Raw genomic sequence first — 50,534 nt, 5'->3', positions numbered from 1 at the left:
TTTTCTCTGCGCCCGCCTCTGGACGCTGTATCTCAATTGAGAACACCCCCTAAAGGGCATAGCTTTAACTAGCGTACTTAAAAAATAAACCTTATCAGGCCTTATCTGCTGAGCCAGGCAGCGCTTGGAAAACGGCGGTTTTCCTGACGAGCGTCTAACGCAATCGGGCGCGCGTAGTAGCCTGAGCGGCTGGCCATTGCCTTTAGAGACCCCGAATTTGATGCGCGGACGCTTGTGCCGCTCATCGACGAGCTGCTGCGCCAGCAGCGCACGGCGCCAGGCCCTGTCTTCTCAAAGCCCTGCCGTTTGCCGCCCGGAACCGAGCCCTCGCTTACTTTTAGGGCCGGGCGTCCCGCCAACGTGAAGCGCTCAGCGTCGGCGACCCCTGCTTGTTTGGCAACCCTTATCCGTATGCATCCGCTTATCAAGGTCTTTTTCGCCACCAACTGCCTCGTCAGCGGCGCCCACTCAGTCCCCGCCCAGTCCCCGCCAGCCGCCGGAACCATTCGGCTCAACCAGGTCGGCTTTTACCCAACCGCCCCCAAAGTGGCAGTTGTCGTTGGGGCCAGCGCTGGCCCGTTTTACCTGACCGCGCCCGGACAGGCGACGCCCACTTTCACTGGCGAACTCGGCGTGGGCCGCTACGATAGCCTGGCCCAGCAACTCCTGCGGCCAGCCGACTTTTCGGCCTGCCACACGGCCGGCACCTTTATCTTATCGGTGCCGGGCGTGGGCGTCTCGGCCCCGTTTCGGATTGCGCCAAGGGTGCACGAGGCTCTGGCGCAGGCCGCCCTGAAAGGCTTCTACTACCAGCGCGCGGCCACGCCGCTGCCGCCGGCCTATGCCGGCCCGTGGAGCCGGCCGCTGGGCCACCCCGACCGCGACGTGCTGGTACACCCGTCCGCCGCCAGCGCCCGGCGGCCGGCCGGCACCCGGCTGGCGAGCCCGCGGGGGTGGTACGATGCCGGCGACTACAACAAGTACGTGGTCAACTCGGGCATTACGCTCGGCACGCTGCTCTCGCTCTACGAGGATTTCCCGGCCTACTGCGCGCAGTTCAACGCGGGCATCCCCGAAAGCCGCAATGCCGTGCCCGACGTGCTCGACGAGGCGCTCTGGAACCTGCGCTGGCTGCTGACCATGCAGGACCCCGAAGACGGCGGGGTCTACCACAAGCTCACCAATGCCGACTTTGACGGCATGGTGATGCCCGCGGCCTGCGCTACCCCGCGCTACGTGGTGCAGAAGAGCACGGCCGCCACGTTGGATTTTGCGGCCGTGATGGCGCAGGCCAGCCGCGTGTTGCGCCGCTTCGACCGGCCCTTGCCCGGCCTGGCCGACTCGTGCCGGCGCGCCGCCACCACGGCCTGGCGCTGGGCCCGGCAGAACCCGGCCCGCTACTACCGGCAAGACGCCCTGAACCAGCAGTTTCAGCCCCCTATCAAGACCGGCGCCTACGGCGACGAGGACCTGCGCGATGAGGTGGCCTGGGCCGCAACCGAACTCTACATCACTACGAAAGAGGACCAGTACTACCAGGCCAGCCAGCTGCTGGCCACTGCGCCGGCCCTGCCCGCCTGGGACCAGGTGCGCGGCCTGGGCTACTACACCCTCGCCCGCTTCCGCCAGCAGCTCACCCCGGCCGCCCGGCCCGCGCTGCCGCTGCTACGGCAGCGCCTGCTGGGGCTGGCCGACCGCCTGGTCGCGGCCAGCGCCGCCCACGCCTACGGTACGGCGATGGGCGCGGCGCGCGACTACAACTGGGGCAGCAACGCCAACGCTGCCAACCAGGGCATTGCCCTGGTGCAGGCCTACCGCCTCACCAACGACGCCAAGTACCTGCGCGCGGCCCTGACCAACCTCGACTACCTGCTGGGCCGCAATGCCACGGGCTACTGCTTCGTGACGGGCAGCGGGACGCGCGCGCCCCAGCACCCGCATCACCGCCTCTCGGAGGCCGACGGAGTAGCCGCCCCCGTACCCGGCCTGCTGGTGGGCGGCCCCAACCCCGGCCGGCAGGACGGCTGCCTCTACCCCTCGGCGCTGGCCCCACTAGCGTATACCGACACGGTGTGCTCCTACGCGTCCAACGAGGTGGCCATTAACTGGAACGCGCCCTTGGTCTACCTGGCCGCGGCCCTCGAAGCCCTGCAAACGCAAGCCGGCTTCAGCGCGGCGGCCAAGTGAGGCTTGGCCACCAGTCGGCAGGCCGCGCCAGATGTCACCGCGTAATTGGCACCAGGCCCCAGCGCACGAGCTGAATCTGGCCGGGGGCGGCGTTGGTGATGATGGGCAGGGCCTGCGCGGGCGCCGCGTTGTAGGTGGTTGGGACGGGGGCGTCGTCCTTGGGCCGGGCCCCGAAGTGCTGCTCGGCGGAGGGGGTAGGGGTGAGGAAGGTGTAGCGGCCGCACATGAGAGAAGCAATAGGGGGTAGGGAATCAGGTACTGTCATGCTGAGCTTGCGAAGGACCTTATCACGTCAGGATGACTCGTTTATACGACAATCGTTCTAACGTGATAAAGTCCTTCGCAAGCTCAGCATGACAGTACCTGATTCCCTACCCCCTTACTTCACCGCATACAGCTGCTCGTAGTATTCGCGCGCCATGCGCCCGCTCTCGAAGGCGGGCTCCACGTCCTTCAGGGCCGTTTTGGCTACTCTCAGAAAGTCCTGGGGCCGGTTGTAGTACAGGGGAAGAATCGTGTTTTCGAGCACGTCGAGCAGGGCCGTGGCTTCGGCATCGTCCCTCACGTGCTCCGGCAGCTCGACGGGTGAGTGGGGGATGAGGAAACCGTTTTCGCCCGGGCGGGTGAACTCGGGAATCCAGCCGTCGGCGATGCTCAGGTTGACGCAGGCGTTCATGGCCGCGGTCATGCCGCTGGTGCCGGAGGCCTCGCGCGGGAAGCGCGGCGTGTTGAGCCAGAGGTCGGAGCCCTTCTTCAGGGCCGCCGACAAGCCCAGCTCGTAGCCGGTCAGCACCGCGCAGTTTTTCAAGCCGCGAGTCTTGTTAATCAGACTATTGAACAGGTTAATAGCACCGTAATCGAGGGGGTAGGGCTTGCCGGCCCAGATGATTTGCACCGGCCGGTCGGCGTGGCTGAGCAGCGCCCGGAACCGGTCGAAGTGGCGCAAAATCAGGTCGGCGCGCTTGTAGCCGGCAAAGCGCCGGGCCCAGACGATAGTCAGCACGTCGGGGTCGAAGAGGTTGCCGGTCTGGTCGGCTACAATCTTGAACAGCTCCTTTTTCAGCGCCCGCTTGCGGGCCAGCAGGGCGTTGTCGTCCTTGGCTTTGAGGGCGCGGGCCAGCTCCGGGTCGCGCCAGTAGGTACCATTCTGGGAGTTGGTGATGGGAATGATGGGGCAGATGCCGGCGTTGCCGCCCCACATCTCGTTGCTCACCAGCCCGTGCACCTTGCTCACGGCGTTGGCGCGGCGCGCGAACCGCAGGGCCGTGAGCGTGTAGTTGAGCGAGCTGCCGTCGTAAATCTGCGCCACCTGCCGAATTTCGTCGGTTGGCACGTCGCCGAAGAAGGTCATGTCTTCGAGCAGCCGCATGGGGCGCTCCTCGTTGCCGGCCAGCTCGGGCGTGTGGGTCGTGAAAACCAGGCGCTTCTGCACTTCGGCCAGGCTGCGGCCGTGCTTGGCATAGAGGTAAAAGGCCAGCGGCAGGCCGTGGCCCTCATTCAAATGGTACACGTCGGTTTTGCGGCCCAGCAAGTCCAGCAGCTTGCCGCCGCCCACACCCAGCACAATGCTCTGCGCCACGCGGGCGGCATCGTTGGGGTCGTAGAGGTGGTGGGTGATGGTGCGCGAAACGTAGTCGTTCTGCGGAATGTCGGTGGTCAGGAAAAACATCGGCGCCGTGCCGAAGGTCTCCGGGTTCAGATACAGCGCCTTGACGTACACCTCGGCGCCGTGAATAATGACGGGGAAAACCAGGCCGGTGTCTTGCAGAAACGAGTATTCCTTGCGGGTGTAGTTCACGCGCAGCGTCTGGTCCTCGTTGCGGCCCTGGTCGTAGTAGCCGAAGCTCCAGAGCATCCCGATGCCAATCAGGTTTTGCTTCAGCTCGTAAGCCGAGCGCATGTGCGAGCCGGCCAGAAAGCCCAGGCCGCCGGAATAGATTTTCAGGGATTGGTCGAGCGCAAATTCCATTGAGAAATACGCGGCGGCCGTCTTGTACTTGGCGGCGGGGGGGTAGGGATTGAAAGCGAAAGCCATGAAAAAGCGCGCCAGCGAGAGCAGGCGCTGAAAGGTGAAGCAAAAAGAGGGGGGTAGGGCACGAACCAGCCAGTGCCAAACGAAGCCGCAATATTCGGCAATTCAGGTTAAACAAGAGCCCGGCCCGGCAGCCCGGCCTCTGCCCGGCCCGGACTCTGCCCGGCCGGTGGCGCCGAGCGGCGGTCTGAGCGGCTGTTGCCGACGCCATTCGAACAGCAACTCCTGCCTGTCCTGCCAGCCGCCGGCCGGACCACCTCACAGCTCTTGGTTATCCTTGCGCTTTCAGGCCCTTGAGCTGCTCATACGTCTGCTGCGAGGCTGCGTACTGCCGCTCAACGGCCGCGCGGGCGGCGGGCGGAAGACCATCAGATTCGAGGGCCTCGCGGTAGGCTTTCAGGGCCCATTCTTCGCCGTAGATATTGGAATCGAGGATGCTTTGCTCGTTGCGGGCCACCACCAGGGCCTTGGCGTCCATGAAGCCGCGGTAGAAGCGGCCCTTGAGCGTGGTGCTGTCTTCGTCATCGCCGCCGGCCGCGCTGGCAAAGCCATTTAGCTCCTGCACGAACTGCTCGCTCTGCTGCATCAGGCTTTGGTAATAGGCCTGGTTGGCGGCGTCTTTGGTTTCGCGGGCGGCCGTTTGGTAGCCCGCAATGCGGTCATGGATGAAAAGGGTCAGCTCGTTGAGCGTATTGGTGAGTTTGAAGCTTGTCGTCATAGGGGTTCGGAGCGAAAGGAGGGGGTAGGGAATAAAGCTGAGCTGAGGGCCGGGCCGCTAAAGCGGCTCATTTCTAACGGCGTCCGGCGCCGGCTGGTTGAGGTGCTAATGCTGGTGGCGTGCCGGGCTTGCCCGTCGGGCGTGGCCCCTGGCTGTATCTTGCCCGCCCGACTGCTAATGTCTCATTTCCCTATTCTCCCGCTCTATGAAGCTCTTTTCCCGCGCTATCAACCCAGTGCTGGCCGCCGGCCTGCTGGCTTTCCTATCCTCGCTGCTTAGCCCGGCGCGGGCTGGCGGGCGGCCGGCCCCGCCCGCTACCCCTGATGCTGCCGGCCTGCTGGCCCACACCAATGCCCGCGCCGCGCCCGGCGTGCGCATCGACCCCACGAACTGGTGGGTGGGCATGAAAAACCCGAAGCTCCAGCTGCTCGTGCACGGGCCAGGCGTGGCCGGCAGCACCGTGAGCCTGACGAGTTACGCCGGCGTCACGCTGGATGGCGTGCAGAAGCTCGAAAGCCCCAACTACTTGCTGCTCAACCTCACCATCAGCTCCGAGGCCCGGCCGGGTCGGCTAAAGCTGGCATTCAAGGGCGCCAGGAAATTCACCTACGCCTACGAGCTGCGCGCCCGCGACACCCAGGATAAAACCCGCGTGCAGGGCCTCGACCAGAGCGACTTTGTGTATTTGCTCATGCCTGACCGCTTCGCCAACGGCGACCCCAAGAACGACGTGGTGAAGGGTACCCGTGTCAATCATATTGCCCGCGACTCGATGTATGCCCGCCACGGCGGCGACCTCCAGGGCATCGAAAATCACTTTGCGTACTTGAAGGAGCTGGGCGTGACGGCCATCTGGCCTACCCCCGTCGTGGAAAACGACATGCCCAAGGCCAGCTACCACGGCTATGCCCTGACCGACTACTACAACGTGGACCCGCGCTATGGCACCACGGCGCAGTACGCCGCCTTCGTGCAACACGCCCATCAGCAGGGCCTGAAAGTGGTGCACGACGTGGTGCTCAACCACTGCGGCTCCCAGAACTACCTGTTTTTGGACCAGCCCGCGCCGGACTGGTTTCACCAGTGGCCCGGCTTCACGCGCAGCAACTTCCGCGACGCCGCCTTCAACGACCCGCACGGCTCGGACTACGACTTCAAGCGGTTCAATCAGGGCTGGTTTGATACGACCATGCCCGACTTGAACCAGAGCAACCCGCTGGTGGCTACTTATCTGATTCAGAACTTCCTGTGGTGGATCGAATACACCGGGCTCGATGCCTATCGAATTGATACTTATGGGTATTCGGAGCCCAAATTTCTGATGCAGTGGAGCACGGCGCTGGCCGGGCAGTACCCGCGGCTGGGCATGTTTGGCGAAACCTGGGTGCAGGGCGTCGCGCAGCAGGCCTACTTCGCGCGCAACATCCTGCCGGCCGTCGATGGGTTTAAATCGACACTGCCCGGCGTGCTGGATTTTCAGCTGCAATACGCCATCAATGAGGCGCTGACCAAGGACGCGGGCTGGACCGAGGGCATCAGCAAATTATACTATACCCTGCAAGCCGACTGGCTCTACGAGGACCCGACGCGCAACGTAGTGTTCCTGGACAACCACGACGTGAGCCGGTTTTTCTCGGTCATCGGCGAGGACCTGGCCAAGTACAAGATGGGCATTGCCTGGCTGCTGACTACCCGCGGTACGCCCCACCTCTACTACGGCACCGAGGTGCTGATGAAGAACTTCTCGGACCCCGACGGGAAGGTGCGCGAGGACTTTCCGGGCGGCTGGACTGGAGATAAGAAGAACCTGTTTGTTTCCCGCTCCGGGTCTGAAGCAGAAGCCTTTAGCTACGTAAGCAAGCTGGCGGGGTATCGTCGGACGCATCCGGCGCTGCACTCGGGCAAGCTCATGCACTTCATCCCGGAGGATGGCGTGTACGTGTACTTCCGCTACTCCGACGCGGGCACGGTGATGGTGGTGATGAACTCGAATAAGTCGGAGAAAGTGGTGGCCACGGCGCGGTTTGCCGAGCGGCTCAATGGGTTCTCGTCGGGGTTGGAAGTGACGACGGGGGTAGGGATTTTGGATTTGAAATCGTTGCGGGTACCGGGGCGCACGGCGTGGGTGGTGGAGCTGCGCAAATAATTACGTTCTTTGATTTTTAGCCCGCAGAGGGCGCTGAGGTTTACGCAGATGACGCAGAAGCACTATGCGCGAGAATGAAGTTTCGTATCTGGTTAGGAAGGCCGCTTATACCATTCACATGGCATTGGGGCCAGGCTTGCTGGAGTCGGTATATGAGACACTGCTAGCGCATGAGCTGCGTAAGTTGGGGCTGCATGTACAGACTCAGGTTGCTTTGCCAGTGATTTATGACGGGCTACAGTTGGAGAATGGCTTTCGGCTGGACCTGGTAGTTGAGCACAAAGTGGTCGTAGAATTAAAGTCGGTCGAAACGCTACTAGAGGTGCACCACATGCAACTGCTCACCTACCTGAAGCTTTCCGGCCATAAACTAGGCCTGCTCATTAACTTCAACGTGCCCTACATCAAGAGCGGCATCTTCCGCAAAGTGAATGGCTTAGAAGAACAATCTGCGACTTCTGCGCAACCTTCTGCGTCCTCTGCGGGCTAAAAACCAAAGAAAGACCCAGAACCATGACCGACCTCACCGACCAAGTAGCCATCGTCACCGGCGCAAGCCGCGGCATCGGCCGCGCCATTGCTCTGCTCCTGGCTCTGCAAGGCGCCAAAGTCGTGGCCGTAGCGCGCAGCGCCGACGAGCTGGACGAGCTGACCCACAAAACCCAGGGCCTGAGCATCGAAGCCGACATCGCCAACGATGATGACGCGGCCAACGTGATAGCCGAAACCATCCGCCACTACGACCGCCTCGACATCCTCATCTGCAACGCGGGCGTCGGCACGTTCAACGAACTGGAAGACTTCACGGCCACCGAGTGGGACCGCATCTTCAGCACCAACGTGCGCGGCACCTTCCTGCCCTGCAAGTACGCCGTGCCCTACTTCAAGGCCCAGCAGAAAGGCCACATCGTCGGCATCGCCTCCGACGTGAGCAAGCGCGCCTTCGAGCACGGCACGGTCTACGGCGCCAGCAAGTACGCGCAGGATGCCATGCTGGCCTCGTTGAGAAAGGAAGTGCGCTCCCACGGCATCAAGGTCAGCATCATCTATCCCGGCATGGTTGACACGTATTTTAACGATACCACGCCCGGCCAGCCGCAAAACGAGAAAACCCACCTGCGCCCCGTCGATGTGGCCCAAGCCGTGCGCTACGTGCTCGAAGCCCCGCCTCACGTCGTGATTGACGAGCTGATGCTGCATCCGCTGACGCAGGAGTGGTGATTTTAAATGAAGAATTAGGAGTGAGGAATGAAGAATTTTTACACCAGCAATTCCTCATTCTTTATTCTTAATTTCTCATTAAGCGCAGCTTATCTTACGCCCCTTATGAGAAAACCTCTCCTTTTGGCTGCCGGCGCGCTGGCCCTGGCGGCCTTCATTTTGCCTGCTCAATCTGCCGTGGCCCAGACCGCTACCGACCCCAATACGACCGAGGAAATTCCGCAGGACCAGAAGCTGGTCATCTACCAGCTCCTACCCCGCCTGTTCGGCAACAAAGTAGCCCTGAACAAGCCCTGGGGCAGCATTCAGGAGAATGGCTGCGGCAAGTTTAACGACATCAACGACCGCGCGCTCCAGGAAATCAAGAAGCTGGGCGCCTCGCACGTCTGGTACACCGGCGTGATTGAGCACGCCACAATGACCGACTACAGCAAGCCGGCCGGCCCCGCCGCCAAGCCGGTCAAGGGCAAGCCCGCCCCCGCGCCCTACGCCGGTCCCGCCGCCGACGATGCCGACGTGGTGAAGGGCCGCGCCGGCTCGCCCTACGCCATCAAGGACTACTACGACGTGGACCCCGACCTGGCCGTGAACGTCAAAAATCGCCTGCTGGAGTACGATGCCCTCATCAAGCGCACCCACGCCAACGGCCTGAAAGTCATCATGGACTTCATTCCCAATCACGTGGCGCGCTCCTACAAGTCCGACGCCAAGCCGGCCGGCGTGGTCGATTTGGGTGCCAAGGATGATAAGACCAAGGCCTTCGCCGTCAACAACAACTTCTATTATTTGCCCGGCAAAACCCTGGTCGTGCCCACCGGCTACAACCCGATGGCCGCGGCCAAAGGCCCGGGCGAGGACGGCAAATTTCAGGAAAGCCCCGCCAAGGCCACCGGCAACGATATTTTTTCGGAAACGCCGTCGATAAACGACTGGTTTGAAACCACCAAGCTCAACTACGGCGTCGATTACCAGAACGGCCGCAAAACGTACTTCTCGCCCGTCCCCGATACGTGGGTGAAAATGAAGGACATCCTGGTGTACTGGGCCCGGAAAGACGTCGACGGCTTCCGCTGCGACGTGGCCGAGATGGTGCCGGTCGAGTTCTGGGCCTACGTCATTCCGGAGGTGAAGAAGGTGAAGCCCGGCATGGTGTTCATCGCCGAAGCCTACAACCCCAAGGAGTACGGCACCTACATCACGAAAGGCGGCTTCGACTTTTTGTATGACAAAGTGGGCCTGTACGATGCCTTGCACAAGCTCATGCGGCAGGAAGGCCACACCGAGGAAATCACGCGCGTCTGGAACGCCGACAGCCGCGGTATCGGCGCCCACATGCTGCGCTTTCTGGAAAACCACGACGAGAAGCGCATTGCTAGTAAAGAATTCGCCGGTGACGCGAAACGCGCCATTCCGGCCATGACCGTCTCGGCCACGCTCGGCACGGGCCCGGTGATGCTGTATATGGGCCAGGAAGTGGGCGAGCCCGGCCGCGGCCTCGAAGGCTTCGGTACCGACGATGGCCACACCAGCATTTTCGACTACTGGGGTGTGCCCGAGCACCAGAAATGGCTGAATCAGGGCAAGATGGATGGCGCCAGGCTTTCGGCCGAACAGAAGGCGTTGCGCGCGTTCTACCAGAAGCTGCTCACGCTCACGGCCACGAATGAGGCGCTGCGGGCCGGCAAGTTCTACGAGCTGCAAGACGCTAACAATTTGAGCAAGGAGTTCAACACCAAGCACCTATATGCCTACCTGCGCCATACGGCCAAGCAGCAGGTACTGGTGGTCGTCAACTTCAGCGACACCAAGAGCTACCGCCCGGTGCTCACCATCCCGCCCGCCGCGCTCACCGCGATGGGCCTCGACCCACAGCGATTCTACACCTACACCGATATGCTGAACGGCGGTGAGCCCCGCCAAACCCTGAACCTGACGCTGGAACCCCTCAGCGCTCACATCTTCGAGTTGAAACCCCGGTAAATTTAGATTTATCTAACCTGAAATCAGTAGATTTGAAGGCTGCTCAGCTGCCCCGAAAAGGCGCCGGGCAGCTTTCTTCGTCTTATTCCCCGCATTCCCTACCCCCCTCTCACATGGCATCCGTCGCCGCGGTCCCCAGCACCAGCCCCAACGTCCGCCTCAAGCCCCGCCTGAGCTTCTGGCAAATCTGGAACATGAGCTTCGGCTTCATGGGCATTCAGTTTGGCTTTGCCCTGCAAAATGGCAACATGAGCCGCATCTTCGAGACGATGGGCGCCAAAGTCGACGAGCTTTCGTTTCTGTGGGTGGCGGCCCCGGCCACCGGGCTGCTGGTGCAACCCATCATTGGCTACCTTTCTGACCGCACCTGGAGCCCGCGCTGGGGCCGGCGGCGGCCGTTTTTCCTGATTGGCGCCCTGTTTGCCTCGCTGGCCCTGATTACGATGCCCCACGTGTCGGCGCTCTGGATGGCGGCCGGAATGCTCTGGATAATGGACGCGAGCATCAACATCTCGATGGAGCCCTTTCGGGCCCTGGTCGGCGACCTGCTGCCGAGCACGCAGCGCACGGCGGGCTTCGGAATGCAAACGTTTTTTATCGGTATCGGCGCCGTGGTGGGTTCCTTACTGCCCGTCATTTACTCGAAGCTGTTCGACGTGTCTAACGTGGCCCCGGCCGGGCAGATTCCGCTTTCCCTGAAGTACGCCTTCTACACCGGCGGCCTCATCTACTTCCTGGCCGTGCTCTGGACGGTGCTCACCACCAAGGAGTATCCGCCCGAAAACCTGGCCGAGTTCGAGGCCGAAAAGGCGCGCACGTCCGGCTTCTGGCACGGCGTCAAGGAATCGTTTGCGGGCGTGGCCGACATGCCGCGCACGATGCGGCAGCTGGCGGTGGTGCAGTTTTTCAGCTGGCTGGCCTTGTTTTCGATGTGGATTTACGCCACGCCGGCCATCACGAGCCACATCTACCACACCACCGACAAAACCTCGCAGCTCTACAACGACGGCGCCGACTGGTGGAACGTGTGCTCGGCCGTTTACAATGGCATCTCGGCCCTGGCTGCGCTTTCCCTACCCCTCATTGCGCGCGCCACCTCCCGGCGGGCCACCCACATGCTGTGCCTGGTGGCCGGTGGCCTGGGGCTGATGTCCATCTACTTCATCGGCAATATTCCCATTGAGCGCACCGTGAGCTTATTCGGCAATCACCCGTTTCGGGTGGCCGAGCTGGCCCTGCTCGTGCCCATGCTGGGCATCGGCCTGGCCTGGGCCAGCATCCTGAGCGTGCCCTACGCCATGCTGGCCGGCGCGCTGCCTTCCAGCAAGATGGGCTACTACATGGGCGTGTTCAACTTCTTTATCGTGCTGCCGCAGATGGTGGCCAGCGTCACGCTGGGCTTCTTCACCAAGCACCTCTTCCACGACAACGCCGTGCTCACACTCGTGCTCGGCGGCGGCTCCATGATTCTGGCCGGCATGCTCACCCTGCGCGTCCACGATGCCGACGACATCCGCCTGCCCAACAACATGAACCCGGCCGAAAACCTGGCTTACGACAACCTGGCCTCGGCCGACCCGCGGCTGTAAGTCTGAACCACGGATTTATCGGATTAAACGGATTTATCGGATTTCGAGGACGATTCAGCAAAACCAAAAGGCCACTCAATGAGTGGCCTTTTGGTTTTAGAGGGGGGTAGGAAATTGAATAGAGCCTTGCTGAATCATCCTCGAAATCCGATTAATCTGTTTAATCCGATAAATCCGTGGTTCAGACTTATTTTTTTGTTAAACTCCTTTCCCGCACCGCTCTAAACTCCGAGCCCGCTTTCCACTGCGGAAATGTGGTTTCGCCGGCTATTTTCTGGCCGATGTGGAAGAGCAGGCGCGCGTCCTGCTCGGCGCCGCGCAGGTCCCAGCGGGGGTTGTACTCGTCGGCGGGCTGGTGGTAGCGCTGGGCTTCGTAGTCCTTGAACTGGGTTTCGGCGAAGGCCTTGCCGCGGGCGCGGGAGTCGAACTCGCCCTTGGCATAGAGGGCCGGCACACCGACTTTGGCGAAGCTGAAATGGTCGGAGCGGTAGAAGTGACCCTGCTCGGCGTGCTGGTCGGGCTGCACGTAGCGGCCCTGGGTCTGGGCTTCGGCGCGGGCGTAGTCGTCGAGGTCCGACTGGCCGTAGCCGGTGATGGTCAAATCGCGCATCGGCCCGAAGGTGCCGAGGCCGTCGATGTTGATATTGGCCACGGTTTTGGGGAGCGGAAACAGTGGGTGCGCCGCGTAATAAGCCGAGCCGAGCAGCCCCTGCTCCTCACCGGTGACGGCCAGAAACACGATGCTGCGGGCCGGTTTCTGCTTCGCTTCGGCAAAGCCCTTGGCGATGGCGAGCACGCCGGCTACGCCACTGGCATTGTCAACGGCGCCGTTGTGGATGGAGTCGCCGTTGATGGGCGCGCCGATGCCGAGGTGGTCCCAGTGAGCCGAGTAGATGAGGTACTCGTCGGGCCGGCTGGCGCCAGGCAGCACGCCGACCACGTTTTTAGAAGTGCGGCTGCGCAGCTTGTTGGTCACGCTCACGCTCCCGTTCAGGCCCAGCGGCACGCCCCGGAAGCCGGGCTGGTTGGCGGCGGTGTAAAGCTTTTGGTAATCCTGGCCGGCGGCGGTAAAAAGCTTTTTAGCCGCATCGAGCGTCACCCAGCCCTCAACGGCGCACTTGCTGGCGCCGTGGTCGGCGGTTTGGGGGCGGAGCTTGGCGCCGGAGTAGGAGCTTTGGACCACCGACCAGGGGTAGGACGCCGGCTTGGTATCGTGGACGATGAGCACGCCGGCCGCGCCGTGGCGGGCGGCCTCCTCGTATTTGTAGCCCCAGCGGCCGTAGTAGGTCATGGCCCGGCCCTGGAAGCGGGTGGTGTCGGGGCCGGCGTTGCCGGGGTCGTTGATGAGCACGACCACGGTTTTGCCCTTCACGTCGAGGCCGGCGTAGTCGTCCCAGCCGTATTCGGGCGCCACCACGCCGTAGCCGGCAAAGACCAGCGGCGAGTTGGTGAGCGCCACGCGGGGCTTTTCCTGCTCGGTGAAAGCCACAAAATCCGTGCGGTAGTTGAAGCGCAGCGGCTGGCCCTGGCCCGTAATCTGGAGGGTAGGCGAGGGCGTGCCGGTGATTTCGACCAGCGGCACGGCCTGGAAATACGAGCCGTCCGGGCCGGGCTTCAGGCCCAATTTCTTGAACTCCGCGGCCAGATACGCCGTGGTTTTCTCCTCGCCCGGCGTGAAGGGCTTGCGGCCCTGAAACTCATCGGCGGCCAGCACCTTGATGTGCCCGGCGAGGCCGGCCGCCGTGATGCCATCGGCGGGCGAAGGCGCGATAATGGTATCGGCGGGGGCCGCGTCGGCGGCTGTGGCCGCGCCGGTTGTGGCAGGGGAGTTGGGCTGGCAGCCGGCCAGCAGGGCCAGGGCCGCCAGCAGCCGTGCGCGAAGAGAAAGAAGCATGAGGGTCGAGGAAAAAACGGGTCAGCGGTGGCCCGCCCAAAGATGCACCGGCCGCCGCGAATTGCTCATTTTCGGTGGCCCGCCCCGGGAGCCCGCTTTTTCCTGTCCCCTCCCAAGGCCCGGATTAGCTAGTTGTCGTTCTCATCTCCGTATTTACACGTTGCTTCCCCATAAATCTCCGTAGTAATCCCGCCAACTGCTGCTAACCAGGTCCGCGTATGCTGGTTGTTCACCTTTCGGGTTTTGTATGGTTGGGGCTGCTATCTTTTTCGGATTATTTTTTGGCATCTGCATCAGCATTCTGCTCTGGCCCCGGCGGCGGGCGCGGCGGCGGGCGCACCAGGCGGGGCAGCCCCCCCAGGTGAGCATTCTGGTGGCGGCCCGCAACGAGGAAGCCAGCATTGAGCGCTGCCTGCGCTCGCTGGCGGCGCTAAACTATCCGGCCGGGCAGCTTGAGATTCTTATTGCTGACGACCACTCCACCGACCACACGGCCGCCGTGGTGCGGGCCTTTATTCGGGATAAGCCGCAGTTTCAGCTGCTTTCGGTGCGGCACGACCTGGGCTCGGCGCGCGGCAAAAGCAACGCCCTGGCCTACCTGTGCCGGGCCGCGACCACCGACTACTTCCTCTTTACCGATGCCGATATGGCCCTGCGGCCCGACTGGGTGACGGCCATGCTGGCCGCCGCCACGCCGGGCGTGGGCATCGTGACGGGCATCACCACGGCTGGGGGCGGCTTGTTTGGGCGCCTGCAAGGGCTGGACTGGCTCTTTGGCCTGCGCCTGATTCACTTGCTGGCCGAGGCGGGCCTGCCGGGCTCCAGCGTGGGCAACAACATGCTCGTGGTCCGCGCCGCCTACTCCGACGTGGGCGGCTTCGAGGCCCTGCCCTTCAGCACCAACGAAGATTTGCAGCTCTTCCGCCACATTGTGGACCGGGGCTGGCGCTTCCGCAACCTCTGCCAGCCGGCCGTGCTCGGCGTGTCGGAGCCCCAGCCCACCGTGGCCGCGCTCTTGCAGCAGCGCAAGCGCTGGATGAAAGGCGGTGCCCGGCTGCCCTGGTACCTGAGTGGCCTCTTCGGCCTCTACGGGGTGTTCTACGCGGTGCTGTTCTGGCCCGACCTGCTGCCGCTGGGCCCGCTGCTGCTAATCTACGGCGGCAAAGTGGCGCTGCAAACCCTGTTTCTGGCATCCGCGCTGCGCCAGGTGGGCCACCGTGAGCGGCTGGGCGTGCTGCTGCTCTACGAGCCGTATCTGTGCTTGATGTCGCTTTCCGTGCTGGCTTACGCGCTCTGGCCCAGCCCCGTGGAGTGGAAGCAGCGCCGCTACGCCTGGGCCGAGGGCGGAGGCTAGCATTCCAGAAAAGATGAGCGGCGGCGGCTTGTTCCCTTTGCTGGCCCCTTAGCGCAACAGTAGCTCGGCCACTTCCCGGCCCGCGGCCATTGCCCCGTTTTGCGAGGGGTAGGCGGCCCAGTCGCCGCACCGAAACAGACCTTGGGCCAGCTGCCGCGGCTGCCGCGCCGGCTGCCCGGCCGCGTACACGGGCAGGCCATAGGCTATCTGGTAGGTGCGCAGGTGCCGCCACTGCCGGGCCGCCGGGCCAAACCAGGCGGCCAGCTCGCCGCGCAGGCACTCGGTCAGCTCGGCTTCGCGCAGGCCGTGCGGGCCGTGGGTGCTCACCGATACCAGACTTTGGCCAGCTGGCGCGTAAGCCGGGCTCACGTCGGCGGGGAAAGCCACGTTGTGGGCCAGCGCGGGCGCTAGGGCCGCATTCAGGCGCAACAGCTTGTCGGCGCGGCCGGGCGAATTGCCCGTGGCGGCGAAGTAGGTGCAGGTGGTTGGGCGGCCTTCGCGGGCGAGAGGGGGGGTAGGGAATCCGGCGCCGGCCAGCAGCTGGGCGCCGGCCGGACCATCGGCGGCCACCACCACGGCGCTGCCGCGCAGCGTTTCGCCGCTGGCCAGCCGCACCGTGCGGCCTTCACTATCAATAGCGGCCACGGCCGTGTTCAGCCGGATGGTGCCGGCCAGCAGCCGCGCCGCCAGCTGCTCCGGAATCTGCTGCATTCCCAGCGCCGGCACGGCCGCGTCGCCGGTCACGAACTGCTGAAACACGAACTCGAAGAAGTTGCTGGCCGTGCTTAGCTCACGGTCGAGAAATACGCCGCCGAAAAAAGGCCGGAAAAAGGTGTTTATCATTGTCTCGCTCCAGCCGTAGCGGCGCAGAAACGTGCGCGTATCCACGCCGGGCCGGGCCAGCAGCTCATCCGGCGAGTGCTTGAGCACGTGGCGCACCAAGCTGAGAATGCGCAGCTTATCGGGCAAGGAGCCGATGGGCGCGGTGAGGGCCGAAACCGCCGCCAGGGGCCGCTGCAACGGGTTTTGCAGCGTAGTCCGCCGCCCATCCTCCAGCCGAATGACGGCCCCGGAGCGGAAGCGCTGCAAATTGAGCGCGTCGTAATCGAGCAGGCGCTTGGTTTCGGGATAATTGGTGAGCAGCACCTGAAAGCCGCGGTCGAGGCGGAAGCCGTCGGAGGTCACATCGGTGCGGATGCGGCCACCCACGGCGTCGGCGGCGTCGAGCAGCAGCACGGGCCGCCCGGCCTGGTGCAGGTAGTTGGCGCAAGTCAGCCCGGCCAGGCCGGCACCGATGATGAGGATGGGAGAGGTCAAGTAAGGGGTATCAGTCAAATGAGAGCTTTCGGCGCCGCGAAGCCTTAAAATTACTTCAAGTCTCCAATACCGCCTGCCGGATGTATTGCGGGAACATCGTGACTAGGCGGTCCTCGCGGGGGTTGAAAAGAAAGGGGCGCACGTCGTCGGCCATTGCCTGCATGTCCAAGGTCTGGCAGTGGGCCAGCAACTGGGCTTTAAGGTCGGCGGGGGTTTCAATGCCGCGCTTCTGGGCGAGGTACGCATAGTTGGGCCGAACCTGGCGGCCGAGCAGAAATACGGCATCGTAAAAGTCGCGGCCCTTGTTGCGGACACGGTTGAGAATGGCGTAGAACTTCTGGGCCAGCAGCAGGTCGGGCGGCGTGGTCTGAAGCTGGGTGAAGATGTCGAAGCGGTTGAGCAGGTAGGGAACCGGCTCGAAGGCAAAGTGCTGAGGCTCGGTGTCGAGCTGGATGAGAATCTTCTCCTCACGGTAGCCGCTCAGTCCTTCTTTGAACAGCAGCTCGGGAAAACGCACGTGGCAGTGGTAGGCGTCTTTGAGCACCAGCTTCATTTCGACCTCGTAGCCTTCCAGCTCCAGGCCGCGGGTCACGAGGCTGGCCAACTCGCCAAACTCGGCGGCCGTGACACCGGTGTTGTCAAAATCGAGGTCTTCGGAAAAGCGGCTGTTGCCGTGAACGATGCGCAGGCAGGTGCCGCCCAGGAAAAAAAACTGGTTAGCCAACGGGCTGTCGTAGATGAGCTGCAGCAGTTTGTGTTGAAGGTACTCGCGCAGGATGAAGCGGCTGAAGGGCCGGAGCGCGGCCGGGTACTGGGCCTGAATCTGGGCGAGGCTAAGCATGGGCGGGGAGCAGGGAAAGCAGGGCTCGCACGCGCTGGTTGAGGCGCTGGTGGGCAAACAGGGTTTGATAATCGGCGAGGCGGGTGGCATTAAGCTTGTCGCGCAGCACATCAGTATTCAGGCGCAGGGCGGCGAAGTCGTCGGCAGTGCGCAGCCTGGGGTGCAGGTAGCAGTAATCGAGTAGGGCCTTTTCAAGGTCAGCCATGAGCACGGGCCGGCCCGCGGCTGGGCGCAGTACCTCGTAGCCGAAGTAGAGGCGGGGCAGCAGGTGCTGGTAGCGAAAAGTGCCGAGGGGCGTGTGGAACGCCTGCGTTTTGCGCGAACTCACGGAAGTGAGCGTATAGACGCCTTCAGGGATAAGGCCGTGGTAGGACAGGGCCGTTTCCAGCGACAGGTAAGCGGGCTGGTAGATGCGGTTGGCCGTGAACCACAGCAGGGCTTCATCGACGGGCGTTTCGGTGAAACGGTACCAGCGGTTAACGATGCGCTGCAAGTAGCCGCAGGCCTGCCACTCGACCAGCCGGCGCTTGTCGAAATCGGGAAAAGCCTGACGCAACTCGTGACTGGAGACGAGGCCTTGGGCGGCGAAGCGTGAACGAGCGGCGAGGTATTTCATTTCTAAAAGTTGTCAAAAATAACAACTTTTAGAAATGAAACTCGCGCTGTACCATCAAGTTAATAGGTGTAAAAAATCTAAATACTTTGTACTAAAATAGGATATCAGGCAAGTGCTGAAACTGTTTAGGAAGTTCTAAAAACGGTCATGCTGAGCTTGTCGAAGCATGACCGTTTTTAGAACTTCCTAAACAGTTTCATTATAAGTAGCTGTTGGTTAGATAATTGCAGATTTTTGGGGCCGTGGTCCTCGAATGACTACTACTTTTTGGGTTAGTTAGGATGAGCGCTTGAGGCAAGTTCTCTTCTGCCTAGCGGCCCCTTAAAACAGCTTCGGCATTTTGTGTTCCTTCCACTTTTTGCGCGTTTTCATCGTCCAGAACTCGGCCACGCCGGGACGGGTGAGCCGCACTTGCCAGGCGCCCATCACCTGGCCCAATTGGTAGCCGGTGGCCCGGTCCTGGGGGTAGGCTTTTTGAATGAGCGCGTAATCTGCTTGGGAGACGTCCTTACCGACTTCGCCGTGGCAGCGCAGGCAGAGGCGGTTATTCAGCACAATGGGACGCTGATACACAAATACTTCCTGGCTGGGCCGCTTCACGACGCGCAGCGTGTCGGGCTGCATTTCGGAGGCGGGCAGCGCGGCCAGGTGCGCGGAGTTGCGGGGCCGGGCGCTGACGCGCCGGGGCGTGGCTTGCAGAATCCTGGCCATCGAATCAGTTGCAGCATAGGTTTCGGGGCGGCACAGGGGTAGGGATGCGGCCACGCCGCCGGCCGCCAGCCCGCGGGCCAGGCGGCGGCGCAAGAGCGTGTCGGCGAAGGCCGTGAGCGTGTCGCCGGCCCAGCGCGTGGCGCGCAGCAAGTCCTGGGGCATGATGCGCTTGACTTCCCAGTTAGCCGTCTCGACGCCGATGCGCTTGGTGTCTTTCAGGTGCTCTACCTGGTCAGGGCGGCAGGCGGTGGCAGCGAGCGCAAGGAAAAGAAAAACCAGTTGTTTTGACATAAATCGACGCCTGTTTATTCGGTTAAAAGAGAAGAGTTGAAAGCTAAAACGCAGATAATCATCTTTATCTCCGCCCTTTTATCTCGCCACTTTTAACTGAAATTACGTTGCCAGGCCGGCTGAAAAAACGCTCTGAAGCTTATAAGAGGTACGCCTTTAGCGCTTCATAATCAACCGCCAGCGGCACGCTTCGTTTGGGCAAAAGCGACAAATGCCGCACGGCGTCGGGCAGCGGGATAGCCCGGCCCAGAATAGGCTCGACCACGGCCGGAAATTTCACCGGGTGCGCCGTGGCGAGCAGAAAGCCGCGCGCGCCGGGGTGAGCGACCTGGTGGCGAGCCAGCGCCGCGTAGGCCACGGCCCCGTGCGGGTCGAGCAGGTAGCCGTGCGCTTCCCACACCTGCCGGATGGTCGCCACGGTGTCGGCGTCGCTCACGGTGTCGGCGCTCAGGGCCTGCGCGAGCGCCGCGAAGTCATGGCCGAACAGCTCCTGAATGCGCACAAAGTTGCTGGGGTTGCCCACGTCCATCGCATTGGAGGGGGTAGGGATGGCGGGCCGGGCGAGGTAAGTGCCGCTGCGAAAGTATTCGGGTACGGGGTCATTGGCGTTGCAGGCGGCGATGAAGTGCCCCAGCGGCAGGCCCGTGGCGCGCGCCAGCAGCCCGGCGGCCAAGTTGCCGAAGTTGCCGCTCGGCACCGCCACCACCGGCGGGGCGCTCGCGGCCGGCCACTGCTGCCAGGCCAGCCAGTAATAGAGCTGCTGGGGCAGCCAGCGGGCCACGTTGATGGAGTTAGCCGAGGTCAGCAGGCGGTGCCGGGCCAGCTCCGGGTCCTGAAATGCCTGTTTCACCAGCGCCTGGCAGTCGTCGAACGTGCCGCTGACTTCCAGGGCCGTGATGTTCTGGCCCAGCGTGGTGAGCTGCTGCTCCTGCACGGGGCTGACTTTGCCCGATGGGTAGAGAATCACGACTTCCACGCCCGGCACGCCCAGAAAGCCGCTGGCTACTGCCCCGCCCGTATCGCCCGACGTGGCCACGAGCACCGTCACCGGCGGCGTGTCGCCGCGCCGGGCAAAGTAGCCTAGGCAGCGGCTCATAAACCGCGCCCCGACGTCCTTGAAGGCCAGCGTGGGCCCGTGAAACAGTTCCAGCGCCGAGACTTCGCCGGTTATTGGCACGAGCGGAAACTCAAAACCCAGGGCTGCCGCGCCGATGTCGCCCAAGTCGCCTTCGGGGATAACGTCGCCCACGTAGGGCCGCATCACGGCCAGCGCTAGCTCGGCTTTGGGCAGCGGGCGCAGCTGCGGGGCCGAAAGCGTCGGAATGAACTCTGGGAAGTACAGGCCGCCATCCGGCGCCTGCCCGGTGATGGTCGCTGCCCGGAAATCGGCCGGCGGGGCTTGTCGGCGGATGCTGTAGTAATTCATCTGAGATTTGAGATTGTGAAGCAGCCGTGGGATTGCCAAGCAGCATAAGTAAAAAGAAAAAGACGGTCATGCTGAGCGCAGCGAAGCATCTCGCCTGCGGCAATAATTCAATCGTTGTTTACCGTCGATTACTTCCTCACGCGAGATGCTTCGCTGCGCTCAGCATGACTGCCTTTTTAGTTTCCCCTTCTTTCTAACATTCCGAGACCACCCGCGCGCCCTCCGTCGCCACGGGTCCGACGTAGATATTGAACGCAATTCCCAGCTCCGCGAACACGCTGCCCAGCGCCGCGCCCACCGTCCGGGCCGTGGCCTCGTCGCGGTTCAGCATAAAAATGGAGGGACCGGAGCCCGAAATGCCACCGCCCAGCGCCCCGGCGACCCGCGCCCGCCGCCGCGCCTCGGCCAGGCCGGGGATGAGGGCGGCCCGCGCCGGCTCCACGATGTAGTCGTCCAGGGAGCGGCCAATCAACTCGTAATCAGCCGTTAAGAATCCAGCTACCAGCCCGGCCACGTTGGCCCACTGGCGCACGGCCAGGCCCAGCGGCACGGTGGCCGGCAGTACCTTGCGCGCTTCGCTGGTCTTGACCTCAATTTGCGGGTGCACCACGGCCACCCACAGCGGCGGCGCGGCCAGGGCCACAATATCAATGGCCGGCTCCAGGGCCCGCACTACGGTGAAGCCGCCGAACATGGCCGGCGCGATGTTGTCGGCGTGGCGCGCGCCCGATGCCACGGCCTCGCCGGCCATCGCAAAATCTACAAGCTGCATCTTGCTGAACCGATTATCCAGCACCGCATTAGCACCCACCACGGCGCCCACGGCGCTGGCCGCGCTGCTCCCTACCCCACTGCCCGGCATAATGCCCTTGGTGATTTCCACCTCAAACCCTACCCCCTCCTGTTCGGGCAAAGCCGCCAGCAGCGCCAGCAGGGCCACGCCGGCCACGTTGCGGGCCGGGTCCGTGGGCAAGTTGTAGGGGTCGAGGTGCCGAATGCGCACGCCGGGCGCCGCGCTGCGCCGGACGCGAATGGCGTCGTAGGGTGCGGCCAGGGCCAGGCCCAACACGTCGAAGCCGCAGCCCAGGTTGGAGAGTGTGGCGGGCGAATGAACGAGAACGGACATTAAAATCAGTGAGCAGTTGTCAGTGAACAGTTAGTAATGAGTGAAAGGCAACAAGAACGTCATGCAGAGCGCAGCGAAGCATCTCGCCAGGAGGCAGGGGGGTAGGGCAGCCACTCATTGATTGTCATTGATTACTTCCCCTCGCAAGATGTCTCGCGTTGCTCGACATGACGTTCCGTTTGTGCACTGCTCACTGACCTTACAGCCGCGCGGCGCGCATAATGTCGGCGAAGACGCCGGCGGCCGTGACTTCGCCGCCGGCGCCGGCGCCTTTCACGACCAGGGGCTGGTCGGCGTAGCGGTCGGTGAAGAAGAGCACGGCGTTGTCCTTGCCTTGCAGGTCGTAGAAGTTGTGAGTGGGGGGTAGGGAATGCAGGCCCACGCTGGCCCGGCCATTGGCGTAGCGGGCCACGAATTTGAGCTTTTGGCCGGCGGCCGTCGCCGCCTCATACCGGGCCCGGAAGTGCGGCTCGTGGGCGAGCATTTCGGCGTAGAATGCCTCCACGTCGCCCGCGAAGCACGATTCCGGCAAAAAACCTTCTATCGTCACATCGCTCATCTCCATTTTCTCGCCGGCTTCGCGGGCCAGAATCAGCGCCTTGCGAGCCACGTCCGAGCCGTTGAGGTCGAGACGCGGGTCGGGCTCGGTGTAGCCTTCGGCCTGGGCCTGGCGCACCACCTCGGCGAAGGGCCGGGAGCCGTCGTAATGATTAAAGACGAAGTTGAGCGTGCCCGAGAGCACGGCCTCAAAGCTCCGCACCACGTCGCCGGTGCGCACCAAATCCTGGAGCGTGCCGATGACGGGCAGGGCCGCGCCCACGTTGGTTTCGTACACGAATGGCGCGTTGAACTCGCGGGCCAGACTTTTAAGCTGCGCATAGCTGGCGTAGTCCGCCGAGGTAGCCACCTTGTTGCAGGCCACCACGGCCACGCTGCGGGCCAGCAGCGGCGCATATTCGGCGGCCGTGGCGGGGTTGGCCGTCACGTCGACCAGCACCGAGTTGCGCAGGTTTTTGCTCAGAATAAGCTCGGTAATCTCGGGCAGGCTCCGGGGTGGGGCGGCGGCCAGCGCAGCGGGCCAGGCCGCTGGGTCCAGGTCCAGGCCCTCGCCGTCGGGGGCCAGCAGGCAGTGCCGGCTGCTGGCCAGTCCCACCACCCGGAGCTGCACGCCCAGGCGCTCGCGCAGATACGTCTGCTGCCGGTGCAGCTGGGCCAGCAGCTTGCTGCCCACGTTGCCGGCGCCCAGCACAAACAGATTTACCTGTTTGTCAGTGGCCCCAAAAAATGCTTCGTGAAGCACGTTCACGGCCTTGGGCACATCGTCGGCCCGAATGACGGTCGAGATATTCTTCTCCGAGGCGCCCTGCGCGATGGCCCGGATGTTCACCCCGTTCTGCCCCAGCGCCCCAAACAGCCGCCCGCTGATGCCGGGGTGGTCCTTCATATTGTCGCCCACCAGGGCCACGATGGCCAGCCCGGCTTCGGGCCGCAGCGGCTCGATGCGGCCGGCCGCGATTTCAACGGCAAACTCGGCATCGACCGCTGCCTGGGCCGGCGCGGCAGCCAGGGCCGTCACGCCCACGCAGATGGAGTGCTCCGACGAGCTTTGGGTGATGAGAACGACGTTAATCTGCTCCCGCGCCAGCGCCGCGAACAGCCGCATCGAAAACCCCGGCACGCCCACCATGCCGCTGCCCGCCAAGTTGAGCAGCGTGAGGCTGCCGATGCTGGAGATGCCCCGTACCGCATCCGCGCCGCGTGGCGGCGCCAGCTCCACCAGCGTGCCGTAGTCGGCGGGCGCGAACGTGTTTTTTATCCACAGCGGAATCCCTACCCCCATCACGGGCTGAATAGTGGGCGGGTAGAGCACCTTGGCGCCGAAGTGCGACAGCTCCATCGCCTCCTGGTAGGAAAGGTGCGGAATAGGCCGCGCCGCCCGCACCAGGCGCGGGTCGGCGGTCATCATGCCGCTCACGTCAGTCCAGATTTCGAGCTTGTCGGCGCCCAAGGCGGCGGCCAGCAGGGCGGCCGTGTAGTCGGAGCCGCCCCGGCCCAATGTGGTGGTGTTGCCCTCGGTGTCGGCGGCGATAAAGCCGGGTACAATCCAGGAGGCACCGGGGTGGCGGGCCCGGAAGTCGTTTAATAGACGCGCCGTGGCCGTCACATCTACCTCGGCATTGCCGAAACGCGAATTGGTTTGGATAAGCTGGCGCGCATCGGCCCAAACAGTATTGAGCCAGAGGCGGTGAAAATGAGCCTCAAAAAGCTGCGCGGAAAGCAGCTCGCCGTAGCTCAGGAGCCGGTCGAGGGTGCGGCCCGAGAGTTCGCGCAGGGACGCGACGCCGGCGCAAAGCCGCTTTATCTCCGTGAAGCTGCTGGCTATAAATTCCCGCGCTTCGTGCCGCTGGCCTGGTGGCAAATCCAGCGCCAGCGCCACTGCCTGGTGGCGCTGCTCTAGTTGGCTAAGGGTTTCCTGATAAGTCAGGTCGGCAGTGGCCGCGGCCCGGCCGGCTTCAAGCAGGGTATCGGTGGTGCCGCCCAAAGCAGAGACGACGATGACGATGGGGCCGGCTCCACTCGCTAACACCTGGAAAGCAATGGCGGCGCTCTTCTGGATGTTCTCGGCGGTGGCCACGGATGTGCCCCCAAATTTCAGCACTTGCATGGCGCGGATTCTGGACTTGAGCAATTAGCAGGGGGGTAGGGAACAGCCCGTATCCCTACCCCCTGCCGGACGGAACGGACGCCCCAAACGGCGGTGTTTAGATTCAGTACCTTTGCAACCTACTGCCTGTTTTCCGAACTTCCCCTGATTTGCAAGAATAACTGATGCTGGAGAAATTAGAAGCCATCCGCGAGCGGCACGACGACGTGAACGAGCAGCTCATGCAGCCCGACGTGATGTCCGACCTCAAGCGCTACAAGGCCCTGAACAAAGAACTCAAGGACCTGGGCAAAATCGTGACCGAGTACCGCGCCTATCAGCAGGTGCTCAGCAACATCGAAAACGCCCGGCAGGTGATTTCGACCGAGAAAGACGAGGATTTTCGCGAAATGGCCAAGGCCGAGCTGGACGAGCTGGGCCCGGAGCAGGAGCGCCTGGAAACTGTCATCAAAGACCTGCTCATCCCCAAAGACCCCAACGACTCGAAGGACGTCATCATGGAAATCCGGGCCGGCGCCGGCGGCGACGAGGCGGCCATCTTCGCCGGCGACTTGCAGCGCATGTACATGCGCTTTGCCGAACGCAAAGGCCTGCGCATGGATTTGATTGACGCCACCGAAGGCACGGCCGGCGGCTACAAGGAAATCGTGCTCTCGCTCACCGGCGAGGACGTGTACGGCAAGCTCAAGTTCGAGAGCGGCGTGCACCGCGTGCAGCGCGTGCCAGCCACCGAAACCGCCGGCCGCATCCACACGTCGGTGGCCTCCGTGGTGGTGATGCCGGAGGCGGAGGAGCTGGACATCAACCTGGATATGAACGATATCCGTAAGGACCTGTTCATGTCGAGCGGCCCCGGCGGGCAGTCCGTAAACACGACGTATTCGGCCGTGCGCCTGACTCACATCCCGACGGGCCTCGTCGCGCAGTGCCAGGACCAGAAGTCGCAGCTCAAGAACTTCGACAAGGCGCTAGCCGTGCTGCGCTCGCGCATCTACGAAATCGAATTAGCCAAGAAGAACGAGATTGAGGGCGCCGCCCGCAAGAGCATGATTGGCGGCGGCGACCGCAGCGACAAAATCCGCACCTACAACTACCCGCAGGGCCGCGTCACCGACCACCGCATCGGCTACACGGTGTATAACCTGGCCTCGGTGATGGAAGGCAATATTGATGATTTTGTGGAGCAGCTGCGCATTGCCGAGAGCGCCGAGCGGCTCCGGGAAGGCGTCGTTTAGAAACGTGGCTAGTGCTCGTCTGAACGTCATGCTGAGCATGTGGCGCATCAAGCCAGGGACGAAGCATCTCGCGGGCAGCAGTAACCCAATCATCGTGAGCCATCGGTTAGTTACCCCCGCGAGATGCTTCGTCCCTGGCTTGATGCGCCACATGCTCAGCATGACCGCCTTTCATAATCTAAAAATGCGCTTTCTCCTGCCGCTGCTGCTCGTCAGCTTCGCGCTGCTTAGCCTGCTCAGCGGCTGCGAGCCGAAGGAAAACCTGCTCGGCGACACCGGCCAGCTGGAGTTCAAGGCGCCCTACCTCAACGGCAACTTCCTGGACTCCCGCGCCGACACCGTGCTCTTCGACACGGTGTTTACCCGCGTCGGCACCGTCACCAGGCGGCTGTGGGTGTATAACCGCAACGCCCGCGCCGTGCGCATCAGCCAGATTGCGCTGAGCGAGCCGGCTACGTCGGCTTACTCGCTCATTATCAATGGCGACGAGGTGCAAACTGCCGCCGGCCTGGAGCTGCGCGGCCAGGACAGCCTGCTGATTCTGGTGAAGGCCCGCCTGGGCGAAACCAGCGCCGACCGGCCCTTTCTGCTGACGGACGAACTGAAGTTCACTACCAACGGCAACGAGCAGACGGTCAAGCTAGTGGCCTACGGCCAGAATGCCTACTTCCACGCCAACGAAACCATCGGCTGCGACGAGGTATGGCGGGCCGACCGGCCGCACGTGCTCTTCGGCACGGCGCTGGTCGGGGCCGGCTGCACCTTGCGCATTTTGCCCGGCGCCCGCATCTACGCCCACGCCGGGGCCACCTTGCGCGTCAGGGGCACGCTGCTGGTGAACGAGCCCGCCGACTTCAGCCCTACCGACACCGTGAAGCTGACCGACCGCAACATCGTGCGCTTCGAGGGCGACCGCCGCGAGGCACCCTACGCGGACGTGCCCGGCCAGTGGCTGGGCATCGTGCTCGACGCTGAGAGCCGCGGCAGCCGTCTGCGCTACTGCGAAATCAAGAACTCGGTGTACGGCGTACTGCTGCTGAACCCCGAAAACCGCCAGCCCCAGCCCGACGTGACGTTGACCAACTGCGTGCTGCGCAACATCAGTGGCGCCAACGTGTCGGCGGCCAACCCGATTGCTTCCGCTGGGGCCGGTGTGTTCAGCCTCGCGGGCCGCGTAGCGGCGACTAACTGCTTGTTTACCAACTGTGGGCAGTTTGCCATCCTGGGCCTGGGCGGCACCACGTGCAGCCTCAACTTCTGCACCGTGGCCAACTACGCGCCCACCTCCAGCCGCGAGACGGAGTCGCTCACCTTCACCAACGAGCTGCTAGAGCGCCCCGATGGCACTACGCCGGTCGCGCCCTTCCAGCTCACCATCCGCAACTCCATCATCTGGGGCCCTACCCCCTCTGGCGGCGCCAAAGCCTTGGAAGACGAGTTGCTGCTGGTCAATGCCGACAAGTCGCCGCCGGTTATTGAGCGGACACTACTGCGCACCAAACTCTACGCCGCTGCCCCCGGCTCGCCCGCCAAGCCGAGCCTCGACAACAACGGCAACCTGCTGAACCAGGACCCCAAATTTCGGCGCAGCCCGGAGAACTACAGCGGTCTTGTGTTTGACTATGGTCTGGAAGCTACCTCGCCGGCCCGCGACCAGGGCCAGTATTCCCCCCAGGTTTCGCATGACTTGCTAAACGTGCCGCGCGACTTGCAAAAGCCCGATTTGGGCGCGTTTGAGCGGAAGGATTAGCTTCTAGCGCACCGTCGCCCTGGTCGCGTAGCGTAGCGTGTCAAATAAGACCAGCTTCTGGGTGCCATTCACGCCGTATTCGGTCAGCTGCCCGTTGAGCAGCTTCAGGCGCAGCTGCTTGTGAGTCGAGAACAGGGCATTTTTTTGCGTGATGCTGGCTTGAATCTCGGTGGGCTGCCCGCCTTCGCTGAGCACCAGCAACGACTCCACCGGCGCGTTATCGTGGCCGGGGCGGCGGGTATAGCGGCGTTGCTCGCCGTGGGGGGGGTAGGCGGCCGAGTCCACGGCGTAGGCCCCGCGCAGGGCGGCCTTGTTGATGTCGGCCTGGAAGAAAAGCTGTAACTCCTCGGCCCACTTCACGGCGGGCACGGTCGCGGTTTCGGGCGCGGCGCCGCGCACGCTCACCTGCTTCGTGACCGCCGCGCGCCGGGCCGTGAGCTGTTGAACCTGGCTTTTCAGCAGACCTTGCACGTCAAAATACAGCGGCTGGCGTTCTGCTTTTGCCACAGCCTCGGCCGGGCTGGTGTGGCTGGGGCCGCAGGCGGCCAGCAGTGAGCCGGCCAGCAGAATTTGGGATGCCGCACCGAAGAATCTAAAGCTGACCATACAGGAAGCGGCACCGAGCGTTAATTGAAGGAATAAGCAGCCCAGTCGGCGGGTGTCACGAGCCGCTGGCCGGGGCTACGTGGCCGGTGCTGCTACGATGGCGGCCCCAGCAGGTCCCACTTAGTGCCATAAAGGTCCTCAAACACCGCTACGGTTCCGTAGGCCTCGCGGCGGGGCTGCTCTAAAAAGCGCACGCCGCGGGCCTGCATGGCGTGGTAGTCCGCCCAGAAATCGGCGGTGTGCAGGAACAGCAACACGCGCCCGCCCGCCTGGTTTCCTACCTGTGCCGCCTGCGCCGGAGTGACAGCCTGGGCCAGCAGCAGCCGCGTCTGGCCAGCGCCCGGCGGGGCCAGCGTCACCCAGCGCCGGCCCGGCGCCAGCGCCACATCCTCTACCAGCCCGAACCGCAGCTGCTGGGTGTAGAAGGCCAGGGCCTCGTCGTAGTCGCGCACCAGCAGAGCGACGGCGCCGAGGTATTGGGGGGGTAGGGAAGTAGTCGGCTCCATCTGAAAAAACGCCTTACGCGGGGCGCAGCAGGCTCACGCCGGTCATGTCGGCGGGCTGGGGCAGGCCCATCAATTCTAACACCGTGGGCGCGATGTCGCCGAGCTTGCCATCGGCCAGCGTGCCCTGGTAGTCGGCGTCGGCCAGGATGCAGGGCACCAAGTTGGTGGTGTGGGCCGTGTTGGGCGAGCCGTCGGCGTTGCGCATAAACTCGGCGTTGCCGTGGTCGGCGATGATAATGCAGGCGTAGCCCGCGCTCAGGGCCGCTTCCACTACGGCGCGGTTGCAGGCATCGGCGGTTTCGACGGCCTTCACCACGGCCTCAAACACGCCGGTGTGGCCCACCATATCGGGGTTAGCGAAGTTGAGCACCACGAAATCAGCCGCTTGAGCTTGCAGCTCCGGCACGAGCGCGTCGCGCAAATCAGCGGCGCTCATTTCCGGCTGCAAGTCGTAGGTTGCCACCTTGGGCGAGGGGCAGAGGATGCGCCGCTCGCCCTCAAACACCGTTTCGCGCCCGCCCGAAAAAAAGAACGTCACGTGCGGGTACTTCTCGGTTTCGGCAATGCGAATCTGGGTTTTGCCGTTGGCCGCCAGCACCTGCCCGAGCGTATTGTCGAGGTTGTCTTTTTCAAAAACCGGCGTCACGCCCACAAACGTGTCGTCGTAGTTGGTCAGGGTCAGGTATTGCAAGTTCAGGTGCTGCATCTGAAAGGCCGGCATGTCCTGCTGGGTGAGCACCTCCGTGATTTCCCTACCCCGGTCGGTGCGGAAGTTAAAGCAAATCACCACGTCGCCGTCCTGAATGGTCGCCAGCGGCTGCCCGTCGGCGCCAGTCTTGACGATGGGCTTGAGAAACTCGTCCGTCACGCCTGCTTTATATTGCTCCTGAATGCTTTGAATCAGGTTTTGCGAGGCCGTGCCCTGGCCGTGCGCCAGCAGGTCGTAGGCCAGCTTCACCCGCTCCCAGCGCTGGTCGCGGTCCATAGCGTAGTAGCGGCCCACCACGGAGGCGATTTTGCCGCCGCTGCGCTCCAGGTGCTGCTCCAAATCGTTGATGTAGCGCACACCGCTCTTGGGGTCGGTGTCGCGGCCATCGGTGAAGGCATGGATAAACAGACGGTGTACCTCGGCATCGTGGGCCAGCGTGCAGAGCGCCTTCACGTGGTCGATGTGCGAGTGCACGCCGCCGTCGGAGAGCAAGCCAATCAGGTGCAGCGGCTTGTTGTGGTCGCGGGCATAGGCAAAGGCTTTCACCAAAGCCGGCATCTGCCCAAGCTTGCGCTCCCGGATGGCTTTGCCGATGCGCACCAGTTCCTGGTTCACGACCCGGCCGGCGCCGATGTTCATGTGGCCGACCTCGGAGTTGCCCATCTGCCCCTCGGGCAAACCTACGGCCTCGCCCGATGCCTGCAGCCGGCTGTGCGGAAAACGTTGCAGCAGCTCGTGGTAGAAGGGCGTGCGCGCCTGGTCAACTGCCGAAACTCCCGGATTCTGAGCTAGTCCCCAGCCATCAAGAATGACCAGCAGTACCTGTTTGTTCATAGGGCAAAGATAACCGCGCGAGGCCGAACAAGCCGTTTTCGGACCGGCTTATTTGCCCCGCCTACCCCCCTTGCCGGGCTTGACGCTGCACCAAGGGGTAGGGACCGGCCGGGCCCTCGAACCGGGCCCGGCCGAACCAGCGCCGGAATTCTGACCGACAAGCGCGCCAGGTGTTAAAAATGAATACTGCTAAAAATTATAAGTTAATGACTATGACAAAAAACAAATAGTACTAAATTATCTGTTCATGCGACAAATTGGTGGTTAAACTGGTTTGGCTGCTGATTCATCATTCAATAGCTCCCAATTCACCTAAGATTCGTCCTCCTGGCACAATTTTAGCGTAACAGGCTTGCGCATGGCGCACTTTTCCCCTTTTCATGAAACGTTTTCTTCTGCGGACGCTGCTCCTGGCCTGGTTTGGCCTGCTGGCCGGCAATGCCGGCTTCGCGCAGTCCCCCGACAACACGGCGCCCATCGGCGCGGCCCTGCGCAACGGCTCCTCGCGCGAGCTGGCCCAGTACCTGGCCCCGGCCGTCGAGGTGCTCTTCGATGGCGACAGCAAGAGCTACAGCGCCACGCAGGCCGAGCTGGTCGTGCGCGACTTTTTCAGCAAGTCGCCGCCCAGCAGCTTCGAGTTTATTCACCAGGGCTCCAGCCGCGAGGGCATTCAGTACGCGATGGGGCGCTACACCAGCCGCGGCGTCAGCTACCGGGTCTACATCAAGCTGCAACCCGGCAAGGCCACGCCCATGATTGACACGCTGGACTTCACGAAAGAATAAACCAAGCCTACCGACTCGCTACTAGTAAGTGGTCCTTCCCAGCCGGGAAGGACCGCTTTTTTATGCCCGGCTAATTAGCCGTAATTTTGCCGGGTGCAACTCCCTCCCGCTCCCTACCTCACCCCCGACGCGCTAACCACCTTTATTCGCACGGCCCTGGCCGAAGATGTGGGCGACGGCGACCATTCGGCGCTGGCCGCCATTCCGGCCGCGGCCCGCAACCGCGCGCATCTCTTAGTAAAGGATGAGGGCCTGCTGGCGGGCGTAGCCCTGGCGCCCCTCATCTTCCGGGAAGTAGACCCGCAGCTCACGCTCGCTATCCAGCTCACCGACGGCACGCCCGTGCGGCCCGGCGACGTGGCCTTCACCGTCGAAGGGCCCGCCCGCAGCATTCTCACCGCCGAGCGGCTCGTGCTCAACTGTATGCAGCGCATGAGCGGCATCGCCACCCACACGGCCCACCTTACCAGCCTGCTGGCCGGTACCAAAGCCCGTCTGCTCGATACACGCAAGACGACGCCTAATTTCCGCCTCTGCGAGAAGTGGGCCGTGCTCATCGGCGGCGGCGTCAACCACCGCTACGGGCTCTTCGACATGATTATTCTCAAGGATAACCATGTCGATTACGCCGGCGGCATCGCCCAGGCCATTGCGGCCACCAAGAACTACCTGGCCGACACCGGCCGGCAATTGCCCATCGAGGTGGAGACGCGCACGCTGGCCGAAGTGCAGCAGGTGCTCGATGCCGGCGGCGCCGACCGCATCATGCTCGACAACATGCGCCCCGCTCAGCTGCGCGAGGCGGTGGCCCTGGTGGCCGGCCGCGTGCCGCTGGAGGCCAGCGGCGGCATTACCGAAGAAACCATCGCTGAGGTGGCCCAAACGGGAGTTGATTTTATCTCCGTCGGCGCCCTCACGCATTCCATCAAAAGTCTGGATTTGAGCTTGAAAGCCTTTTAACTGTCTGTCATGCTGACGGAAGAAGCACCTTATCACGGCTGCTTTCGTCAGGTATTACAAATCCCTGGGGCGCGGACGTGATAAGGTCCTTCGCAAGCTCAGGATGACCTATCAACCCGTGAACCAACCCCCCAACCAACGTGGTGGCGGCTACCGCCAGCAGCAGCCAGCCTCGCCGCTGGCCATCCGCACCAAGAAATATCAGTTCGACACCAACACCTATACCCGGCTGGCGATGGGCCAGGTGTGGCGCCAGGAATGGTGGTATGCCTTGGTGCCGTTTGCGCTGGGCCTGCTGCCGGCCCTGTTCATCCATTCGTGGTGGTGGCTGGCGCTGGCCGTGGTGCTCACCATTCTCTACGTGCTGCTGCGCTCGGCGCAGGTGACGGGCGTCACCCAAATGGAGCAGAGCAAGCCGCTGTTTGAGCGCATGAGCTACGAGATGGACCCGAAGCAGCTTGTGTTGCGGCAGTCCGACACCAAAGCTATGGGCCTGACCTGGGACACTATCGCCCGCGCCCGCCGCGACCCCGACGCCTATTTACTGTATCTCAAACCCGGCCCGGCGCCGGCCGGCCTTGCGCCGTGGCGACTGTGGCTGGCCCGCACCTTCGACGTGCCCGTGTTTCTGCACCTGCCGCTGCGCATCTTCAACTCACCCAACGACTTGAAGCTGTTTGAGTCCTTGCTGCGCCGCAAAAACCTGCTCCCCGAAGCTACTGTCAAAGCTCCGGCGGCGTAGCGTGCCAACAATCCTTCTGCCCGGTCTGGCGCTGAAACCCTGTGGCTTCCAAATGAGTCCTGGCTTCCGGCGAACAGCTACTATTCCCTACCCCCCTCCTCAGACATCAACCCTCCCCATATGAAGCTCCTCCTCAACTCCCTACCCCTGGCCGCCGCCGTGCTGGCCCTGAATGCTTGCAGCTCCGAACCTTCGGACTGGCGCCCCGACAAGAAAGTGTCGCTGGACATGGTGGCGCCCGGCACCCGCATCAGCGACAACTTCGACCAGAAAACGGTTTACGCGCCCAACCAGGCCAAGGGCGCGGCCATCACCAAGCCCATCAACTCAGGCGCGGCAGGCGTCGACCGGCGCCCGGCCCCCAGCGCCGAGGCCTCGATGAGCGCCAACTCCGAGCAGTCGATGCGCAGCAAGAGCAAGACCGACCAAGCCGAGATAAAGGCCAAGCCGGGTCAGGAAGACACCTCCCGCCGCGGCAATATGATTCAGCGCTAGGCGGGCTGTCTGTCCGGCGGAAATTACGAGCCTCAGCAGCTTAACCAAGCAATTTCTAATCAGTATGAAACAAGGTTGCAAAACGTTTTGCAACCTTGTTTCATACTATATGGTATGCCTTTTCCCCAGCCGAAACGGTAGGGAAGGCGGACCAGTCATTCGTTAAGAAAAGTACCCGCCATGCTGCTGGCCATTTTTATTTTGTTCGGCACGGTGCTGGGCGCGGGGTGGGCGGCGGGGCGGGTGCCGGTGGCGCGGGGCGGGCGCTGGCTCAAGCCGCTGCTGGCCTTCAGCGGCGCGTATCTTTTTACGCTCACCGTCACGCACTTGCTGCCCGAAGCCTGGCAGCTGCTGCCGGGGCAGCCGCAGCAAGTGGGCTACTGGGTGCTGGCGGGCTTTTTCGGGCAGCTGGTGCTGGAGGTTTTCTCGCAGGGCGTCGAGCACGGCCACGTGCATGTGCCCGCCGAGATGAAGCCCGGCGCCGTGCGGGTGCCCTACGCGCTGCTGGCGGCTCTGGTGCTGCACTCGTTTCTGGAAGGCAGCATTCTGGTGCGCAACCCGGCGGCGGGCACGGTGAGCCAGAATTTTTACGCCATTGTGGTGGGCGTGGCCCTGCACCACATGCCGGCCGCGTTTGCGCTAGGCACGCTGCTGCGGCTGCGGCTGGGCAGCTTCACCAAGGTGTGGCCGTGGCTGGTCTTGTTTGCGCTGGCCTCGCCGGTCGGCATTCTTATCAGCAACTACGTGGTGCTGGCCGAGCTGCTGCGCGGCGGCCTCTACGCGGCGCTGCTGGGGCTGGTGGCGGGCAACTTCCTGCACGTCTCGACCACCATTCTCTTCGAAACCAGCCCCGAGCACCGCCTCAACTGGGCCAAGCTAGCGGCCACGCTCGGCGGCCTGCTGCTGGCGCTGGGGGTAGGCGAGTGACGCTGCGTGTCAATGAGGAATGAAGAATGAGGAATTGCCGCAGTAGCAGTTCCTCATTCTTCATTCAGCAAGGGTCCGCCGTGCAGGAACTGCTCCAGTTGGCGGGCGCGGGCGGTTTGGCGGCTTAGCTCGGCTTGCAGGTGCAGCAGGCGCCGGCGCATGGCCACGATGATGTCGATGCCTTCTTTGTTGATGCCCAGCTCGTGGTGCAGGCGGGCCAGGCGGGGCAGCAGCTCGTCGGCTTCGTCGTCCAGCTCCAGGGCGGCTTCGGCGGGCGCGGGGGCGGGGCGCAGCAGGCCCACCTCCACAAACTCGTGCAGCTCGGCGGTGCTCAGGCCGTAGCGCGTGCGGCACTCCTGGTAGGTCAGAATCAGCATGGCGAAAAGCGAACAGCTAAGAAGGTTGGAAACGAACAGGGGGGTAGGGAATTCGCTCAGGCGGCCTCCGGGCGCAGGACGGCGAGCTGGCGCAGTAGGTCTTTCTCCTGGTCGGTGAGGTGCTGGGGCAGCTCAATGCTGAGGCGCAGATACAAGTCGCCGTGCCCGGCCTGCTTATAGGCCGGAAAGCCTTTGCCACGCAGCCGCAGGCGGGTGCCGTTGGCAGTTTCGGGCTTGATTTTGATTTTCACTGGCCCGCCGAGCGTGTCCACGGTTTGCTCGCCGCCGAGCAAGGCCCGGTAGAGCGGCACGGGCACGTCCTGGGTGAGGTCGTCGCCGGTGCGAGCGTAGCGCGGGTCGGGCGCGAGGCGGAAGGTGATGAGCAGCGCGCCGTTGGGCCCGCCGTGGCGGCCGGGGCCGCCCTGGTCGCGCAGGCGAATGGTCTGCCCGTCGGCCACGCCCGGCGCGATGGTCAGGCGCAGGTTTCGGCCGTTCACCGTGATGGTGCGCGGCCCGCCGTGGTAGGCTTCTTCGAGCGTTAACTCTAATTCAGCCTGGTAGTCCGGGCCGGCGCCGGGCCGGGTGCTCCGGCCCGCGCCGCCGGGGCCGCCCATATTGCCGAAGAGGGAGCCGAAAAAGTCGGAAAAGTCGGCCCCCTCGCCGCCAAAGCCCTCGAAGTCGCCCTGACCCTGGCCTTGGCTGTACTGGCTCCAGTCGAAGCCACCCGCGCCGCCGGCCGGGCCGGGCCCGCCGCTGGCACCCGCGCCGGCCTGCTGGTAGCGCTGCCAGTCGGCGCCAAACTGGTCGTACTTCTGGCGCTTGTCGGGGTCGGAGAGCACCTCGTGGGCCTCGTTGGCTTCCTTGAACTTGCGCTCGGCGTCCGGGTCGTTGGGGTTCACGTCCGGGTGATACTGGCGGGCCAGCTTGCGGTAGGCCTTCTTGATTTGCTCGGTGGTGGCCGTTTTGGCCACGCCCAGGGTCTGGTAGTAGTCTTTGTAGTCCACTTTCAGCCGGCGTTAAGCCTGAAGATGAGAAGAGAAAGGGCCGCTACGCGGCCAAAATGACGTTTAAGAAAGGGATAGAACGCAGGCCACCGGTCAAATGTTAGCCCGCAACCGGCGCGGGGCGCGGCGGGCTGGCTTGGCCCTTAATTTGTTTTATCACAGAATAACGTGCACTGCCCGGCGTTTGCCCAAGCAAAATCGGGGGGCACTGATTGTCGTTCAGATGGTTTTCAGCCCTCCGCTCCATTTCTAAATAGCTTATGAAAAATCTACTGCGAGTCGTGGCCGCCGGCCTGCTGCTGGCCATCGGCAGCCTTAGCGCCCAAGCCCAAAACAAGCTGCCCCCGCGCAAAGCGGCTACGCCCCGGCCGCGCACGGCTATGCGGCCCGGCGCCGCTACCATGAAAGATGGCGTCGTGATGAAGGAAGGCAAAATCATGCTCACCGAGCTGGGCCAGACCAACCCGCTCGCGGCCGACAAAACGCTGGTCAACGGCACCAAAATCAGCGCTACCGGCCTTATCACCACGCCCGACGGGGCCACCACTCAGCTCCAGGAAGGCGACCAGATGTCGCTCTCGGGTCGCGTGACCACCAAAGCCGCGGTGGCCGAGCAGGATAGTCTGCGCAAGCTGCTGGAGTTCGACACCAAGATGAAGACCATGACCAAGCAGCAGAAGGCGCGCCTCAAGGCCAAGGAAAAAGCCGATGAGGAAAAAGCCAAGCGCCTGGCCAAGCGCGACAAAGCCAAGGGCAAGCGTTAGGCGTCTGTTATGCACTCTTTGGCGAGCTGAGACGGTTTTTTCGAGCAGTTTGGTCTACTGGATTTGACCCATCGGTCCAATGGGGCTGAGTAAGTGCCGTAGCGGGCTTCTTTTGACCTTGGTTATTTTCAGCTATCTGCCAAAACGCGCCCAAGTGCATAACAGGCGCTAGGCGTCTGGCGGTGCTCCGCCACAGATTAAGCTGGCTTACGGGAATGCGTCAGCCCACGGGGCCGTCCGGCAAGCAGCCGGGCGGCCCCGTTTGTTACTTAAAGGGCCCGGTGGCTCCGGGCGCGGTGTAGTCGGCCAGTACGGCCAAGCCTTCGGCATCGTCGTGGGCCTCGACCACCTCATCGAGCACAAACTGGATTTCGGCATCGGTCCAGCCCTGCGCGTCGGCGGCCTTCACGAATAGGTCGAGGGCGGCGAAACGGCCGGCCTGGGGCGGCAGCGCCCACTGCACTTTCTTGCGGATTCTCATGCCCGCAAAAGTAAGCCGGCCAGTTCCCTACCCCCTTGCTCGGGCGCAAACCGGGCCAGGCCCACCTAGCGGCGGCCCTCAGCCTTCGCGGCGGGCGCCGCCCGCAGCACGCGCAGCTGCACCGGCACCACGCCCGCGTCCACGAGGTCGAGCTTGCGGGCGGCCTTGCGCGAGACGTCCACGATGCGGCCCGGCACGTGCGGCCCGCGGTCATTCACCGTCACCTTCACCGAGCGGCCGTTGCGCACGTTGGTCACGCGGATGCGGGTGCCGAAGGGCAGCGTGTTGTGGGCGGCCGTCATCTTGCCCGGCCGGTAGGGCGGACCGCTGGCCGTGGCCCGGCCCGCAAACTTGTCGGCGTAATAAGAGCCTTTGCCGCTCTGGGTGAAGGCGTTGCGGCTGCCGCCGCAGGAAGCGGCTAGCAGCAGGAGCGCCAGTAGGCTCAGGGCGCCGGCCGGGCGGCGCATCAGCGGCGGGAGGGGGGGTAGGGTCACTTCTTTTTGCTTAGAGCGGGCACGCGCAGCGCCAGCAGCGCCTGGTAGTTGCCCTGAAAAACGTTGAAATCGACGGTGCCGCGGATGCCGGGCACGTAAGACTCATCGGAGTGCTGCCAGATTATCCACTTCGAGGGGGGTAGGGCGGGCTTATCAACCTCATAATGAGCTAGCCATAATGGATAGTCATCGAAGTGGCCGGCCAGGTAGCGGCGGTAGAAGCTGTGGTTGGAATACAGGATGGGCCGCACGCCGTAGTGCGCCTCGACCAAGCGCAGCCAGCGGGTCACTTCGCGGCGCATCCGGGCCACGTCGTGGAAGTGGGGCGCCTCCACGTCGAGCACTGGCGGCAGGTCGCCCGCGGCCAGCGGCACGGTGCGCACAAACAAATCGGCTTGGCGCTGCCCGTCGCGGTTGGGCTGGAAGTAGTGGTAAGCGCCGCAGCTGATGCCGGCTGCCCGCGCCCCGCGCCAGTTGCGGGCAAAGCGCGCATCGCGCAGCGTGCCGCCCTCGCTGGCCTTGATGAAGGCGAAGCGCACGCCGTGGCGGGCCACCTCGGGCCAGTCGATGCGGCCCTGGTAGGCCGACACGTCGATGCCGTGCACCGAGTAGCCGCCGAGCAGCGGCGTCTGCTCGCGGCCCGTCAGGCGGCCCTGCGTGAAGGTGGCCCAGGCCCGGCGGGCGTAGCGGTTGAGCTGACGCTGGTAGCGCCAGTAGCCAGCCGCGCCCAGCAGCAGGCCCAGCACCAGCGCCCGCAGCAAGGCCCGCCGCCACCAGAGCCACCGCCCGCGCGGCGGGTCCGGCCGGCGGGCCGAGATAGGAGCGGGGCGCAGACGTTTGGAGGAAGGAGACATAAGCGGGCCGGTCAAATTTAACGGCTGCGGCCCGGCGAATCGTGTCCGCGCCGGTCCGCTTATTTCGGTAGCACTGCCGAACTTCGCCCGGACGGCGGCCCTCACCGCTCCCTACCCCCCGCTCTGCGCCCAGCCTGCCATGCCCACTGTCCCGCATTCCGACGAAGCTCGCGACGAATCCGGCCACCTGCTTCGGGAGCTGCACGGCGTCACGCTAAGCCAGATTCTCGATTACCTCGTGGCCGCCTACGGCTGGGCCGGACTGGATGAGCGCATCCGCATCAACTGCTTTTCGGTTAATCCGAGCGTCAATTCCAGCCTGAAATTCCTGCGGCGCACGTCCTGGGCGCGGGCCAAAGTCGAGGAATTGTACATCGAGACGCGCACCAGAGATTTAGCTCCAAAAAATGGCCGAGTTCGTTGAAAAAGCGCCGCCCGGCAGCCGCTGGCTGGGTTTCGCTGCGTTTGTAGCCTTCGAGACGGGAGCCTATTTTCTGCTGGCTTTCCTGACCTCCGGCCTGGGCGAACCCGACCAGATGCAACCCGAAAACACCATCGTCAGCAACTGGGTCAAGACCATGACCTTCTTTGTGGGGCACTTGGTCTTGGTGGTCGCGGCGGTGCTCGTGCTCAGCAACCGCCTGCCGCGGCGCTACCGCGGGCAGGTGATGGGTTGGTTTTACCTGGCGGTACTGATGAGCTTTGGGCTGCTGATTCCGCTGTTCTGGTAAGAAAACGCGATGTGAAACGCCGCTTCGCGTAACAAAAGGACAATGAAAAAGCCACTGCCTGGGGGCAGTGGCTTAAGCTAAAAGATACGGACAGGGCGAAAAAGCTGCCGGTCGGCCCCGGCGTTATCAGGAAGGTAAGCGGTGCCGGTCGGTCCCGGCGATATAAAAACAGACCAGCTTGGAGGGCGCGGCGGCGCGCTTAGGCGCGGCGGATATCAATCTCGCGCTGCTCGTTGGTCGTGTCTTTGTAGGGAATGCGGATGCGCAGCTCGCGGCCTTCGTGCACGGCATCGATGCGGGTCAAATCCAGGTTGCTGGGCAAGTCGAGGGTCTGCACGAAGAGCGGGGCGGCAAGCTGGTCGTCGGGCTGGTGGCGGTACTCGCCGTACACGGTCAGGCGCTGGTCGTTGAGCACTACGTGGAAGCTTTCGGGCGCCACGCTGGCGGCGGCCACGCGCAGCACCACGCCCTTGGGGCGCTTGTCAAGGCGCAGCTGGGCCTGGGCCACGCCGCCACCGATGGTGTTGAGCAAATCAAGCTGCGGGGCGATGTTGCGGATAAATTCGGGGCTGATAAGTTTCATGGCGGAGGAGCCGGAAAGTAGCGGCTTCGGACCCACTTAATCAAACCCTGTACCAAATAAAACGGCTGCTTAACTACACTGATTATCAGCTAAATTACCTGTCAAAAATGGTATGCATGTAGCCATTTCGGACAGGGTGTCAAAAACTCCGATTTCAGCTGGTTTTAACCTGCCATTCTGCCAACAAACCCGGCGGTGCGGCTTCTCAAAACCGGCTCGTGACGCCGAAGTGAATCTTGCCCTTGGCCACGTCAAAGCTTTGCTGTTTGGCCCGGCCCACGGAGTACACGAACTGAAACACGCCCGCCGCCGTGCGGAAGCTGATGCCCGCCCCCAGGCCGGTGGGCTGGTCGGCCCGCGGCGCGTTGCGGATGGTTTCGTTGCGGAAATACGCCTGGTCGGCGAAGAGAAAGACGTAGGAGTCCGACCCCGTGAACTGCCGGAATTCGGCCGTGCCCACGCCGTAGGAGCTGGCGTAATACTGGTTTTCCGAGAAGCCGCGCAGCGAGTTGAGGCCGCCGAGCCGGAACAAGTCGTTCTGAAACAGGCGCGCGTTGAGCAGGCCCTCGCCGCGCACGCGCAAGAGCAGCACGCCCTGGCGGCCGGCACGGAAATAGTGCTCGGCGCGGGCGCCGAAGCTGATTTGGGTGCTGCGCAGGGGTAGGCGCCGGTAGAGCGTGTCGTTGAGGTCGGCGTTGCGGCGGATGGTTTTGCTGCCCACGGCGGCCTGCCCGCTGACCAGCGTGCCCCGGCGCGGGAAATACAGGTCGTCGAGGTTGTTGCGGGCGTAGCCCAGGCCGTAGGCGCCGTAGCGCGAGTCGATGTTTTCGGGCAGGCTAGTGCGGGCGCGGTTCGTGGCCGAGTCAGCCAGCAGGCGCGAGCTGCGCTGCTCGGTGAAGAACGTAAGGCGTCCGGCGCGGGCGGTGGGGTAGGAAACTTCCAGCCGCGGGCGCAGCGTGAGGAAGTCACCGGTCTGGCGGTAGAGGTTGAGCGTGGCGCCGACTTCGAGCGGCGAGCCGAAGAAGTTGGGGTGCACGTACTGCGCATCAAGCAACTGCGACTTGGCGTCGGTCTTGCGCCACTGCACGCCGGCCTGCTTGCCGCCGCCCTTGAGGTTGCGCAGATTAATGGTAGCCTCCCCGGTAATCTGCACGCCCGATTTATTGCTGTTCGTGCCGCCGCCCGTGTTGGGCACCACGCCCACGATGGCGTCGAACTGGTTCGCCGGCCGGTCATCAATCAGAAAATACACCCTGGCCTGCCCCCGCGCAAAGCGCACTTCGGGCTCGGCGCGTAGGCGCAGGTAGGGCAGCTGGCGCAGGAGCTGCGCCGCCGCGGCCACCCGCTGCTGACTGTAGGGCTGATTGGGAAAAATCTGCAAATATTTGGTCAGAAAGCGCTTTTTAGTTTTTGTATTGCCCACCACTTGAATCGAGTCAAATGTCACGGCGCGGCCCCGGCGCAACACCACGCGCCCGCTGATGTCGGCCCCGCGCAAGGCCACCGAATCCAGCCCGACGGTGGCAAACGGAAAGCCCTGGTTTTCGGCCTCGGTGAGAATGCGCTCCTGCAACCTCGCCCAGTCGGCGGGCTGGAAGGGCTTATTCTGAAAAAACCGCTCCCGGTAGCCGGCGCGCGTGAGCAGGCCGTCGCCGAGGTTGCCGTTGCGCAGCCGCGCCCAGCGGAATTTCTCGCCCACGTACAGCCGCACGCGCAGCGTGTCGCGCCCGGCCCAGCGCAGCTCGTCGGCCGAGGCCGTCAGGTAGGCGTCGCCTTGCAGGGCCAGCACCAGCGCCCGCACCTCGCGCAGCGCGCCGAGCGAATCGGGCAGCATGGTTTGGTACTTGTAGCGCTTGAGGATGAGTTGGTCGGCGGCTTCGGTTTGCAAACGCAGCACCCGCGGGCGGCGCAGCGCGGCCGGGGCCGGGGGCGGCGGGTTTGCCGGCGCCGGGGGGGGTAGGGGCGGCGAGGCCAGGCTTGGCTGGCTGGGAACGCCGGAGCTGAGCGCGGGTGTTTGAGCGGCGCCGGGCCGACTGATTAGCAGCAAAAACCAGAGCAGGCAGGCGGTGCGGCGGGCGTACATTCGGGAAGGCAAACGCGAAACGGGCGGTTTAATTTCCAGCTAACGAACCTGAACGTCATGCAGAGCGCAGCGAAGCATCTCGCGTGCAGCAGTAATTAAGCTTAACTACACGATTTAATTACTTCCCCAAGCGAGATGCTTCGCTGCGCTCTGCATGACCATCTTCTATAACCGCCTTTCGCGCTGTTTTCGAGCTGCAAGCTACATTCCCTACCCCCCTGTCCGTGCCCGGCCTCTACCTCCACATCCCCTTTTGCAAGCAGGCCTGCTACTACTGCGACTTTCACTTCAGCACCGCGCTGGGCCTGAAAAGCCGGGTCGTGCAGGCCATCGTCCGGGAGTTGGAACTGCGCGCCGACTACCTGGGGCCCGGCGCCACGCTTGACACGATATACTTCGGTGGCGGCACGCCCTCACTGCTGAGCGAAGCGGAGCTAAGCCAGCTTTTTGAGGCTATCGGGCGGCATTTTCAAATAAGCCCGCAGGCCGAAATTACCCTCGAAGCCAACCCTGACGACCTGACGCCCGCCGCCGTAGCCGCACTGGCGCAGTCGCCCGTCAACCGGCTCAGCATCGGCCTGCAAAGCTTCCACGAGCCGCATCTGCGCCTGATGAACCGGGCGCACTCGGCTCAGGACTCCACAGCGGCGGTGCGGCGGGCGCAGGCGGCGGGTTTCGAGAACATCTCGATTGACTTGATTTACGGCGTGCCCGCGCCCGACCACGGCCACGCCATCTGGCAGGCTGATTTGGCGGCGGCGTTTGCGCTGGAAGTGCCGCACGTCTCGGCCTACGCCTTGACTATTGAGCCCAACACCGCCTTCGGGCGGCGCCAGCTCAAAGGCACTTTCCTACCCCCCCCGGATGAGTTCGTGGCCGAACAGTTTGAAATCCTGTTACTAGAAATGCGTGCCCACGGCTTCGAGCAGTACGAAATCAGCAACTTCTGCCGGCCGGGTCGGGAGTCGCGCCATAATTCCAGCTACTGGGCCGGCGTGCCTTACCTCGGCCTGGGGCCCAGCGCGCACTCGTTCAACGGCCCCAGCCGGCAGTTCACGGTGGCCAACAATCACCAGTACGCCACGGCCATCCTGGACGAGGGCCGGGTGCCCGCCATGACCGAAGTTCTGACGCCCGCCGACCAGGCCAACGAGTACCTGCTGACCAGCCTGCGCACCGCCCGCGGCTGCGACCTGCGTCACCTGCGCGAGCACCTGGGCGTGGATTTGCGGCAGGAGCAGGCGCCGTACCTGGCCCGCCTGCAAGCCAGCGGCCGGGCCACCGTCTCGGCCGACGAGGTGTTGCGCCTCACTGACACGGGCAAGCTGCTGGCCGACCAGATTACGCTGGATTTATTCGGGGCCGCCGCGACGGCCGAAGTGCCGTAGCAGCCGGCACGGCGGTAGAAACCGCTAATCTTGTAGCTTGCGCCCGCTCGCCCACCGGCGTTGGCCGCCACTTTGCGCTGCCCGCCGTCTATTCTGCTCCTTATGAAGCTGCTCAGTGACGCCCTCGCCGACGACGCCGATTTTTTCGTCGAGCAAGTTCAAATCACGGCCATCGTCTTTGATAATACCGACGACGTAACGGTCTGGGCCACCACGTTTTTCGACCAGGCGCCGCACTTCTTTCACCTCGGCCTGCCCTTCGCCGCCCTCGACACGCTCTTACGCGTGGCCGACGACGAGCGCGCCGAAGCCCTGCAGGAGGAAGTAGCCGACGCCCTGGCCACCACCGAAGAGTGGCCCTGCCTGCTCGAGTACACCACCGAAGAGCGCCCACCCGTGCCGCTGCCCGCCGTGGCCCTCAAGCTGGCCGTCACCTACCCCGCCGATGAGGACGAAGAAGGCGCCGACGACCCCATGCCGCACAATGTGTTTTACCTGGAAGGGGTGTTTGTGAAAGTCGATTAGGGGTGAAGCTCTACCTCATTCCCGGCCTCGGCGCCGACGGGCGCCTGTTTGCCCCGCTGCTGCCGCGCTTGCCCGCCACGGTGCGCCCGCAGGTGCTGGAGTGGCTGCCACCCGCTGCCCCCGCTGAGTCGCTGGCCAGCTACGCCGCCCGGCTGGCCGCGCCTATTCTGCCGAACGAAACTTGCTGGGTGGCGGGCGTTTCGTTCGGCGGGATCGTGGCGCTAGAGATTGGGCGGCTGCGCCCGCGGGCGCGCATCATTCAGATTTCCAGCCTTTCAGCGGCCGAACTGCTGCCTTTGCAACTGCGACTGCTGCGGCGCCTACGTTTGACGCCCCTGGCCTCGCCGCGACTGTTGAATTGGTTTCCGGGGGTAGGGAACTGGTTTTTCGGTATTCAGGATATTGAGATGGCAAAGCTGCTGCGCTCGTTCATGCGCCAGTTGGATGGCCGCTACCTGCGCTGGTCGCTTCAGGCGCTGCTGCACTGGGACAGCCGCGGCGTGGGCCCGGCCGTTACGCTGCACGGCACCCGCGACCGGGTTTTCCCGCTTGGCCGTCGCCAAGTTGATTATCAGATTCCCGGCGGCCCGCACTTCATGGTCTATACCCACGCTGAGGAAGTAGGTGCTGCTTTAGCTGAAATCCTGACCGCCGCCCATGCAAGCTAGCCTCACCCACGCCGGCCGCACCTACGCCTTCGACCCCACCCGGCCGCTCGACATTTCCCTACCCCTCGCCGCTGGCCTGAAGGGGCAGCCCAATTGCTTCTGGGCCGAGCCCGTCGAGGTCGAAACCATCCGGGTGGGCGATTTTGTGGGCAGCGTGGCCCTGGGCGGCAGCACCAACTACCAGCGCGTGCACCTCACGCCCCACGGCAACGGCACCCACACCGAATGCTACGGCCACCTCTCGCCCGACCCCGCTGCCACGCTGGATAAGTGCCTGACGCAGTTCCTGTTCGTGGCGCAGCTGCTGAGCGTCGCGCCGCGGGCGCAGGAGAATGGTGACCTGGTGGTGCTGCTGGCCGATGTGCAAGCCGCGCTGGCGTCGACCGCGGCTTTCCCTACCCCCCCTTCCAGCGCGGAGGGGGGTAGGGAAAGCCTGCTCCCGCCCGCCCTCATCCTGCGCACGCTGCCCAACGACGAGGCCAAGCGCGCGCGCCACTACTCCGGCACCAACCCGCCCTATCTGGAGCCCGCGCTGGCCGAATTCCTGGTGGAAAGCCACGTGCAGCACCTGCTGCTCGACCTGCCCAGTGTGGACCGCGAACAAGACGGCGGCCAGCTGCTGGCCCACCACGCCTTCTGGCGCTACCCAGCCGCGCCGCGCCGCGGAGCCACTATCACGGAGCTGATTTTCGTGCCCGACGCCATCCCTGATGGCCTTTACCTGCTCAACCTGCAAGTCACCAGCCTCGTGCTCGACGCCAGCCCCAGCAAGCCGGTGCTCTATGCGTTGCGGGAAGCTTAGAAAGCCAGATGCCGTGCAACCAGCCAGCCACTGCGAGGCCTCTCTGAGGCATTCCAGCTATAATTCATTTTATGCGTCTCCGCTTTTTTAGTGCGTTGCCGGCTCTGCTCCTGTTGCCGCAAGCGCTAGCCGCGCAAACGGCGCCCACCCCGCTCGATTCGGCTGCCCCGCGCCGCTGGCTGCTCAAAGCGGGCCTCTCGCCCGGCCGCCTGCTGCCGCAAACCGGCTCCAATGGCTTTCAAGCACGTATTTCGCCTTCTATTGGGCTGGAGTATCAGCTTTCGCCCCGGTTCACGCTATCCGGTCAGGCTGAGGCTGACTTTACATTCCCCCGGCGCTCATACTACCTTCCTTACTATCAGCGAGTTCGCCAGTCTTTGGTGCCTGCCGCCGAAGCGGGGCTGATGCTGCGCTACTACTACAACCAGGCTGGCCGCGCCCGGCACAACCGCGCGCACGGCCCGTTTGTCGGCAACTACCTGGCCTTGGGTACAAGTACGGAAGCAAGAGAGTATTTCTTTGAAGACTACTATTCCACTGGTTCGGCCGCTACCGATATTAAGAGGCGCTACTCCCTGACTCCTAACGCAATTCTATACTGGGGTCTGCAGCGGCGCCTCGGTCAGCGCTTCTTGTATGATTTTAATGCTGGTATCGGACTACAAGCCAACTATTATCCCGGCTTGCCAACTCCTTACACCTTCCGCTATGGGCCAGATGGAATTTTCGACCTGAACCTGCGCCTGTATTTTGTTCGCTAGGTTCACTAGCTCTGACCACCCGCCGAACGCCAAAAAAGGCTACTTCCAATCAGAGGTAGCCTCTATATTTGCCCGCCCGCCGGTCCCGGTCCGCGCCAGAAAACGGGCGGGCGGCCATCATCCCTACCCCCCACTCTGGCCCCAACGCCTATGGTATTCGTCGTCATGGGAGTTGCGGGCTCGGGCAAAACCACAGTGGGCCGCCGGCTGGCCCAGGCGCTGCGCCTGCCCTTCCACGATGCCGACGACTTTCACCCGGCCGTCAACATCGAGAAGATGCGCGGCGGCCAGCCCCTCACCGACGACGACCGCCGCGATTGGCTGGCCGCGCTGGCGGCGGGCCTGCGCGAGTGGGCGGCGGGCGGCGGTGCGGTGCTGGCCTGCTCGGCGCTGAAAGAGCCCTACCGCGCCGGGCTGCAAGCCGCCGTGTCCGCGCCCATCCGCTGGGTCGTGCTCGATGGCGCGCGGGAGCTGATTGCGGCCCGGCTGGCGGCCCGCACCGGCCACTACCTGGGCGCCGGCCTGCTCGACTCGCAGCTGGCGGCCTTTGACAAGCCCGCCTACGGGCTGCACCTGCCCATCAGCGCTTCGCCCGAAGACCTGGTCAACCAAATCCTGGCCCACACCTATATGAGAGAAGAAACCATTGAAGAGGAAACCGCCGCCGAGTTCGGCCTCATCGGCCTGGGCGTGATGGGCCGCAGCCTGGCCCTGAACCTGGCCGAAAAAGGCGTGCGCCTGGCCCTCTACAACCGCCACGTACCGGGCCTGGAAGAAGGCGTGGCCGAAAAAGTGGTCACCGAAAACGCTGCTTTGGGCGAGCTGCACGCCTTCGATGAGCTGCCCGCCTTCGTGACGGCGCTGGCCCGGCCCCGCAAAATCCTGCTCATGGTGACGGCCGGCGCAGCCGTGGACGCCCAAATCCGGGAGCTGCAACCGCTGCTGGCGGCCGGTGACGTGCTCCTCGACGGCGGCAACTCCCACTACCACGACACCGCCCGCCGCACCCGGCAGCTGGCCGACGCCCAGATTCATTTCTTAGGCACCGGCATTTCGGGCGGCGAAGAAGGTGCCCGTCGCGGCCCCGCCCTGATGCCCGGCGGCCCGCGGGCGGGCTACGAGTTGGTGGCGCCGTACCTGGACCTGCTGGCCGCCCGCGACCAGCGCGGCGCGCCCTGTGCCGCCTACCTGGGCCCCGACGGGGCGGGCCACTTCGTCAAGATGATCCACAACGGCATCGAGTACGCCGAGATGCAGCTGCTGGCTGAGGTCTATCAGGTGCTGCGCCAGCTGCAAGCGCCGGCCGAGGAGATGACCGCCATCCTGCGCGGCTGGCAGGCGGAAGAAGCCCTCAGCAGCTACCTGCTCGGCATCACCATCGACATTCTGCAAGTAAAGGAGAATGGCAGGCTGCTGCTCGACCACATCCTGGACCAGGCCGAGCAGAAAGGCACCGGCGGCTGGACCGTGCAGGCGGCCCTGGACTACGCCGTGCCCCTGAGCGTCATCAGCGAGGCTGTGCTGGCGCGGGTGCTCTCGGCCCACCGGGCGGCGCGGGTGCAAGCCGCCGCGCGCTACCCGGCCCCGGCCGCGCCGCCGCTGCCCGCCGCCGAGCGGCAGCGCCTCATCGGGCAACTAAAAAATGCCTACCAGGCCGCCCGCCTCCTCAACCACGCCAGCGGCTTCGAGCTGCTCAAAGCCGCCTCGGCGGCCGAAGGCTGGGCGCTGATTTTAAGCGAAGTGGCCCGCATCTGGACCGGCGGCTGCATCATCCGCTCCGGTTTGATGGAGCAGCTGCACGAGCTTTTTAAAAAGACCGATGACCTGCTCGCCGCGCCCGGCATCGTGGCGCAGCTCCAGGCCCGCCGCGCCGATTTCGCGGCCCTGGTGGGCTGGGGCCTGCAAGCCGGCGTAGCCCTGCCGGCGCACTCGGCGGCCCTGAACTACTTTCTGGGTCTTACTACCCCCCACTCGCCGGCCAACCTGATTCAGGCGCAGCGCGACTACTTCGGCGCCCACACCTTCCGGCGCACCGACCGGCCGCCCGAGGAAGTGTTTCATGCCGACTGGCCGGCCTACCTTGCGCCCTGACCTTGACCTGTATTTAAAGTCAGGTGCTAAAGTCGCATCTTGTCACTTGATGATACTGCTTTTTTCCAGTCAAGGACGTCGCTGCTCATGGATGCTAAATTACATTATGATAATCATTTGGCCGCCTTCTACTCGTGGATGGTAGGCGATTTTGATGTGGTGCAGGGTCACATGACAGCCTATTTCCAGGCCCATCAACTACGTCCGCGAAGCAATGGGCTGGCCCTTGATTTAGGGGCCGGTACCGGTTTGCAAACCATAGCTCTAGCCCGGTTGGGGTTTAGGGTTTTAGCACTTGATTTTAACGCCCATCTGTTGCAGGAACTACGCGAGCGGGCACCCGAACTGCCCGTAACAACTTGCGAAGATGACCTGCTCAATTTCCGACGATACTTGGCTGGGGAGGCCCCTGAGCTTGTTGTATGCATGGGCGACACCCTGCCTCACTTATCCTCTATTGAGGTAGTTGAGTCGCTTTTCCACGATTGCTACCAAGCCAGCGCACCGGGCGGGCGCTTGGTGCTTTCCTTTCGTGCCTTAACCCAGGAATTGCTTGACACCCAACGATTTTTGCCCGTGCGTAGTGATGCGAACCGTATTCATACCTGCTTCCTAGAATATTTTCCTACCGTCGTGCGGGTCACTGACCTGCTTCATGAACGGGCTGCCAGCGGCGAGTGGACGCAGAAAGTGAGTTCTTATCATAAGCTTCAGCTTGACGTGAACGAAGTAGTTCGGTTACTGACACAGGCGCAATGGCAGGTCATAAGCCAGGAAACGCATCAGGGAATGACATATTTGTTCGCCGAGCGCCATTAACCGTGTATGGTCTTGGTTAAGAGTTTGCTCCCATGACGCTGCTTATCATTCTGCTGGCCGTACTAGCGCTCATCGGGCTTACCACTTGGGGGAAGGTGAACGCCTTTCTGGCGTTTTTGCTGGTCACGATTCCGGCGGGCCTGGCCCTGGGGCTGGCCCCCGCGCAGGTGCTGGCCGCCGTGCAAAAAGGTCTGGGCGACACGCTGGGCTCGGTGGCGCTGGTGGTGGTGCTCGGGGCCATGCTGGGCAAGCTGGTGGCCGAAAGCGGCGCCGCCCAGCAGATTGCCGCCGTGCTGATGCGCACCTTCGGCCCCAACAACATTCAGTGGACGATGATGAGCACCGGCTTCATTATCAGCATTCCGCTCTTCTACAATGTGGGTTTCCTGCTGATGATACCGCTGATTTTCTCGGTCGTGTATCAGTACCGGCTGCCGGCCGTGTACGTGGGCTTGCCGCTGCTGGCCGCGCTCTCGGTGCTGCACGGCTTCCTACCCCCCCACCCGGCGCCCACCGCCCTGGTGGTCCTGTTCCACGCCGACGTGGGCCGCACCTTCTTCTACGGGCTGCTGGTGGCGGTGCCGGCCGTGGTGCTGGCCGGCCCGCTCTACGCGCGCACGCTGCGCGGCATCGTCTCGAAACCTTTGGCGAGCTTTGCCAGTGAGCCGCGGCCTAGCCACGAGCTGCCGGGCGCTCTCAACAGCTTTGTTTCAGCCCTGCTGCCGGTACTGGTGCTGAGCGTGGTGCTGGGGCTGCAAGCGGCGCTGCCGGCGGGCGGGCCGCTGGCCCCAGCCCTGGCCTTTCTGGCCGACCCCGGCGTCGTGATGCTGTTCTCGGTGCTGGTCGCCACGTTCAGCCTGGGCCGAAACCAGGGCCGAAGCATGGCCGCCATCATGGAAACCTATGGCGCGGCCACCCGCGACGTGGCTTCGCTGCTGCTCATTATCGGCGGGGCCGGCGCGCTGAAGGAAGTGCTGGTGGCCAGCGGGGCCGGTCCGGCGCTGGCCGCCGGCCTGGCCGGCACCGGGCTGCCGCCGCTGCTGCTGGGCTGGCTGCTGGCGGGCCTGATTCGGGTGTGCCTGGGCTCGGCCACGGTGGCGGGCCTCACGGCGGCGGGCGTCATGCTGCCCACGCTGGCCCACTCCAGCGTCAATCCTAACCTGCTGGTGCTGGCCATCGGGGCGGGCAGCCTGCTGTTTTCGCACGTCAACGACAGCGGCTTCTGGCTCTTCAAGGAGTATTTTAACCTCTCGGTGCGCGACACGCTGCGCTCGTGGTCGGTGATGGAAACCATTGTTTCGGTCGTGGGCCTGCTGGGCGTGCTGCTGCTCGACTGGGCGCTGCCACGGCTCTGAGCCAGGCTGGCCGGGTTTTGGTAAAGGAAGATTTTATTGCACCTAATGAGGAATGCAGAATATCCATACCTTGTCCTGGCAAGCGGCGCCACTTCTTTCTGGCCGCTCACACCCCAAAATGCCCGCCTACTGATTCCCTACCCCCCTCTCCCTACTCCAACCTAATTTTCTCATCCCATGACTTCCCGCCGCGATTTTCTGACTTCCGCCGCCCTGCTCGCCACCGGCACCCTGGTGGCGCCCTCGCTGCTGGCCGCCCCCAAGAAGCGCACCATCGGCATTCAGCTCTACACCGTGCGCGACGCGATGGCCAAAGACCCGGCCGGCACGCTGGCCCAGCTGGCCAAAATCGGCTACAACTCGGTGGAGGGCGCGAGCTACACCGGCAGCCAGCAGTTCTACGGCCTGACGCCCAAGGCCTTTGCCGCGCTGCTCAAGCAGAACGGGATGATAATACCCAGCAGCCACTACCGCCTCGGCGAGGAGCAGGAGAACGGCGCCCCGGTGCGCGGCACGATGCTGCACGAGTGGGACCGCGCCGTGGACGATGCCGCCGCGGCCGGCGTCAAGTACATGGTCTGCGCCTACCTCTCCGAGGCCGAGCGCGGCGGCCTCGACCACTACAAGTACGTGGCTGACCAGCTCAATAAAGCCGGCGAGCGCTGCCGCAAATCGGGCCTGCAGCTCTGCTACCACAACCACGACTTTGAGTTTCAGGCCCAGGACGGCGGCCAGCTGCCCTACGACCTGCTGCTGGCCACGGACCCCAAGCTGGTGCAGATGGAGCTGGACCTCTACTGGGTCAGCAAAGCCGGCCGCGACCCCATCGCCTTGTTCAAGCAGCACCCCGGCCGCTTCCCGCTCTGGCACGTCAAGGACATGGACCGCACGGAGAAGAAATTCTTCACCGAGGTGGGCAACGGCAGCATCGACTTTAAGAGAATCTTCGCCCAGGCCAAGCTGGCCGGCCTGAAATACTTTTTCGTAGAGCAAGACAGCACGCCCGGCTCGCCCTTCGAGAGCGTGAGCAAGAGCATGGCCTACATCAAGAAAAACCTGAGCTAGGGTTCCGCATAGCTGTAGCGCGAAAC

47 protein-coding genes are annotated in these 50,534 nt (G+C 63.7%); 26 read left to right on the top strand and 21 right to left on the bottom strand.

What is annotated here, in order from left to right:
• Positions 1–411: 411 nt before the first annotated feature.
• Positions 412–2,187, top strand: coding sequence for a glycoside hydrolase family 9 protein (locus ACFE70_RS14140; protein WP_375418409.1), 1,776 nt, complete (start codon positions 412–414; stop codon positions 2,185–2,187).
• Positions 2,188–2,221: 34 nt separating this feature from the next.
• Here the strand turns inward: ACFE70_RS14140 and ACFE70_RS14135 are convergent, their stop codons facing one another.
• The 3 genes from ACFE70_RS14135 to ACFE70_RS14125 form a co-directional block, all read right to left on the bottom strand.
• Positions 2,222–2,452, bottom strand: coding sequence for an SOS response-associated peptidase family protein (locus ACFE70_RS14135; protein ID WP_375418408.1), 231 nt, complete (start codon positions 2,450–2,452; stop codon positions 2,222–2,224).
• A gap of 114 nt (positions 2,453–2,566) precedes the next feature.
• Positions 2,567–4,222, bottom strand: a complete 1,656-nt coding sequence (gene glgP / locus ACFE70_RS14130; RefSeq protein WP_375418407.1) for an alpha-glucan family phosphorylase — start codon at positions 4,220–4,222, stop codon at positions 2,567–2,569.
• Positions 4,223–4,490: 268 nt separating this feature from the next.
• Positions 4,491–4,937 (bottom strand): PA2169 family four-helix-bundle protein, encoded by a 447-nt coding sequence (locus tag ACFE70_RS14125; protein ID WP_375418406.1) that lies wholly within the window; start codon positions 4,935–4,937, stop codon positions 4,491–4,493.
• Positions 4,938–5,142: 205 nt separating this feature from the next.
• On the opposite strand from ACFE70_RS14125, the gene ACFE70_RS14120 reads away from it, so the two are divergent.
• The 5 genes from ACFE70_RS14120 (at position 5,143) to ACFE70_RS14100 (ending at position 11,873) form a co-directional block, all read left to right on the top strand.
• Complete coding sequence (locus ACFE70_RS14120) at positions 5,143–7,083, top strand: glycoside hydrolase family 13 protein (RefSeq protein WP_375418405.1); 1,941 nt, start codon at positions 5,143–5,145, stop codon at positions 7,081–7,083.
• A 64-nt stretch (positions 7,084–7,147) separates the two neighbouring features.
• A complete protein-coding gene (locus ACFE70_RS14115) occupies positions 7,148–7,573 on the top strand; it encodes a GxxExxY protein (RefSeq protein WP_375418404.1) in 426 nt (141 codons plus the stop codon).
• Positions 7,574–7,596: 23 nt separating this feature from the next.
• Positions 7,597–8,304 (top strand): SDR family oxidoreductase, encoded by a 708-nt coding sequence (locus ACFE70_RS14110; protein WP_375418403.1) that lies wholly within the window; start codon positions 7,597–7,599, stop codon positions 8,302–8,304.
• A gap of 105 nt (positions 8,305–8,409) precedes the next feature.
• Positions 8,410–10,284 carry an alpha-amylase family glycosyl hydrolase gene (locus ACFE70_RS14105; protein ID WP_375418402.1) on the top strand — a complete coding sequence of 625 codons (1,875 nt, stop codon included), beginning with the start codon at positions 8,410–8,412 and terminating at the stop codon, positions 10,282–10,284.
• 113 nt (positions 10,285–10,397) lie between these two features.
• Positions 10,398–11,873, top strand: coding sequence for an MFS transporter (locus ACFE70_RS14100; protein ID WP_375418401.1), 1,476 nt, complete (start codon positions 10,398–10,400; stop codon positions 11,871–11,873).
• A gap of 187 nt (positions 11,874–12,060) precedes the next feature.
• Here the strand turns inward: ACFE70_RS14100 and ACFE70_RS14095 are convergent, their stop codons facing one another.
• Positions 12,061–13,767 carry a M28 family metallopeptidase gene (locus tag ACFE70_RS14095; RefSeq protein ID WP_375418400.1) on the bottom strand — a complete coding sequence of 569 codons (1,707 nt, stop codon included), beginning with the start codon at positions 13,765–13,767 and terminating at the stop codon, positions 12,061–12,063.
• A gap of 247 nt (positions 13,768–14,014) precedes the next feature.
• Between ACFE70_RS14095 and ACFE70_RS14090 the strand changes: the two genes are divergently transcribed.
• On the top strand, positions 14,015–15,121 hold the full coding sequence (locus ACFE70_RS14090; protein WP_375418399.1) for a glycosyltransferase: 1,107 nt from the start codon (positions 14,015–14,017) through the stop codon (positions 15,119–15,121).
• Positions 15,122–15,169: 48 nt separating this feature from the next.
• Here the strand turns inward: ACFE70_RS14090 and ACFE70_RS14085 are convergent, their stop codons facing one another.
• From ACFE70_RS14085 to thrA, 7 genes are all read right to left on the bottom strand, one after another.
• Positions 15,170–16,438, bottom strand: a complete 1,269-nt coding sequence (locus ACFE70_RS14085) for a protoporphyrinogen/coproporphyrinogen oxidase (RefSeq protein WP_375418398.1) — start codon at positions 16,436–16,438, stop codon at positions 15,170–15,172.
• Positions 16,439–16,493: 55 nt separating this feature from the next.
• Positions 16,494–17,279 (bottom strand): nucleotidyl transferase AbiEii/AbiGii toxin family protein, encoded by a 786-nt coding sequence (locus ACFE70_RS14080; RefSeq protein ID WP_375418397.1) that lies wholly within the window; start codon positions 17,277–17,279, stop codon positions 16,494–16,496.
• Positions 17,272–17,895: a hypothetical protein gene (locus ACFE70_RS14075; protein ID WP_375418396.1), complete on the bottom strand. Its 624-nt coding sequence runs from the start codon at positions 17,893–17,895 to the stop codon at positions 17,272–17,274. Before ACFE70_RS14075 ends, ACFE70_RS14080 begins: the two co-directional genes overlap by 8 nt.
• A gap of 321 nt (positions 17,896–18,216) precedes the next feature.
• Positions 18,217–18,897, bottom strand: a complete 681-nt coding sequence (locus ACFE70_RS14070) for a DUF3365 domain-containing protein (RefSeq protein WP_375418395.1) — start codon at positions 18,895–18,897, stop codon at positions 18,217–18,219.
• A 139-nt stretch (positions 18,898–19,036) separates the two neighbouring features.
• On the bottom strand, positions 19,037–20,323 hold the full coding sequence (gene thrC, locus ACFE70_RS14065; RefSeq protein ID WP_375418394.1) for a threonine synthase: 1,287 nt from the start codon (positions 20,321–20,323) through the stop codon (positions 19,037–19,039).
• Between the two features lie 193 nt (positions 20,324–20,516).
• The gene (locus ACFE70_RS14060) at positions 20,517–21,449 is read right to left on the bottom strand and encodes a homoserine kinase (protein WP_375418393.1); all 933 of its coding nucleotides are present in this window, start codon (positions 21,447–21,449) and stop codon (positions 20,517–20,519) included.
• 199 nt (positions 21,450–21,648) lie between these two features.
• Positions 21,649–24,138, bottom strand: coding sequence for a bifunctional aspartate kinase/homoserine dehydrogenase I (gene thrA / locus ACFE70_RS14055; protein WP_375418392.1), 2,490 nt, complete (start codon positions 24,136–24,138; stop codon positions 21,649–21,651).
• Positions 24,139–24,278: 140 nt separating this feature from the next.
• On the opposite strand from thrA, the gene prfA reads away from it, so the two are divergent.
• Together prfA and ACFE70_RS14045 are read left to right on the top strand one after the other, a co-directional pair.
• Entirely contained in the window at positions 24,279–25,349 is a 1,071-nt protein-coding gene (gene prfA / locus ACFE70_RS14050; protein WP_375418391.1) for a peptide chain release factor 1, read from the top strand.
• Positions 25,350–25,533: 184 nt separating this feature from the next.
• Entirely contained in the window at positions 25,534–27,099 is a 1,566-nt protein-coding gene (locus ACFE70_RS14045; RefSeq protein WP_375418390.1) for a right-handed parallel beta-helix repeat-containing protein, read from the top strand.
• A 3-nt stretch (positions 27,100–27,102) separates the two neighbouring features.
• Here ACFE70_RS14045 and ACFE70_RS14040 read toward each other — a convergent pair whose 3' ends face one another.
• From ACFE70_RS14040 to gpmI, 3 genes are all read right to left on the bottom strand, one after another.
• Positions 27,103–27,705, bottom strand: coding sequence for a hypothetical protein (locus ACFE70_RS14040; protein ID WP_375418389.1), 603 nt, complete (start codon positions 27,703–27,705; stop codon positions 27,103–27,105).
• A 92-nt stretch (positions 27,706–27,797) separates the two neighbouring features.
• Positions 27,798–28,211: a VOC family protein gene (locus ACFE70_RS14035; protein WP_375418388.1), complete on the bottom strand. Its 414-nt coding sequence runs from the start codon at positions 28,209–28,211 to the stop codon at positions 27,798–27,800.
• Positions 28,212–28,224: 13 nt separating this feature from the next.
• Complete coding sequence (gpmI, locus tag ACFE70_RS14030; RefSeq protein WP_375418387.1) at positions 28,225–29,754, bottom strand: 2,3-bisphosphoglycerate-independent phosphoglycerate mutase; 1,530 nt, start codon at positions 29,752–29,754, stop codon at positions 28,225–28,227.
• Positions 29,755–30,134: 380 nt separating this feature from the next.
• Here gpmI and ACFE70_RS14025 point away from each other — a divergent pair, with 380 nt between their 5' ends.
• The 5 genes from ACFE70_RS14025 (at position 30,135) to ACFE70_RS14005 (ending at position 33,663) form a co-directional block, all read left to right on the top strand.
• Positions 30,135–30,539: a DUF4783 domain-containing protein gene (locus tag ACFE70_RS14025; RefSeq protein ID WP_375418386.1), complete on the top strand. Its 405-nt coding sequence runs from the start codon at positions 30,135–30,137 to the stop codon at positions 30,537–30,539.
• Between the two features lie 93 nt (positions 30,540–30,632).
• Positions 30,633–31,499 (top strand): carboxylating nicotinate-nucleotide diphosphorylase, encoded by an 867-nt coding sequence (gene nadC, locus ACFE70_RS14020; protein ID WP_375418385.1) that lies wholly within the window; start codon positions 30,633–30,635, stop codon positions 31,497–31,499.
• Positions 31,500–31,602: 103 nt separating this feature from the next.
• Positions 31,603–32,241, top strand: a complete 639-nt coding sequence (locus ACFE70_RS14015) for a hypothetical protein (RefSeq protein ID WP_375418384.1) — start codon at positions 31,603–31,605, stop codon at positions 32,239–32,241.
• Between the two features lie 120 nt (positions 32,242–32,361).
• Positions 32,362–32,736, top strand: a complete 375-nt coding sequence (locus ACFE70_RS14010) for a hypothetical protein (protein ID WP_375418383.1) — start codon at positions 32,362–32,364, stop codon at positions 32,734–32,736.
• 180 nt (positions 32,737–32,916) lie between these two features.
• The gene (locus tag ACFE70_RS14005) at positions 32,917–33,663 is read left to right on the top strand and encodes a ZIP family metal transporter (protein WP_375418382.1); all 747 of its coding nucleotides are present in this window, start codon (positions 32,917–32,919) and stop codon (positions 33,661–33,663) included.
• A gap of 53 nt (positions 33,664–33,716) precedes the next feature.
• On the opposite strand, the gene ACFE70_RS14000 is transcribed toward ACFE70_RS14005, so the two are convergent.
• A complete protein-coding gene (locus ACFE70_RS14000; protein WP_375418381.1) occupies positions 33,717–34,040 on the bottom strand; it encodes a chaperone modulator CbpM in 324 nt (107 codons plus the stop codon).
• A gap of 56 nt (positions 34,041–34,096) precedes the next feature.
• Positions 34,097–35,044 carry a DnaJ C-terminal domain-containing protein gene (locus ACFE70_RS13995; RefSeq protein ID WP_375418380.1) on the bottom strand — a complete coding sequence of 316 codons (948 nt, stop codon included), beginning with the start codon at positions 35,042–35,044 and terminating at the stop codon, positions 34,097–34,099.
• Positions 35,045–35,304: 260 nt separating this feature from the next.
• Here ACFE70_RS13995 and ACFE70_RS13990 point away from each other — a divergent pair, with 260 nt between their 5' ends.
• Entirely contained in the window at positions 35,305–35,808 is a 504-nt protein-coding gene (locus ACFE70_RS13990; RefSeq protein WP_375418379.1) for a DUF6799 domain-containing protein, read from the top strand.
• 265 nt (positions 35,809–36,073) lie between these two features.
• Here ACFE70_RS13990 and ACFE70_RS13985 read toward each other — a convergent pair whose 3' ends face one another.
• From ACFE70_RS13985 to ACFE70_RS13975, 3 genes are all read right to left on the bottom strand, one after another.
• Positions 36,074–36,289, bottom strand: coding sequence for a hypothetical protein (locus ACFE70_RS13985; protein WP_375418378.1), 216 nt, complete (start codon positions 36,287–36,289; stop codon positions 36,074–36,076).
• Between the two features lie 65 nt (positions 36,290–36,354).
• Positions 36,355–36,756: a septal ring lytic transglycosylase RlpA family protein gene (locus tag ACFE70_RS13980; RefSeq protein ID WP_375418377.1), complete on the bottom strand. Its 402-nt coding sequence runs from the start codon at positions 36,754–36,756 to the stop codon at positions 36,355–36,357.
• Between the two features lie 23 nt (positions 36,757–36,779).
• Positions 36,780–37,637 (bottom strand): glycoside hydrolase family 25 protein, encoded by an 858-nt coding sequence (locus ACFE70_RS13975; protein ID WP_375418376.1) that lies wholly within the window; start codon positions 37,635–37,637, stop codon positions 36,780–36,782.
• Between the two features lie 139 nt (positions 37,638–37,776).
• Between ACFE70_RS13975 and ACFE70_RS13970 the strand changes: the two genes are divergently transcribed.
• Together ACFE70_RS13970 and ACFE70_RS13965 are read left to right on the top strand one after the other, a co-directional pair.
• Positions 37,777–38,061, top strand: coding sequence for a VF530 family DNA-binding protein (locus ACFE70_RS13970; protein ID WP_375418375.1), 285 nt, complete (start codon positions 37,777–37,779; stop codon positions 38,059–38,061).
• The gene (locus ACFE70_RS13965) at positions 38,045–38,368 is read left to right on the top strand and encodes a hypothetical protein (protein WP_375418374.1); all 324 of its coding nucleotides are present in this window, start codon (positions 38,045–38,047) and stop codon (positions 38,366–38,368) included. Before ACFE70_RS13970 ends, ACFE70_RS13965 begins: the two co-directional genes overlap by 17 nt.
• 199 nt (positions 38,369–38,567) lie before the next feature.
• Here the strand turns inward: ACFE70_RS13965 and ACFE70_RS13960 are convergent, their stop codons facing one another.
• Both ACFE70_RS13960 and ACFE70_RS13955 read right to left on the bottom strand, forming a co-directional pair.
• A complete protein-coding gene (locus tag ACFE70_RS13960; protein ID WP_375418373.1) occupies positions 38,568–38,951 on the bottom strand; it encodes an Hsp20/alpha crystallin family protein in 384 nt (127 codons plus the stop codon).
• A 205-nt stretch (positions 38,952–39,156) separates the two neighbouring features.
• On the bottom strand, positions 39,157–41,034 hold the full coding sequence (locus ACFE70_RS13955; RefSeq protein WP_375418372.1) for a BamA/TamA family outer membrane protein: 1,878 nt from the start codon (positions 41,032–41,034) through the stop codon (positions 39,157–39,159).
• Positions 41,035–41,258: 224 nt separating this feature from the next.
• Here ACFE70_RS13955 and hemW point away from each other — a divergent pair, with 224 nt between their 5' ends.
• The 9 genes from hemW to ACFE70_RS13910 all read left to right on the top strand — a co-directional run bounded on the left by hemW (position 41,259) and on the right by ACFE70_RS13910 (position 50,508).
• Positions 41,259–42,422 (top strand): radical SAM family heme chaperone HemW, encoded by a 1,164-nt coding sequence (gene hemW / locus ACFE70_RS13950; protein ID WP_375418371.1) that lies wholly within the window; start codon positions 41,259–41,261, stop codon positions 42,420–42,422.
• Between the two features lie 102 nt (positions 42,423–42,524).
• Positions 42,525–42,947: a hypothetical protein gene (locus ACFE70_RS13945; protein WP_375418370.1), complete on the top strand. Its 423-nt coding sequence runs from the start codon at positions 42,525–42,527 to the stop codon at positions 42,945–42,947.
• A gap of 2 nt (positions 42,948–42,949) precedes the next feature.
• Complete coding sequence (locus ACFE70_RS13940; RefSeq protein ID WP_375418369.1) at positions 42,950–43,615, top strand: alpha/beta fold hydrolase; 666 nt, start codon at positions 42,950–42,952, stop codon at positions 43,613–43,615.
• Positions 43,605–44,417 carry a cyclase family protein gene (locus ACFE70_RS13935; protein ID WP_375418368.1) on the top strand — a complete coding sequence of 271 codons (813 nt, stop codon included), beginning with the start codon at positions 43,605–43,607 and terminating at the stop codon, positions 44,415–44,417. Before ACFE70_RS13940 ends, ACFE70_RS13935 begins: the two co-directional genes overlap by 11 nt.
• A gap of 71 nt (positions 44,418–44,488) precedes the next feature.
• Positions 44,489–45,178, top strand: coding sequence for a hypothetical protein (locus ACFE70_RS13930; RefSeq protein ID WP_375418367.1), 690 nt, complete (start codon positions 44,489–44,491; stop codon positions 45,176–45,178).
• A 150-nt stretch (positions 45,179–45,328) separates the two neighbouring features.
• The gene (gene gndA / locus ACFE70_RS13925) at positions 45,329–47,269 is read left to right on the top strand and encodes an NADP-dependent phosphogluconate dehydrogenase (protein ID WP_375418366.1); all 1,941 of its coding nucleotides are present in this window, start codon (positions 45,329–45,331) and stop codon (positions 47,267–47,269) included.
• 87 nt (positions 47,270–47,356) lie between these two features.
• A complete protein-coding gene (locus ACFE70_RS13920) occupies positions 47,357–48,088 on the top strand; it encodes a class I SAM-dependent methyltransferase (RefSeq protein WP_375418365.1) in 732 nt (243 codons plus the stop codon).
• A 32-nt stretch (positions 48,089–48,120) separates the two neighbouring features.
• Positions 48,121–49,443, top strand: coding sequence for a gluconate:H+ symporter (locus ACFE70_RS13915; protein WP_375418364.1), 1,323 nt, complete (start codon positions 48,121–48,123; stop codon positions 49,441–49,443).
• 177 nt (positions 49,444–49,620) lie between these two features.
• Positions 49,621–50,508: a TIM barrel protein gene (locus ACFE70_RS13910; protein WP_375418363.1), complete on the top strand. Its 888-nt coding sequence runs from the start codon at positions 49,621–49,623 to the stop codon at positions 50,506–50,508.
• Positions 50,509–50,534: the final 26 nt, after the last annotated feature.

The organism is uncultured Hymenobacter sp., assembly GCF_964243305.1.
Lineage (GTDB): Bacteria > Bacteroidota > Bacteroidia > Cytophagales > Hymenobacteraceae > Hymenobacter.
Note: the sequence above shows the minus strand (reverse complement) of the source record. Positions and strands in the feature narration are given on the sequence as shown.

Bases quoted from the DNA above. Each gene is read 5' to 3' on its own strand.
- ACFE70_RS14140 (WP_375418409.1), top strand. From the start codon at position 412: ATGCATCCGCTTATCAAGGTCTTTTTCGCCACCAACTGCCTCGTCAGC.
- ACFE70_RS14135 (WP_375418408.1), bottom strand. From the start codon at position 2,452: ATGACAGTACCTGATTCCCTACCCCCTATTGCTTCTCTCATGTGCGGC.
- glgP (WP_375418407.1), bottom strand. From the start codon at position 4,222: ATGGCTTTCGCTTTCAATCCCTACCCCCCCGCCGCCAAGTACAAGACG.
- ACFE70_RS14125 (WP_375418406.1), bottom strand. From the start codon at position 4,937: ATGACGACAAGCTTCAAACTCACCAATACGCTCAACGAGCTGACCCTT.
- ACFE70_RS14120 (WP_375418405.1), top strand. From the start codon at position 5,143: ATGAAGCTCTTTTCCCGCGCTATCAACCCAGTGCTGGCCGCCGGCCTG.
- ACFE70_RS14115 (WP_375418404.1), top strand. From the start codon at position 7,148: ATGCGCGAGAATGAAGTTTCGTATCTGGTTAGGAAGGCCGCTTATACC.
- ACFE70_RS14110 (WP_375418403.1), top strand. From the start codon at position 7,597: ATGACCGACCTCACCGACCAAGTAGCCATCGTCACCGGCGCAAGCCGC.
- ACFE70_RS14105 (WP_375418402.1), top strand. From the start codon at position 8,410: ATGAGAAAACCTCTCCTTTTGGCTGCCGGCGCGCTGGCCCTGGCGGCC.
- ACFE70_RS14100 (WP_375418401.1), top strand. From the start codon at position 10,398: ATGGCATCCGTCGCCGCGGTCCCCAGCACCAGCCCCAACGTCCGCCTC.
- ACFE70_RS14095 (WP_375418400.1), bottom strand. From the start codon at position 13,767: ATGCTTCTTTCTCTTCGCGCACGGCTGCTGGCGGCCCTGGCCCTGCTG.
- ACFE70_RS14090 (WP_375418399.1), top strand. From the start codon at position 14,015: ATGGTTGGGGCTGCTATCTTTTTCGGATTATTTTTTGGCATCTGCATC.
- ACFE70_RS14080 (WP_375418397.1), bottom strand. From the start codon at position 17,279: ATGCTTAGCCTCGCCCAGATTCAGGCCCAGTACCCGGCCGCGCTCCGG.
- ACFE70_RS14075 (WP_375418396.1), bottom strand. From the start codon at position 17,895: ATGAAATACCTCGCCGCTCGTTCACGCTTCGCCGCCCAAGGCCTCGTC.
- ACFE70_RS14070 (WP_375418395.1), bottom strand. From the start codon at position 18,897: ATGTCAAAACAACTGGTTTTTCTTTTCCTTGCGCTCGCTGCCACCGCC.
- thrC (WP_375418394.1), bottom strand. From the start codon at position 20,323: ATGAATTACTACAGCATCCGCCGACAAGCCCCGCCGGCCGATTTCCGG.
- ACFE70_RS14060 (WP_375418393.1), bottom strand. From the start codon at position 21,449: ATGTCCGTTCTCGTTCATTCGCCCGCCACACTCTCCAACCTGGGCTGC.
- prfA (WP_375418391.1), top strand. From the start codon at position 24,279: ATGCTGGAGAAATTAGAAGCCATCCGCGAGCGGCACGACGACGTGAAC.
- ACFE70_RS14045 (WP_375418390.1), top strand. From the start codon at position 25,534: ATGCGCTTTCTCCTGCCGCTGCTGCTCGTCAGCTTCGCGCTGCTTAGC.
- ACFE70_RS14040 (WP_375418389.1), bottom strand. From the start codon at position 27,705: ATGGTCAGCTTTAGATTCTTCGGTGCGGCATCCCAAATTCTGCTGGCC.
- ACFE70_RS14035 (WP_375418388.1), bottom strand. From the start codon at position 28,211: ATGGAGCCGACTACTTCCCTACCCCCCCAATACCTCGGCGCCGTCGCT.
- gpmI (WP_375418387.1), bottom strand. From the start codon at position 29,754: ATGAACAAACAGGTACTGCTGGTCATTCTTGATGGCTGGGGACTAGCT.
- ACFE70_RS14025 (WP_375418386.1), top strand. From the start codon at position 30,135: ATGAAACGTTTTCTTCTGCGGACGCTGCTCCTGGCCTGGTTTGGCCTG.
- ACFE70_RS14015 (WP_375418384.1), top strand. From the start codon at position 31,603: ATGACCTATCAACCCGTGAACCAACCCCCCAACCAACGTGGTGGCGGC.
- ACFE70_RS14010 (WP_375418383.1), top strand. From the start codon at position 32,362: ATGAAGCTCCTCCTCAACTCCCTACCCCTGGCCGCCGCCGTGCTGGCC.
- ACFE70_RS14005 (WP_375418382.1), top strand. From the start codon at position 32,917: ATGCTGCTGGCCATTTTTATTTTGTTCGGCACGGTGCTGGGCGCGGGG.
- ACFE70_RS14000 (WP_375418381.1), bottom strand. From the start codon at position 34,040: ATGCTGATTCTGACCTACCAGGAGTGCCGCACGCGCTACGGCCTGAGC.
- ACFE70_RS13990 (WP_375418379.1), top strand. From the start codon at position 35,305: ATGAAAAATCTACTGCGAGTCGTGGCCGCCGGCCTGCTGCTGGCCATC.
- ACFE70_RS13985 (WP_375418378.1), bottom strand. From the start codon at position 36,289: ATGAGAATCCGCAAGAAAGTGCAGTGGGCGCTGCCGCCCCAGGCCGGC.
- ACFE70_RS13980 (WP_375418377.1), bottom strand. From the start codon at position 36,756: ATGCGCCGCCCGGCCGGCGCCCTGAGCCTACTGGCGCTCCTGCTGCTA.
- ACFE70_RS13975 (WP_375418376.1), bottom strand. From the start codon at position 37,637: ATGTCTCCTTCCTCCAAACGTCTGCGCCCCGCTCCTATCTCGGCCCGC.
- ACFE70_RS13970 (WP_375418375.1), top strand. From the start codon at position 37,777: ATGCCCACTGTCCCGCATTCCGACGAAGCTCGCGACGAATCCGGCCAC.
- ACFE70_RS13965 (WP_375418374.1), top strand. From the start codon at position 38,045: ATGGCCGAGTTCGTTGAAAAAGCGCCGCCCGGCAGCCGCTGGCTGGGT.
- ACFE70_RS13960 (WP_375418373.1), bottom strand. From the start codon at position 38,951: ATGAAACTTATCAGCCCCGAATTTATCCGCAACATCGCCCCGCAGCTT.
- ACFE70_RS13955 (WP_375418372.1), bottom strand. From the start codon at position 41,034: ATGTACGCCCGCCGCACCGCCTGCCTGCTCTGGTTTTTGCTGCTAATC.
- ACFE70_RS13945 (WP_375418370.1), top strand. From the start codon at position 42,525: ATGAAGCTGCTCAGTGACGCCCTCGCCGACGACGCCGATTTTTTCGTC.
- ACFE70_RS13935 (WP_375418368.1), top strand. From the start codon at position 43,605: ATGCAAGCTAGCCTCACCCACGCCGGCCGCACCTACGCCTTCGACCCC.
- ACFE70_RS13930 (WP_375418367.1), top strand. From the start codon at position 44,489: ATGCGTCTCCGCTTTTTTAGTGCGTTGCCGGCTCTGCTCCTGTTGCCG.
- gndA (WP_375418366.1), top strand. From the start codon at position 45,329: ATGGTATTCGTCGTCATGGGAGTTGCGGGCTCGGGCAAAACCACAGTG.
- ACFE70_RS13920 (WP_375418365.1), top strand. From the start codon at position 47,357: ATGGATGCTAAATTACATTATGATAATCATTTGGCCGCCTTCTACTCG.
- ACFE70_RS13915 (WP_375418364.1), top strand. From the start codon at position 48,121: ATGACGCTGCTTATCATTCTGCTGGCCGTACTAGCGCTCATCGGGCTT.
- ACFE70_RS13910 (WP_375418363.1), top strand. From the start codon at position 49,621: ATGACTTCCCGCCGCGATTTTCTGACTTCCGCCGCCCTGCTCGCCACC.